59 protein-coding genes (1 of these 59 only partly in view) are annotated in these 55,662 nt (G+C 68.8%); 35 read left to right on the top strand and 24 right to left on the bottom strand.

What is annotated here, in order from left to right; genetic code table 11:
- The 6 genes from Pph01_RS14415 to Pph01_RS14390 all read left to right on the top strand — a co-directional run.
- Positions 1 to 239, top strand: the final stretch of a protein-coding gene (locus Pph01_RS14415) for an MFS transporter (protein ID WP_204073589.1). 1,243 nt of this gene lie to the left of the window's left edge; the window shows 239 of its 1,482 coding nt (coding positions 1,244-1,482); the start codon falls outside the window, past its left edge; the stop codon is at positions 237 to 239.
- Positions 240 to 413: 174 nt separating this feature from the next.
- On the top strand, positions 414 to 725 hold the full coding sequence (locus tag Pph01_RS14410; RefSeq protein WP_204073588.1) for a hypothetical protein: 312 nt from the start codon (positions 414 to 416) through the stop codon (positions 723 to 725).
- Complete coding sequence (locus tag Pph01_RS14405; RefSeq protein WP_204073587.1) at positions 701 to 1,117, top strand: PIN domain-containing protein; 417 nt, start codon at positions 701 to 703, stop codon at positions 1,115 to 1,117. The genes Pph01_RS14410 and Pph01_RS14405 overlap by 25 nt, the downstream gene beginning before the upstream one ends.
- A 392-nt stretch (positions 1,118 to 1,509) precedes the next feature.
- Complete coding sequence (locus tag Pph01_RS14400) at positions 1,510 to 1,893, top strand: ArsR/SmtB family transcription factor (RefSeq protein WP_204073586.1); 384 nt, start codon at positions 1,510 to 1,512, stop codon at positions 1,891 to 1,893.
- Positions 1,886 to 2,365 (top strand): SRPBCC family protein, encoded by a 480-nt coding sequence (locus Pph01_RS14395; protein ID WP_204073585.1) that lies wholly within the window; start codon positions 1,886 to 1,888, stop codon positions 2,363 to 2,365. The genes Pph01_RS14400 and Pph01_RS14395 overlap by 8 nt, the downstream gene beginning before the upstream one ends.
- A 101-nt stretch (positions 2,366 to 2,466) precedes the next feature.
- Entirely contained in the window at positions 2,467 to 3,216 is a 750-nt protein-coding gene (locus Pph01_RS14390; protein WP_204073584.1) for an SDR family NAD(P)-dependent oxidoreductase, read from the top strand.
- A 29-nt stretch (positions 3,217 to 3,245) separates the two neighbouring features.
- Here the strand turns inward: Pph01_RS14390 and Pph01_RS14385 are convergent, their stop codons facing one another.
- Entirely contained in the window at positions 3,246 to 3,842 is a 597-nt protein-coding gene (locus Pph01_RS14385) for a PadR family transcriptional regulator (protein WP_239116692.1), read from the bottom strand.
- Between the two features lie 27 nt (positions 3,843 to 3,869).
- Between Pph01_RS14385 and Pph01_RS14380 the strand changes: the two genes are divergently transcribed.
- Entirely contained in the window at positions 3,870 to 5,051 is a 1,182-nt protein-coding gene (locus tag Pph01_RS14380) for an FAD-dependent oxidoreductase (protein WP_204073583.1), read from the top strand.
- Positions 5,052 to 5,072: 21 nt separating this feature from the next.
- Here Pph01_RS14380 and Pph01_RS14375 read toward each other — a convergent pair whose 3' ends face one another.
- The 3 genes from Pph01_RS14375 to Pph01_RS14365 form a co-directional block, all read right to left on the bottom strand.
- Positions 5,073 to 5,447, bottom strand: a complete 375-nt coding sequence (locus Pph01_RS14375; RefSeq protein ID WP_204073582.1) for a hypothetical protein — start codon at positions 5,445 to 5,447, stop codon at positions 5,073 to 5,075.
- A gap of 89 nt (positions 5,448 to 5,536) precedes the next feature.
- Positions 5,537 to 6,298, bottom strand: coding sequence for a class I SAM-dependent methyltransferase (locus Pph01_RS14370; RefSeq protein ID WP_204073581.1), 762 nt, complete (start codon positions 6,296 to 6,298; stop codon positions 5,537 to 5,539).
- A gap of 22 nt (positions 6,299 to 6,320) precedes the next feature.
- Positions 6,321 to 7,316: a zinc-binding dehydrogenase gene (locus tag Pph01_RS14365; protein WP_204073580.1), complete on the bottom strand. Its 996-nt coding sequence runs from the start codon at positions 7,314 to 7,316 to the stop codon at positions 6,321 to 6,323.
- Between the two features lie 218 nt (positions 7,317 to 7,534).
- Here Pph01_RS14365 and Pph01_RS14360 point away from each other — a divergent pair, with 218 nt between their 5' ends.
- Entirely contained in the window at positions 7,535 to 7,909 is a 375-nt protein-coding gene (locus tag Pph01_RS14360; RefSeq protein WP_239116691.1) for a hypothetical protein, read from the top strand.
- A gap of 75 nt (positions 7,910 to 7,984) precedes the next feature.
- Positions 7,985 to 8,389, top strand: coding sequence for a hypothetical protein (locus tag Pph01_RS14355; protein WP_204073579.1), 405 nt, complete (start codon positions 7,985 to 7,987; stop codon positions 8,387 to 8,389).
- Positions 8,390 to 8,397: 8 nt separating this feature from the next.
- Here the strand turns inward: Pph01_RS14355 and Pph01_RS14350 are convergent, their stop codons facing one another.
- Positions 8,398 to 8,751, bottom strand: a complete 354-nt coding sequence (locus tag Pph01_RS14350) for a DUF742 domain-containing protein (protein ID WP_204073578.1) — start codon at positions 8,749 to 8,751, stop codon at positions 8,398 to 8,400.
- On the bottom strand, positions 8,748 to 10,871 hold the full coding sequence (locus Pph01_RS14345; RefSeq protein ID WP_204073577.1) for a sensor histidine kinase: 2,124 nt from the start codon (positions 10,869 to 10,871) through the stop codon (positions 8,748 to 8,750). The genes Pph01_RS14350 and Pph01_RS14345 overlap by 4 nt, the downstream gene beginning before the upstream one ends.
- A 315-nt stretch (positions 10,872 to 11,186) precedes the next feature.
- Here Pph01_RS14345 and Pph01_RS14340 point away from each other — a divergent pair, with 315 nt between their 5' ends.
- From Pph01_RS14340 to Pph01_RS14330, 3 genes are read left to right on the top strand one after another with little or no spacing between them, the layout of a single operon-like run.
- Complete coding sequence (locus tag Pph01_RS14340; RefSeq protein WP_204073576.1) at positions 11,187 to 12,155, top strand: DMT family transporter; 969 nt, start codon at positions 11,187 to 11,189, stop codon at positions 12,153 to 12,155.
- Complete coding sequence (locus Pph01_RS14335) at positions 12,152 to 12,766, top strand: GntR family transcriptional regulator (protein ID WP_204073575.1); 615 nt, start codon at positions 12,152 to 12,154, stop codon at positions 12,764 to 12,766. The genes Pph01_RS14340 and Pph01_RS14335 overlap by 4 nt, the downstream gene beginning before the upstream one ends.
- A 43-nt stretch (positions 12,767 to 12,809) precedes the next feature.
- Positions 12,810 to 13,172, top strand: coding sequence for a hypothetical protein (locus tag Pph01_RS14330; protein WP_204073574.1), 363 nt, complete (start codon positions 12,810 to 12,812; stop codon positions 13,170 to 13,172).
- 13 nt (positions 13,173 to 13,185) lie between these two features.
- Here the strand turns inward: Pph01_RS14330 and Pph01_RS14325 are convergent, their stop codons facing one another.
- Positions 13,186 to 13,950: a crotonase/enoyl-CoA hydratase family protein gene (locus tag Pph01_RS14325; RefSeq protein WP_204073573.1), complete on the bottom strand. Its 765-nt coding sequence runs from the start codon at positions 13,948 to 13,950 to the stop codon at positions 13,186 to 13,188.
- Positions 13,951 to 13,987: 37 nt separating this feature from the next.
- Positions 13,988 to 15,007, bottom strand: coding sequence for an LCP family protein (locus Pph01_RS14320; RefSeq protein WP_204073572.1), 1,020 nt, complete (start codon positions 15,005 to 15,007; stop codon positions 13,988 to 13,990).
- Between the two features lie 398 nt (positions 15,008 to 15,405).
- Here Pph01_RS14320 and Pph01_RS14315 point away from each other — a divergent pair, with 398 nt between their 5' ends.
- Together Pph01_RS14315 and Pph01_RS14310 are read left to right on the top strand one after the other, a co-directional pair.
- A complete protein-coding gene (locus tag Pph01_RS14315; RefSeq protein WP_239116690.1) occupies positions 15,406 to 16,803 on the top strand; it encodes a sugar transferase in 1,398 nt (465 codons plus the stop codon).
- Between the two features lies 1 nt (position 16,804).
- The gene (locus Pph01_RS14310; protein ID WP_204073570.1) at positions 16,805 to 17,869 is read left to right on the top strand and encodes a glucose-1-phosphate thymidylyltransferase; all 1,065 of its coding nucleotides are present in this window, start codon (positions 16,805 to 16,807) and stop codon (positions 17,867 to 17,869) included.
- 151 nt (positions 17,870 to 18,020) lie between these two features.
- On the opposite strand, the gene Pph01_RS14305 is transcribed toward Pph01_RS14310, so the two are convergent.
- Positions 18,021 to 19,616, bottom strand: a complete 1,596-nt coding sequence (locus Pph01_RS14305; RefSeq protein ID WP_204073569.1) for a DUF4082 domain-containing protein — start codon at positions 19,614 to 19,616, stop codon at positions 18,021 to 18,023.
- Between the two features lie 228 nt (positions 19,617 to 19,844).
- Between Pph01_RS14305 and rfbB the strand changes: the two genes are divergently transcribed.
- Both rfbB and rfbD read left to right on the top strand, forming a co-directional pair.
- Positions 19,845 to 20,822, top strand: a complete 978-nt coding sequence (gene rfbB, locus Pph01_RS14300) for a dTDP-glucose 4,6-dehydratase (protein WP_204073568.1) — start codon at positions 19,845 to 19,847, stop codon at positions 20,820 to 20,822.
- Positions 20,823 to 20,834: 12 nt separating this feature from the next.
- A complete protein-coding gene (gene rfbD, locus Pph01_RS14295; RefSeq protein ID WP_204073567.1) occupies positions 20,835 to 21,665 on the top strand; it encodes a dTDP-4-dehydrorhamnose reductase in 831 nt (276 codons plus the stop codon).
- Here the strand turns inward: rfbD and rfbC are convergent.
- The gene (gene rfbC, locus Pph01_RS14290; RefSeq protein ID WP_204073566.1) at positions 21,647 to 22,237 is read right to left on the bottom strand and encodes a dTDP-4-dehydrorhamnose 3,5-epimerase; all 591 of its coding nucleotides are present in this window, start codon (positions 22,235 to 22,237) and stop codon (positions 21,647 to 21,649) included. The two genes, rfbD and rfbC, sit on opposite strands and share 19 nt — an antisense overlap.
- Before the next feature lie 122 nt (positions 22,238 to 22,359).
- Between rfbC and Pph01_RS14285 the strand changes: the two genes are divergently transcribed.
- From Pph01_RS14285 to Pph01_RS14250, 8 genes are read left to right on the top strand one after another with little or no spacing between them, the layout of a single operon-like run.
- Complete coding sequence (locus tag Pph01_RS14285) at positions 22,360 to 23,583, top strand: class I SAM-dependent methyltransferase (protein WP_204073565.1); 1,224 nt, start codon at positions 22,360 to 22,362, stop codon at positions 23,581 to 23,583.
- Complete coding sequence (locus Pph01_RS14280; protein ID WP_204073564.1) at positions 23,580 to 24,359, top strand: sugar phosphate nucleotidyltransferase; 780 nt, start codon at positions 23,580 to 23,582, stop codon at positions 24,357 to 24,359. The genes Pph01_RS14285 and Pph01_RS14280 overlap by 4 nt, the downstream gene beginning before the upstream one ends.
- A complete protein-coding gene (locus Pph01_RS14275; RefSeq protein WP_204073563.1) occupies positions 24,356 to 25,006 on the top strand; it encodes a PIG-L deacetylase family protein in 651 nt (216 codons plus the stop codon). The genes Pph01_RS14280 and Pph01_RS14275 overlap by 4 nt, the downstream gene beginning before the upstream one ends.
- A 5-nt stretch (positions 25,007 to 25,011) precedes the next feature.
- Entirely contained in the window at positions 25,012 to 26,043 is a 1,032-nt protein-coding gene (locus Pph01_RS14270; RefSeq protein WP_204073562.1) for an NAD-dependent epimerase/dehydratase family protein, read from the top strand.
- Entirely contained in the window at positions 26,040 to 27,314 is a 1,275-nt protein-coding gene (locus Pph01_RS14265; protein WP_239116689.1) for a DUF4910 domain-containing protein, read from the top strand. Before Pph01_RS14270 ends, Pph01_RS14265 begins: the two co-directional genes overlap by 4 nt.
- Before the next feature lie 4 nt (positions 27,315 to 27,318).
- A complete protein-coding gene (locus Pph01_RS14260; RefSeq protein WP_204073561.1) occupies positions 27,319 to 28,359 on the top strand; it encodes a hypothetical protein in 1,041 nt (346 codons plus the stop codon).
- The gene (locus Pph01_RS14255) at positions 28,356 to 29,840 is read left to right on the top strand and encodes an oligosaccharide flippase family protein (RefSeq protein ID WP_204073560.1); all 1,485 of its coding nucleotides are present in this window, start codon (positions 28,356 to 28,358) and stop codon (positions 29,838 to 29,840) included. Before Pph01_RS14260 ends, Pph01_RS14255 begins: the two co-directional genes overlap by 4 nt.
- An 11-nt stretch (positions 29,841 to 29,851) precedes the next feature.
- Complete coding sequence (locus tag Pph01_RS14250) at positions 29,852 to 30,745, top strand: glycosyltransferase family 2 protein (RefSeq protein WP_204073559.1); 894 nt, start codon at positions 29,852 to 29,854, stop codon at positions 30,743 to 30,745.
- A 34-nt stretch (positions 30,746 to 30,779) separates the two neighbouring features.
- Here Pph01_RS14250 and Pph01_RS14245 read toward each other — a convergent pair whose 3' ends face one another.
- The gene (locus Pph01_RS14245) at positions 30,780 to 31,937 is read right to left on the bottom strand and encodes an acyltransferase family protein (protein WP_239116688.1); all 1,158 of its coding nucleotides are present in this window, start codon (positions 31,935 to 31,937) and stop codon (positions 30,780 to 30,782) included.
- Between the two features lie 244 nt (positions 31,938 to 32,181).
- Here Pph01_RS14245 and Pph01_RS14240 point away from each other — a divergent pair, with 244 nt between their 5' ends.
- From Pph01_RS14240 to Pph01_RS14230, 3 genes are all read left to right on the top strand, one after another.
- Positions 32,182 to 33,066 (top strand): hypothetical protein, encoded by an 885-nt coding sequence (locus Pph01_RS14240; RefSeq protein ID WP_204073557.1) that lies wholly within the window; start codon positions 32,182 to 32,184, stop codon positions 33,064 to 33,066.
- Positions 33,067 to 33,186: 120 nt separating this feature from the next.
- Positions 33,187 to 33,912 carry a GumC domain-containing protein gene (locus Pph01_RS14235; protein ID WP_204073556.1) on the top strand — a complete coding sequence of 242 codons (726 nt, stop codon included), beginning with the start codon at positions 33,187 to 33,189 and terminating at the stop codon, positions 33,910 to 33,912.
- A gap of 1 nt (position 33,913) precedes the next feature.
- Positions 33,914 to 35,326: an O-antigen ligase family protein gene (locus Pph01_RS14230; RefSeq protein ID WP_204073555.1), complete on the top strand. Its 1,413-nt coding sequence runs from the start codon at positions 33,914 to 33,916 to the stop codon at positions 35,324 to 35,326.
- On the opposite strand, the gene Pph01_RS14225 is transcribed toward Pph01_RS14230, so the two are convergent.
- The 3 genes from Pph01_RS14225 to Pph01_RS14215 all read right to left on the bottom strand — a co-directional run bounded on the left by Pph01_RS14225 (position 35,236) and on the right by Pph01_RS14215 (position 37,781).
- The gene (locus Pph01_RS14225) at positions 35,236 to 36,285 is read right to left on the bottom strand and encodes a phosphatase PAP2 family protein (protein ID WP_204073554.1); all 1,050 of its coding nucleotides are present in this window, start codon (positions 36,283 to 36,285) and stop codon (positions 35,236 to 35,238) included. The genes Pph01_RS14230 and Pph01_RS14225 overlap by 91 nt on opposite strands.
- 3 nt (positions 36,286 to 36,288) lie before the next feature.
- Positions 36,289 to 37,017 (bottom strand): right-handed parallel beta-helix repeat-containing protein, encoded by a 729-nt coding sequence (locus Pph01_RS14220; RefSeq protein WP_204073553.1) that lies wholly within the window; start codon positions 37,015 to 37,017, stop codon positions 36,289 to 36,291.
- A 218-nt stretch (positions 37,018 to 37,235) separates the two neighbouring features.
- A complete protein-coding gene (locus Pph01_RS14215; RefSeq protein WP_204073552.1) occupies positions 37,236 to 37,781 on the bottom strand; it encodes a dTDP-4-dehydrorhamnose 3,5-epimerase family protein in 546 nt (181 codons plus the stop codon).
- Positions 37,782 to 37,784: 3 nt separating this feature from the next.
- Between Pph01_RS14215 and Pph01_RS14210 the strand changes: the two genes are divergently transcribed.
- Positions 37,785 to 38,639, top strand: coding sequence for a glycosyltransferase family 2 protein (locus Pph01_RS14210; RefSeq protein WP_204073551.1), 855 nt, complete (start codon positions 37,785 to 37,787; stop codon positions 38,637 to 38,639).
- A gap of 35 nt (positions 38,640 to 38,674) precedes the next feature.
- On the opposite strand, the gene Pph01_RS14205 is transcribed toward Pph01_RS14210, so the two are convergent.
- From Pph01_RS14205 to Pph01_RS43695, 10 genes are all read right to left on the bottom strand, one after another.
- Positions 38,675 to 39,853 carry a glycosyltransferase family 4 protein gene (locus Pph01_RS14205; protein WP_204073550.1) on the bottom strand — a complete coding sequence of 393 codons (1,179 nt, stop codon included), beginning with the start codon at positions 39,851 to 39,853 and terminating at the stop codon, positions 38,675 to 38,677.
- Positions 39,843 to 41,159 carry a nucleotide sugar dehydrogenase gene (locus Pph01_RS14200; RefSeq protein ID WP_204073549.1) on the bottom strand — a complete coding sequence of 439 codons (1,317 nt, stop codon included), beginning with the start codon at positions 41,157 to 41,159 and terminating at the stop codon, positions 39,843 to 39,845. The genes Pph01_RS14205 and Pph01_RS14200 overlap by 11 nt, the downstream gene beginning before the upstream one ends.
- Before the next feature lie 50 nt (positions 41,160 to 41,209).
- Positions 41,210 to 42,103, bottom strand: coding sequence for a phytanoyl-CoA dioxygenase family protein (locus Pph01_RS14195; protein ID WP_204073548.1), 894 nt, complete (start codon positions 42,101 to 42,103; stop codon positions 41,210 to 41,212).
- A gap of 232 nt (positions 42,104 to 42,335) precedes the next feature.
- Positions 42,336 to 43,388 carry a GNAT family N-acetyltransferase gene (locus Pph01_RS14190; protein ID WP_239116687.1) on the bottom strand — a complete coding sequence of 351 codons (1,053 nt, stop codon included), beginning with the start codon at positions 43,386 to 43,388 and terminating at the stop codon, positions 42,336 to 42,338.
- Positions 43,389 to 43,390: 2 nt separating this feature from the next.
- Complete coding sequence (locus Pph01_RS14185; RefSeq protein ID WP_204073547.1) at positions 43,391 to 44,350, bottom strand: glycosyltransferase family 2 protein; 960 nt, start codon at positions 44,348 to 44,350, stop codon at positions 43,391 to 43,393.
- A 42-nt stretch (positions 44,351 to 44,392) separates the two neighbouring features.
- Entirely contained in the window at positions 44,393 to 45,058 is a 666-nt protein-coding gene (locus Pph01_RS14180) for a polysaccharide deacetylase family protein (RefSeq protein ID WP_204073546.1), read from the bottom strand.
- Positions 45,059 to 45,103: 45 nt separating this feature from the next.
- Positions 45,104 to 46,057: an NAD-dependent epimerase/dehydratase family protein gene (locus Pph01_RS14175; protein WP_204073545.1), complete on the bottom strand. Its 954-nt coding sequence runs from the start codon at positions 46,055 to 46,057 to the stop codon at positions 45,104 to 45,106.
- A 147-nt stretch (positions 46,058 to 46,204) separates the two neighbouring features.
- On the bottom strand, positions 46,205 to 47,269 hold the full coding sequence (locus tag Pph01_RS14170; protein ID WP_239116686.1) for a 2-oxoacid:ferredoxin oxidoreductase subunit beta: 1,065 nt from the start codon (positions 47,267 to 47,269) through the stop codon (positions 46,205 to 46,207).
- Complete coding sequence (locus Pph01_RS14165; RefSeq protein ID WP_204073544.1) at positions 47,262 to 49,106, bottom strand: 2-oxoacid:acceptor oxidoreductase subunit alpha; 1,845 nt, start codon at positions 49,104 to 49,106, stop codon at positions 47,262 to 47,264. The genes Pph01_RS14170 and Pph01_RS14165 overlap by 8 nt, the downstream gene beginning before the upstream one ends.
- Before the next feature lie 196 nt (positions 49,107 to 49,302).
- Complete coding sequence (locus Pph01_RS43695) at positions 49,303 to 49,392, bottom strand: putative leader peptide (RefSeq protein WP_373315657.1); 90 nt, start codon at positions 49,390 to 49,392, stop codon at positions 49,303 to 49,305.
- A gap of 426 nt (positions 49,393 to 49,818) precedes the next feature.
- On the opposite strand from Pph01_RS43695, the gene Pph01_RS14160 reads away from it, so the two are divergent.
- The 7 genes from Pph01_RS14160 to Pph01_RS14130 form a co-directional block, all read left to right on the top strand.
- Positions 49,819 to 51,168, top strand: coding sequence for a glutamate-1-semialdehyde 2,1-aminomutase (locus Pph01_RS14160; protein WP_204073543.1), 1,350 nt, complete (start codon positions 49,819 to 49,821; stop codon positions 51,166 to 51,168).
- 44 nt (positions 51,169 to 51,212) lie between these two features.
- Positions 51,213 to 51,584 carry an NADH-quinone oxidoreductase subunit A gene (locus Pph01_RS14155; protein ID WP_204073542.1) on the top strand — a complete coding sequence of 124 codons (372 nt, stop codon included), beginning with the start codon at positions 51,213 to 51,215 and terminating at the stop codon, positions 51,582 to 51,584.
- Between the two features lie 25 nt (positions 51,585 to 51,609).
- On the top strand, positions 51,610 to 52,128 hold the full coding sequence (locus Pph01_RS14150) for an NADH-quinone oxidoreductase subunit B (RefSeq protein ID WP_203881923.1): 519 nt from the start codon (positions 51,610 to 51,612) through the stop codon (positions 52,126 to 52,128).
- Positions 52,125 to 52,703 carry an NADH-quinone oxidoreductase subunit C gene (locus tag Pph01_RS14145; protein WP_204073541.1) on the top strand — a complete coding sequence of 193 codons (579 nt, stop codon included), beginning with the start codon at positions 52,125 to 52,127 and terminating at the stop codon, positions 52,701 to 52,703. The genes Pph01_RS14150 and Pph01_RS14145 overlap by 4 nt, the downstream gene beginning before the upstream one ends.
- Entirely contained in the window at positions 52,696 to 53,649 is a 954-nt protein-coding gene (gene nuoH, locus Pph01_RS14140; RefSeq protein WP_204073540.1) for an NADH-quinone oxidoreductase subunit NuoH, read from the top strand. Before Pph01_RS14145 ends, nuoH begins: the two co-directional genes overlap by 8 nt.
- Entirely contained in the window at positions 53,646 to 54,644 is a 999-nt protein-coding gene (locus Pph01_RS14135) for a hypothetical protein (RefSeq protein ID WP_204073539.1), read from the top strand. Before nuoH ends, Pph01_RS14135 begins: the two co-directional genes overlap by 4 nt.
- Positions 54,645 to 54,795: 151 nt before the next feature.
- Positions 54,796 to 55,662, top strand: an 867-nt coding sequence (locus Pph01_RS14130) for a NuoI/complex I 23 kDa subunit family protein (protein WP_204073538.1), incomplete at its 3' end; no start/stop codon positions are given.

Here is a 55,662-nt window from a genome sequence, read left to right as displayed (position 1 = left end):
GCGCCGCGCTCGGTGTGGCCGCCCTGTCCACCCTGGCAGCGTCCCGCACGCGGGACCTGGCGGCCGAAGGCGTACGCGCGGCGTCTGCGCTGACCGGCGGCTACCACCTGGCGTTCGTCGTCGGAGGTGTACTGCTGGCCGCCGCGGTCGTGCTCACCGCTGTGGTGCTCAGGAAGCCGGCGGCCGAGACGCCCGAGGCCGCGGGGCGGGACACGGCGGCACCGGCGACGATCGCCTGATCGACGGGGATGACGGCCGGGCGGTCCAGGAGGCCGCCCGGACCCGGAGGGGTCGGCCGCGGCTTTCGCGCCGTGACTCCGCGGATGAGGATCTCGAATGTGGTCAGGCGCTGCGTGTCGCGACTCGGCGAAGCGCGATGGCCCTATTGCTACTTCAAGTAGTAAACTCGCCGCATGGGTGAGCCTGAAGAAGAGTTCGCTCCGGGGGAAGGCCCGGCGGCCAAGGTCAGCGTCTCTCTGCGGGCCGGCAACATTCGTGCCATCAAGGAGCGCGTCGGAGCTCGCGGATTCTCCGCCTACGTGGACGCCGCTGTGGAGCGTCAGATCGAGCGGGATCTGCTGGAGGAGGCGCTTCAGGCCAACGAGGCGGACAACGGTCCGGTCCCGCAGGTCTTCCGTGATGAGGCGGCGGAGTTGTTCCGCCAGGTGAAGTCCGCACCCGAGTTGCAGGGAGACGGCGGATGGCACGCGCACGAAGCAAGCTGAGTGCGGGCACCATCGTCCTCGACTCCGAAGGCCTTTCCCGGTGGTGTGCGGCCGACCAACGAGTAACGGCGATCATGCGTGAGGCTCAAAGCAATGATTTCCGGGTCGTAGTCAGCGCTGTGACACCCATCGAGGCATTCGACGCTCGAGTGAAGAGTGATCGCCTGCGATGGCACCTGCCCAGGCTTCGGGTCGAGCCGGTGACCGAAGAGGTCTCTCTCCGTGCGCTCGAGCTGCTCCGCGCCAGTGGTCTTCACGGCCACAAGTACGCCATCGACGCGATCGTGGCGGCCACGGCTCTCCACTCCGTCCGGCCGGTGATCGTGCTGACGTCCGATGAGGACGACATGAGGAAACTCTGCGGGAAAGCGGTCCGCCTCGTCGGGGTCTGACGGCCGGCGTGTTCTCATCTCCATCCGGTCCCGGACGTGGTGGTGCGAGGCGTCGCACAGCGGCCGACCGCGAACGTGGCATCTTCGTCGAATTCGGGCGGCTTGGCGCCCTGACGGTCGTCGCTGATCCGGTCTGACAGCCGACGGGACCTCCTATCAGCGCGTGATCGGCGCGGTGTCAGCGGCCGCGGGCATCGTCGTGTCCATCGAGAACGGCGAGGCGCTGACGAGCAGAAACGATCGTCTGCGGCCCACCAACGCAGCCCGGCGGGGGCGTTCCCCCGTGAGTCCTGCCAGGCGACCGCGCCAGGTCATTTCCCTGGCAGGCCTTGACAGGGGAGAGGCGCCGACCGCATATTTAACGTACTCGTTTTAAAACAAGGTGGTTATGAATGGCGACCGACCCGCTCAGTCTGGTGTTCCAGGCGCTCGCGGACCCCATCCGCCGCGCGATCCTGACGCGACTGACGACCGGCGACGCGACCGTCGCCGAGCTCGCCGAGCCGTTCGACGTCACACAGCCCGCGATCTCACGGCATCTCAAGGTGCTGGAGACCGCGGGACTCATCTCACGGACCCGCCGCGCGACCGCTCGGCTCAGCCATCTCGAGGCCGAGCCGCTCCGCGAGGTGACCACCTGGCTGGCTCGTTACCAGCGGTTCTGGGACGAGAGCCACGAGCGGCTCGACGAGCTGCTGGCGGCGTTGCAAAGCAAGCGGCAGGACGACCCCGACCGCACTGAGGCGGTCACCGAGAAGGGAAACGGACATGGTTGAGACGAAGATCACCGCTGAGCCCGGCACCGCGCAGATCATCATCGAGCGGGAGTTCGACGCCCCCCGCGACCTGGTCTTCCGTGCGTACACCGAGCCGGAGCTGCTCGTCCAGTGGCTCGGCCCGCGCGACCTGGCCATGAAGATCGAGGAGTTCGATGTGCGCGACGGCGGGAAGTGGCGCTACATCAGCACGGACGCCGACGGCAACGAGTACGGCTTCCACGGGGTCTTCCACGGGACCCCGACGCCGGACGCCACTGTGCAGACCTTCGAGTTCGAGGGTGTCCCCGGCCACGTCGCCCTGGAGAGGCTCACCCTCGAGGAGCAGGACGGGAGGACGCTGGTGCGCACGCTGTCCAGCTTCCAGTCGGTCGAGGACCGGGACGGCATGGTCGCCTCCGGCATGGAGAGAGGCGTCCGCGACAGCGACGAGCGGCTGGCGGAGCTGCTGAAGAGGCTGCAGAACGACTGAGGCGACGATGAGATGTTCCGTACAGGGGAGGCGGCCCGCCTTCCCTGTACGGAGATCCACCCCCGCCGCGCGGGACGGCCGCGCAGACAAGGAGACCCGACGTGTTGCTCGAGGGGAAGAACGCGGTCATCTACGGAGCGGGCGGCGCGATCGGTGCGAGCGTGGCTCGCACCTTCGCCCGTGAAGGGGCGCGGGTGCATCTCGCCGGGCGCACGCCGGAGAGCCTTGAGGCGGTGGCGAAGGACATCCGCGCCGCGGGCGGGCTGGCGGAGACCGCGTGCGTCGACGCACTGGACGAGAGCGCGGTCGACGAGCACGCCGACGCGGTCGCCGCGGAGGCCGGCGGTCTCGACATCTCCTTCAACCTGATCTCGCACGGCGACGTTCAGGGCGTTCCGCTCGCCGAGATGTCGCTCGCGGACTTCGAGCGGCCGGTCGTCACCGCGGTCAGGACGATGTTCCTGACGTCGAGGGCGGCGGCCCGCCACATGATGAGGCAGCGGTCGGGTGTCATCCTCATGTTCGGGGGTTACGGCCCTCCGGTGCCCCGTGTCGGCGGGCTGCAGGTCGCTTTCGGCGCGCTGGAGTCACTGCGGCGGAGCCTGGCATGCGAGCTCGGGCCGTACGGCGTCCGCGTGGTCACCCTGCAGACGGGCGGGATACCCGAGACGCTTCCCGACGGCTTCCCCGGCGCCCAGGCGATCACCGACGGCATCGTCGGGCAGACGATGCTCGGGCGTGCGGCCTCCCTCGAGGACGTCGGGAACGTGGCCGCCTTCGCCGCCTCCGACCACGCGAAGGCCGTCACGGCGTCCGCCATCAACATCACGTGCGGCTCCGTCGCGGGTTAGCGACCCCCGCGCGCCGGTGAGACGACGGGCTACATGCGGTAGTCCCAGGTGATCTCGTCCGTACGGAGATTCTCCACGAGTCCCCGGACGTACTCGAGTTCGGCCTTGAGCACGGCCAGCTGGTATTCGGACTCGACGAGGAAGATGCGGGGCAGGAACCTCGCCCCGTCGGTCAGCTCGGTCCGCAGCGCGGCCACCCGAGCCTCGATCGCGACCACTCGCGTCTCCAGCGCCGCCCGGGCGTCCTCCGGCTCGAGCACGGGGAGGAACGCCAGGGCGGCGGGGAACTCGGGGAACTCGCGGGACGGCGTGGAGAGCATCGTCCGCATCCACTGCCGCAACGTCTCCCGGCCCTCGTCCGTGAGCTCGTAGACGGTCTTTTCCGGCCGGTTCTCCTCGCGTGAGGTCTCCAGCACCGCGATGAGCCCGTCGCGCAGCAGCCGTTCGATGGTCTGGTACACGCTGTTGCGCTGCGCGACGTTGACCACGTCGTCCTTGTGCCGCTCCTTGATCAGTTGCTGCATCCGGTACGCGTGCATCGGCGCCTCGCCGACCAGGGAGAGCAGGGCCATGGCCAGGGGAGATCGCCGGGTCGACATGCCCTCCAGCATAGGGGCTTGCCGCATCTTAGTCATAATATGTATAGTGAGTTTATGACTAAAAAAGCACTTGTCATCGGCGGAGGAATCGCCGGACCGGTCACCGCCATGGCCCTGCAGCGCGCCGGAATCGACAGCGAGGTCTTCGAGGCCTACGAACGCGGTTCGGAGGGCGTGGGCGCCTTCCTCACGCTCGCGGTCAACGGCCTCGAGGCCCTCCGCGTCCTCGACCTGCACGATCTCGTGTGCGACCTGGGCATGGACTCGTCGCTGATGCGCATGAGCAACGGGCGGGGCAAGCCGCTGGGGACGCTCACCCAGCCGAGCCGGACGCTGAAGCGCGCCGACCTCTACCAGGTGCTGCGCGACGAGGCCGTACGGCGAGGCGCGCGCGTCCACTACGGCAGGCGCCTCGTCGACGCCTCGATCGCGGACGGACGGGTGCGGGCGGACTTCGCCGACGGCACGTCCGCGGAAGGGGATCTGCTGATCGGAGCCGACGGGCTGCGCTCCCGCACCCGCACGATCATCGACCCGGGCGCGCCGCGCGCCCAACACGTCGGCCTGCTCAACACGGGCGGGTTCGCGCGCGGGGTCACCGTTCCCGGCGAGACCGGTACGAGCTACTTCATCTTCGGGAAGAGGTGCTTCTTCGGCTACCTGATCCACCCGGACGGCGAGGTCTGGTGGTTCGCCAACCCGCCGAGCCCCAAGGAGCCGACCCAGGAGGAGCTCGCGGCGATCACACCCGCGCGGTGGCGGGCCGAGTTGCTCGAGCTCTTCAAGGACGACGCGGGGCCGATGGCCGACATCATCCGGGCGACCGACCACATCATCCCGGGATGGAACACCTATGACTTCCCGACGGTTCCGCGATGGTTCAACGAGCGGATGGTGATCGTGGGCGACGCCGCGCACGCGACCTCGCCCTCGGCCGGTCAGGGCGCGTCCATGGCGATCGAGGACGCGGTCGTGCTCGCCACGTGCCTGCGCGACGTCCCCGGCGTCCACGACGCCTTCGCCGCCTACGAACGGCTGCGGCGAGGGAGGGTGGAACGCGTCGTGAAACAGGGCAGGCGCAACGGAAGCGGCAAGGCCCCAGGCGCCCTCGGCGCCTTCGTCCGGGACCTGGGCATGCCGATGGTCATGCGGCAGATCGCGAAGAGGGACCTGATGGCGTGGATCCACGACTACCGGATCTCCTGGGACGCCCCGGTGGCCGCGCCCGTCCGCTGAGCCGACCCTCAGGGGGAACGGTCAGCTTGGGCGCCTGTCCTCCACATGGACTACGGCGGGCTCACGCCCGTCGCGATCGCGCTTGTCCCGGCCGAACAGGCCGACGTGCAGGTCCCCGTGCTCCTCCAGTTCGTCGGGTGCGACATAGGTGAGGACGTCGGGATGATGGCCGGTCACCGCCCAGCCGGGGACGTCGTCAAGTGTGATGACGTTGAAGTCGCCGGCCGGACTGCCCACGTGGACGGGGCCGTACTCGCGCAGGATGGTGGTCGCCTGCTGGGCCAGGTCGTCGGCGGGCTCCATGAGGATCACGCACGTTCCATGTGTGAACAGCACCCACGACTTGGCGGGATCCAGCAGTCGGCGCCAGGTCTCGATCATGGTCTCGTTGTTCATGCCGGGCAGGCTACCGACCGGCTACGACAAGAGCCATGGGACCGTTGGGCGGCCGGGCTCTTCGCGGCCGCCCACGACTCCGGATCGGGTCAGGCGGGTTTGCGGGCCTCGATGAGGAACCGCGTCGCATGGGCGACGAACGGCCCCTCAGCTTGGATGCGGTCGTGCAGAGCCTTCAGCTCCGCGCGGTATCGGTCGACGGTGAAGCCGGGGACGATCCAGATGACCTTTCGCAGGAAGTAGATCACCGCCCCCACGTCGTGGAACTCGGTGCGCAGGCGCTCCATTCGGAGATCGACGATCTCCAGGCCGGCCGCCTCGGCATCCTGCCTGGCCGATTCGGGATCGCGATGGGAGTTCGGCGGCTGGGGCCCGAGGAAGAACTCCGTGAGCTCCACGACACTGCGGGGGCCCACCTGCTGCGACAGGTAGGCCCCGCCGGGCCGGAGCACACGGGCGATCTCGTTCCACCAGGTGACCACCGGATGTCGGCTGATCACCAGGTCGAAGACGCCATCGGCGAACGGAAGGCGGGGCTCGTCGTCGTCGGCGATGACGGCGACGCCGCGCGGGCGCAGCCGCTGGCTGGCACGCACGATGTTCGGCGGCCACGATTCGGTCGCCACCGTCAGGGCGGGGAGCCACGGCACGCCCGCGAGCACCTCACCGCCCCCTGTCTGGATGTCAAGCGCGGCCGAGGCATGGGGCATCCGCTCCGCGATGAGCCGCGAGTAACGCCATGACGGGCGCTCCTCCGTCGCACGGCCGTTCAGCCAGGAGAAGTCCCAGCCCTCGACCGGGACGGACTCGGCGTCGGCCACGAGTTCGTCAAATGTCCATGTATTCGTCACGTTCCCAGGCTGACAGTGGGCCTCATGCGCCGTCCAAGGGATTTCCGGCGGACGGGGACCGGCCCGTCACCAGCAGGGTCTTGCCCACGGTCGCCCGGGACTGGATGGCGGCATGGGCGTCGGCCGCCCGCTCCAGCGGGAAGCGCTGCCCGATCGTCGGCCGCAGCCGTCCCGCCGCGGTCTCCGCCAGCGCGTCCGCGGTGAACGCCCGCGACGCCTCGGGCGTCAGTTGGGCGCCTCGGAGGAGGACGACGTCGCGATCAGTCGCCTCCTCCTCCGAGACGCCGGTCCACTGGCCGCTCGCCATGCCGAAACTCAGCATGCGGCCGCGGCGTTCGAGCAGGTCGAACGCAGACCGCCCGATCGCGCCCCCGACCCCGTCGAAGACGACGTCGACGCCGCCCCCGGTTTCGCGGACCCGGTCCGTCCAGTCCGCCTGCCGGTAGTCCACCGCCACGTCGGCGCCCAGATCGCGGGCCACCCCGACCTTGTGGGCGCCGCCGGCGGCCGCGATGACGGTCGCCCCGGCCGCACGGGCGAGTTGCACCAGCAGTCCGCCCACGCCTCCGGCCGCCGCCTCGACCAGGACGCGCTCTCCCGGGCGGAGCGCCGCCGTACGGAGGAGCCACATCGCCGTGCGGCCGTCGGCCAGCAGGGCCACCGCGGTGTCGAGCGCCACGTCGTCCGGCACCTCGATCAGCCCGGCGGCGTCCACCGCGGCGAGCTCGGCGTAGCCTCCCGAGCCGCCGGTGCCGCAGACCACTCTCGTGCCGACCAGGCGGTCGTCGGCTCCCTCGCCCACGGCGACGACCACGCCGCCGACGCCGTTGCCGGGGATCATCGGGAGCTCCGCCTTGAACGGCCCGAAGCCGCCCGCGCGGAACTGGGTCTCGACGAAGGTGATGTTGGCGAACGCCACCTCGACGAGTGCCTGTCCCGGGCCCGCCACGGGGTCGGGCGTGTCGGAGGCGACGAGCACCTCGGGTCCCCCGAACTCCTTCAACCACACCGCACGCACGTGATCCCCCTCCGGCCGGTCGGATGCCGTGATCGCAGTCTGCAACTTCAACTTAAGTTGAAGTCAAGCCGTGATCGCGGGACCGGGACGCCGGTCTACGAGGCCGCGCCGCTCGCGAACCCTTGCCCATTCGGATGGACTAAAGCCGGATATATCCGGAAAGTGACAAAGGGTCGGGATTTCTCAGTGGAGGGTACGTCTCCTCGTGGGGGGGCGCCATGAAGAAGATCGTCGCTGTCGCCGTGCTCGCTGCGATGACCATGCTCGGCGTGGTGGCAACCGCGTACGCGGACGGCCGGCATCAAGCGGGCGGCCGGCAACAGGAAGAGGTCAGCAGGGGGCAGTACACCATCCTGCTCGGACAGTGCCGCTTCGAGGACACGGCCGGCGACCGGACCCAGTGCCGGAAGGACGTCAGGCTGAACTACCGCGTCGGCGCATGGAACCCCAATCTCGACTGCCGCACCTACTCCAGCGTGTCGGTCTGCGGCGTACTGACGCTCAGCCCGCGAGAGCAGGCCTGCGTGAACGAGTCCGTCGGCGCGGGCCTGACCTTCCGCCGGGCCGAGGTGGAGTGCTTCGCCTTCAGGTGACGCATGACGGGAGGAGACCGCCGCGACGTTCATGATTCGTCCGACCGCCGCCTCGATGTGATCTAACCTGCCGGAGTGGACGCCAACAGTCAGGGCGCCGCCGGACTTCTGCGAGCTCTGCTGCGTACGGCGGCGCTATTCACGGAGACGGGCCGATCCGTCTCCCAGGACCACTTCCCCCACGTCCGCTGGATGCCCGTCTCGGATCTGGGCGGCCATGCCGTACGGCTCGGCCTGGAACTGGAGCTGCTCGGTCACGAGCTCGTCTTCGAGATCCGCGCCGGGCTGGAGGAGGATCGGTTCACGATCGAGGGAGACCTGGTGCTGGACGGCGAGCTGGTCCAGCTGGCCCTACCCCCTGCGGCGACCGCCGACGTGGGGCGTTTCGTGAGCGTGCTGGACCGGTACGCCGAGGAGCTGACGGAACCGGCCCGGGCACACGTCGGCGCGCTGGTCGAGTCCTTCGCCCGGGAGGCGTGACCGCGCGCCTAGAGCGCCCGGAGACCCTGGATGACCTCGCGGAGGATGCGCTCCTCGGGGAGCTGGGCGACCGTGGCCTGCGGCCGTGCCGTGATGAGGCCCTGGTCGCGCAGGTCGCCGAGGAGGATGCGCATGACGTTGAGCGACACTCCCATCTCCGACGCGATGTCGGCGACCGAGGCGGGAGCGAGGCACAACTGGAGGATCCGCAGGTGCTCCGGAGGCAGCCCCGCCGCCCGCGTGTGCGCGGACGGCACCGTCCTGATCATGGTCATCAGGTCGAGGTCCGGCCCGCTGGGCCTGGTCCGGCCCCGCGTGAGCGTGTAGGGGCGGAGGAGCGGGCCGAACTCCTGCTCGGTCATGACTCCTCCTGGGCGCGCTGCCACCCGGCCTGGAAGGAGCCGAAGACGTCACGAGGTTCCTCCCGCAGCTGCGGCGCCAGATTCTCCTGACGCACGCGCCGGGGGAGTGAGTCCCCGGCGGGGTCCGCGGACGTGTCGACGGCGGCGTCGGCGGCGGGTGGGGTGAGCGCGAGAACGGGCGGAGCCGGCGGCCTCGGCGGGATCAGCCGCTCGACGGAGTGCTCGTCGCCGGCGTTCTCCACCACGATCTCCTTGGGCAGGAGCACGACCGCGCTGGTCCCGCCGTACGGCGAGGACCGGAGGGACACTCGGACGCCGTGGCGCCGGGCGAGCAGCCCCACCACGAACAGGCCCAGCCGGTCGCTGTCGGCCAGGTCGAACTCGGGCGGGTCGGCCAGCCGCTCGTTGAGCTGGGCCAGTTCCTCGGGGCTGATGCCGAGACCGCGGTCCTCGATCTCCACAGCGAAACCGCGGGCCACCACTTCGCCGCGCACGATGACCTGGGTGTGCGGCGGCGAGAAGATCGTGGCGTTCTCCACCAGTTCCGCGAGGAGGTGGACCAGGTCGGTGACGCTCCCGCCGATGACCGCCGGGCCCTGCGGCACGACCACGCTCACCCGGAGGTAGTCCTCGACCTCCTCGACGGCCGCGCGGGCCACGTCGAAGAGGCTGACGGGGTTGCGCCAGCCGCGGCCGGGATGCGCGCCGGACAAGATGATCAGGCCCTCGGCATGGCGGCGCATGCGCGTGGTCAGGTGGTCGACCGCGAAGAGCTTCTCCATCGTGTCGGGGTCGGGGACCTGCTGTTCCAGCTCGTCGAGCAGGGCGAGCTGGCGCTGCAGGAGCGACTGGCTGCGACGGGCGAGGTTGAGGAACACGTTGCCGACGCCCTTGCGGAGCTCCGCCTGCCCGACCGCGGCCTCCACAGCGGTGTGCTGCACCGAGGTGAAGGCGTTGCCGACCTCGACGACCTCGGCCGTGTCCCCCCGGGTGACGATCGGCGGCGTCTCGGCGACGACGTCGACGTCCTCGCCCCGGCGCAGGCGCTGGACGATCGCGGGCAGCCGCCGGTCGGCGAGTTCGTGCGCGGCCCGCCGGAGTCCGACGAGCTCGGTGGTGAGCCCCCGGGCGAACCTGACCGAGATGAACAGGGTGGCGATCACCGCGATCAGGCCGAGGGCGCCGGCGATGCCGATGCGGTACAGCGCGCCCTTGGCGAGGGGGAGGGCGCGGTCGGCGATCGCCTTGCTGCCGTCGCCGCTGATCTGCGAGAAGGTGGCGACCAGTCCTTCGGTGGTGGTGTGCCAGACGTCCGCGTCGCGGGGCAGCCGCGTGTTGGGCTGCACGCCGACCATGATCTCGTTCTCCATGGACATGAACGAGGCGTAGGCGGGTGAGGCGTTCACCGCCGCGAACCCCTTGATCAGCTCGGCGTCGAGCTGGCTGGTGCCGAGCTGGTAGAGCAGGCGGCGCTGGCCGACCATCTTGGCGAAGGCGTCGCGCTCGTCGGGTGAGATCCTGCCGATCGCGAGCACGCCCGTGATCAGCGCGGACTCCTGGCTCATGACCTCGCGGCTGCGGCCGATCAGGATGATGGCCTTGGTCTGCTCGATGAGGTCCATGTCAGGGGAGATCATCAGGCGGTCGTACGCCTGGAAGCCGACCTCCGCGACGGCGCTGTAGTCCTCGATCGCCTCCAGGCGCGACAGGCCGTGGTCGTCGACGCGACCGCGCAGGGCGTCGAACTTGCGGACCTGGCCGATGAGCTCCTCGATGCGTTGCCACATGGCCGGCGGCGTCTCGTCCTGGGCGTTCTGCGAGACGCGGGCCAGTTCCTCGACCGAGGCGTCCGTGCGCTTGCGCTGGGCGTCGAGTTCGTCGCGGACGGAGGACTTCCTGCCGAGATAGGCGGCGGACAGGAGTCGTTCCTGCTGGATGTCACCCAGCAGCGTGCGCGTGGGCACCACGACATTGTCGTACACCGTCTGGATCTTGAGCAGTTCGAGTCCGCTCTGGACGGTGAGGGTGGCGGCGAATCCCCAGATCACCGCGAGGGCGGTCAGCGGAACCAGCAGGATCGCGAAAATCTTGAAACGAATGGAACGTTTCCGTCCAGCCATGAGCCCCACCCGTTCGGAAGACACATGTGTCAATAGTGGCGAAACACTAGCAATGGGTGAGGAGGGATACCAAGGATTTGTCCAGGCAAGTTCTGACATTTCACGATGGCGTGTCGGCCTTTGTGATCATGGTCGGGAAGTGTCGGGGCAAGGACGGTGTGACTGTCCCGTGTGTATGGTCCGGTGAAATCCGTTTAGCGGTTTTTATGGCGATACTCGCCGCCCCTTCCCGGCGCGTTTCCCCTATTTCCCGACGGAATTATGGACCGGTCCCCGGCCTTGCCAGAGCTTGTCTGGTTGTCAGACAATCTGTGCATGGCTCTGCGATCCGGTCCACTCGTCGTCATGGCCGCGGCGGCCCTGTGGGGGACGGCCGGCACGGCAGGCGTCGTGGCCGGCGCCGACCCCGTGCCGCTCGCCGCGGCGCGTCTGGTGCTCGGAGGAGCGGTGCTCGCCGCGGTGGCCGTCCTGGCGCGGCCGCGGGAGGCGAAGTCGCGGGTCGCCCTCGTCCGGTCGCGGAATGCCGCGCCCCAGGTGGCCGCGCGCGGGCTGGGATGGGGGCTCGTGCTGGCGGCCGGCGCCGTCGCGGGCTACCAACTGTGCTTCTTCGCCGCCGTCCAGCGCACCGGTGTGGCCATCGGCACGGTGGTGGCCATCGGCAGCGGACCGGTGTTCACCGGGCTCCTGTCCTGGCTCATCGGCCGCGAGCCTCCGAGCCGCCGCTGGGCCTTCGCCACCGCCGCGGCCGTGGCCGGCTGCGCCGTACTGGTCGGGGGAGGCGCCGCCGGCGGCGTGACGGGCGGGGCGGATCCGTGGGGGATCGCCCTCGCGCTGCTCGGAGGCCTGCTCTACGCCTTCTACGCGGTCGTCGCCGCCCGCGCGATCGGACGCGGCATCGAGTCGTCCGTCGTCATGGGCGTCATGTTCGGCGGGGCGGCCGTCATCATGCTGCCCGTCCTGCTCGTGACCGGCGCGGGCTGGCTGGCGCACCCGCGCGGCCTGCTCGCCACGCTGTATCTCGGCTGCGCGACGACGGCGCTGGCCTACCTGCTCTACGGAAGGGGCCTGCGGACGACGCCCGTGGCGACCGCGGCGACGCTGGCGCTCGCCGAGCCCGCGGTCGCGGCGCTGCTCGGCCTGGTCGTGCTGGGAGAGCACCTGTCCCCGCTCTCGTGGGGAGGCCTCGCGCTGCTCGGCCTGAGCCTCGCCGCCGTCGCCGTTCCCGGCAGAACCGTCGCCGGCCCGGTGGACAGGGCGCCCGCGCATCTAGGCTCGGTGCCGTGACCACGCTCAGGCCCGTCTCCACCGTCGAGGCGCTCGCCGCGGCACTGCGCGAGCGCGTGTTGTCCGGAGACATCGGGCCGGGGGAGGCGGTGACCGAGCAGGAGTCGTCCGCCCGGTACGGCGTCGCCCGGCCGACCGTGCGAGAGGCGCTCGCCGTCCTCGTCCACGAAGGGCTGCTGCGCCGCGAACGCAACCGCAGCGCGTACGTCCCCGAGGTCACGGCGGACGACCTCGCGGACCTGATGTACGTCCGGCAGCCTCTCGAGGAGTTGATGGCGGAGGCGCTCGCGGGCAGTCGCGTGCCCGACGCGGAGGCGGCCCTGGACCGGATGGGCGGCCTGCCCGCCGAAGCGCCGTGGGCCGCGGTCGTGGCCGAGCACATGGCCCTGCACGAGGCGCTGATCGCCGCCGTCGGCAGCCCGCGCCTCGACCGTCTCTACGGCTCCCTCGCGGCCGAGACGCGACTCGGCCTCGTGCGCCTGCGCGCCGTCTACGGAGACCGTCTCGAGTTGGTGGCCGAGCACCGGGAGTTGCTTCAGGCGATCGCCCGGGGTCCCGAGGACGAGGCCCGCCGGGCGGTCAAGGACCATCTGCGATGGCGCGAATCGTGACCTCTCTTGCACGGAGCGCCCCCAAGTCGTCACAATCGCGCCCATGCACGGCAACGCAGTGCCGGATTCCTATGTCTACGTCACCGAAGAGGGCGTCGCCCGTCACTACTCCGACGGCAGCGTCGAGGCCCTCGCATGGGAGGACGTCGCGGAGGTCCGGGTCGGCGGGCTGGCACCGGCCGAGGGGCACCCCGACGTGCTCATCGTCCTTCTCGACCGCGACGGGGAGGGCTGCGTCGTCCCCAGGTCGGCGACCGACGCCGGCTTCCTCGCCCGGCTGAGATACCTGCCCGACTTCGACCTCGAACGGCTGCGCACGGCACTGGAGACCGCCGGTGACGGCTACGTGGTCGTATGGCGCAGTCCCGATCCGCCTTCACCGTTACCCGATCTCGAATACGACTGAGCCCACCCGCGCCTCAGGCGCCGTGCCGTCCCCCGCCGGCGCGGAACCTCTCCACTCCCGCCAGGCCCTCGGCCCGCATGGCGTCCAGCGACACGAGACCGTGTCGGAACTCGGCGGCCATGGCCTCGTCCTCCGGCAACCCCTCCTGCTCCAGCACCGCGAGGCGGTCCTGACGCAGACACGCCTGGGGAAGCCCGGCGAGTCGCGCCGCCAGTTCCTCCGCGGCCTCGCGGGCGGTGCCGGCCGGGACCAGCCGGTTGACCAGCCCGATGTCCAGCGCCTCCCGCGCGGGTACGGCCCGGCCCGTGAGTATCAGGTCGAGCGCCCGCCCCGTGCCGATGAGACGCGGCAGCCGTACGGTGCCGCCGTCGATGAGCGGGACGCCCCATCTGCGGCAGAACACGCCGAACGTCGCGTCCTCGGCGGCGACGCGGAGGTCGCACCACAGAGCCAGTTCCAGACCTCCCGCGACGGCGTGACCCTCGACCGCGGCGATGACCGGTTTGGACAGGCGCATCCGGGTGGGGCCCATGGGCCCGTCGCCGTCCGGCTCGACCCGGTTGCCGCGTTCGGTGCCCACCGCGTGGAGGTCGGCGCCCGAGCAGAACGTGCCCCCGTCGCCCCACAACACGGCGACGGACGCGCTCTCGTCGTCCTCGAACGCGCGGAACGCGTCGGCGAGCGCAGTCGCGGTGGCCAGGTCGACCGCGTTGCGGACGTCGGGCCTGTTCAGGATCACAGTGGTCACCGGGCCACGCCGGTCGATGCGGATGGACATGTCTGGAATGTAGTTCGGTGGCGCCGTCCGGTGCCGGTCAACGGATGAAGGAGCCGTCGTTGACGACGCCTCCATTGGCGAAATAGTCGTCCAGCGTGTCGTTCCTGACGGCCTCGGTCATGCTCGCGACCCCGGTGTCGTCCAGCCGGACGATGCTCGCTCCACCGACCATCCCGGTGCCGGCGACGGGGATGGTGGTCGACACCAGGTCGGTGCCCCGGATATCGCGCAGTTCGAGCGCCAGATCACGCAGGGTGCCGATGGAGACGCCCGAGTCCACCGTTATGGACTTGGTCAGCGCCTGCAGGAACTCGTCGAGCTTGAACGGGTTCGTGAGCGTGCCCTTGCTGATCGCCTTCTGGGCCATCGCCTGGAGGAACGCCTGTTGGCGCTTGATCCGGTCGAAGTCGCCGTCCGGCAGACCGTAGCGTTGCCGGACGAACAGCAGCGCCTTCTCGCCTTCGAGGCGAACCGTCCCCTGCTTCCAGGTGACCTTGTTGGCGGTGTCGACGCTGTCGCGTGCGATGTACAGCTCGACGCCTCCCAGCGCCTTGCTCATCGCGATGAAGCCATTGAAGTCCAGGGCGGCGAAGTGGTCGATCCGTACCTTGGTGAGGTTCTCCACGGTCTTGATCAGCAGCCGTGGGCCTCCGTAGGCGTATGCCGCGTTGATCTTGTCTCTGCCGTGGCCGGGGATCGGGACGTGGGAGTCCCGCGGAATGGAGATCAGGAAGATCCGCCTCCTGTCCGCGGGCACGTGGACGATCATGAGGCTGTCCGACCGCTGGAAACCGGAGTCGCCGGGTCGCCGGTCGGCCCCGATGACCAGCCAGTTCTGGGCGGATCCGACCACCTTCGCCGGCCGCTCCCGTTCTTCGGGGAAGACCTGCTGCACCCGCTCGATGTTGTTGTCGTAGACGTGCTGGCGCTGCATGAGAAGAGCGAAGATCCCCACGATCGGCACGAGCACGATCAGCGAGACGATGATCACCACCCTGCGTCGCCGGGAGGGCGGTCGTACGGCGTCGGCGTCGAGGAGGTCTTCTATGGAGGTCATCGCAGGCCACCTGGGGGAAGAGGCGCGTATGGAGATCCGCCGGAACGTTAGTCCATTCCGACATCCGTCTCGGTCGCTGTCATTTCCGGGCAGGTGAACTTCTGTTGTATTTAACGGGAATGCGGCACCTTTGGACCGTTCCGTCAAGCGATAACGGTCGCTTCACCACGGCCGATTGTGGACAGTGATGCACGTTCCATCCCCTCCGGTCGCTCTTTAGTATCGATCTGGGCGCCTGGCCCTGGAACGCCTGAGTTCCCTGTGAACCGTTGGGATGCTTCATGCGTCAATCTCCTGCACAGTCCAGCGACTAAGGGCGTGGTGAGATGGAAGCTCGTGCGGGGCTGCCCGAATCTCCGGTGGTTCCCCTGGACGTCGTTGTGCGCTCTTCGCCCAGTATGTGGACCGCTTCCTACCGGAAGGTCCTGGTAGCGGGCGACCTGCTCTCCGCGGTCATCGCCTTCTCCGTGGTCGAGCTGACCCGGCTCAAGCTCGGCGCCTTCATCCCCCTTTACGATCTCTACTTCGGGCTGGCCCTGACGGCGGTCTGGCCGTTGGTCATGGCGATAGCCGGCGGATACCGCAAGCGGGCTCATGGTGAGGGGACGGCGGAGTTCCGCGCCGTCACAGAAGGCGGTGTCGGACTGATCGCCGCCGTCGCCATCGGCGCCTACGCGACCCAGACGATGATCGCCCGAAGCTATGTCATGGCGATGTTGCCGCTCGCCATCTTCTTCACGCTTCTGTTCCGGCAGAAGATGCGCAAGAGGTTGCACCGTGCCCGTAGCAAAGGTGAGTACATGCGCCGCGTCGTCGCCGTCGGGCATCGGGCGTCGGTCATCGATCTCGTGATGCAGTTCAGGCGGCAGCCGTACCACGGCATGCGGGTGGTGGCCGCGTGCCTGCCGTACGGAGCGGACGGAGAGCAGATGCTCGACGTCGACGGTGTGCCGGTGCTCGGGGACTTCAGCGAGGTGCCGGAGATCGTCGACAAGCTCGAGGCCGACGCCGTCGCGGTTCTCGCGTGCCCGGAACTCGACGGCATCGCCCTGCGCCGCCTCGCCTGGGGAATCGAGTCCAAGGGAGCCGACCTGTTCGTCGCGCCCGCCCTCATGGACGTCGCGGGCCCGCGGATCAGCGTCCGGCCTGTCGCGGGCATGCCCCTGCTGCACGTCGAGCACCCGGACATCGACGGGATCCGCCAGCTCGTGAAGAGCGCGTTCGACCGGATCGTGGCCGCGTTCGCGCTGGCGCTGCTGGCCGTGCCGATGTTGTCCATCGCATTCGTCATCCGAGCGAGCAGTCCGGGCAAGGCGCTCTTCCGCCAGACGCGGGTCGGTCGGCACGGGCGCGAGTTCCAGGTTCTCAAGTTCCGGACGATGGTCGCCGACGCGGAACGCCTCAAGGGCGTTCTTCTTGAAGAGAACGAGTCGGACGGCGTGCTCTTCAAAATGAGGAACGATCCACGGATCACCAAGGTGGGCGGTCTCCTGAGGCGCTACTCCCTCGACGAGCTGCCTCAGCTCCTCAACGTGTTGCGCGGGGAGATGTCGCTCGTCGGCCCGCGGCCGCCGCTCCCCGTCGAGGTCGCCCAGTACGGCACCGACGTCCGCCGCCGTCTGGTGGTCAAGCCCGGGATGACGGGGTTGTGGCAGGTGAGCGGCAGGTCCGACCTGTCTTGGGAAGAATCGGTCCGGCTCGACCTGCGTTATGTGGAGAATTGGTCCCTTATGTTGGATCTCCAGGTCTTATGGAAGACCTGGTCGGCGGTCACCCGTGGAGAAGGGGCTTACTGATTTGAAGGCGCTCGTCCTGGCCGGTGGATCAGGCACCCGGCTCAGGCCCATCACCCACACCCAGGCGAAGCAGTTGGTGCCGGTCGCCAACAAGCCGGTCCTGTTCTACGGCCTCGAGGCCATCGCCTCGGCCGGCATCAAGGACGTCGGCATCGTGGTGGGGGACACGCAGGCCGAGATCGAGGCCGCGGTCGGAGACGGCTCGGCGTTCGGCCTGGAAGTGACCTACCTCCGGCAGACGGCGCCGCTCGGGCTGGCGCACGCCGTTCTCATCGCCCGTGACTACCTGGCCGACGACGACTTCGTGATGTACCTCGGGGACAACTTCATCGTCGGGGGGATCGACGGCCTGGTGAAGCGCTTCCGCGCCGAGCGCCCGAGCGCCCAGATCATGCTGACCAAGGTCCCGGACCCGCGGCAGTTCGGAGTCGCCGAACTCGACGCCACCGGCAGGGTCGTCGGCCTCGAGGAGAAGCCGCGTGAGCCCAAGAGCGACCTTGCCCTGGTGGGCGTCTACCTGTTCACCCCCGCGGTCCACGAGGCCGTCGCCACGCTGAAGCCGTCCCGGCGGGGAGAACTGGAGATCACCGACGCCATCCAGTCGCTGATCGACGCGGGGCACGACGTGCAGCCGGCGCTGATCTCCGGCTACTGGAAGGACACCGGCAACGTCGCCGACATGCTGGAGGTCAACCGGCTCGTGCTGGAGTCGCTGGAGCCGCGCCTGGACGGAGAGGTCAAGGACTCCGAGCTCATCGGCCGCGTGGTCGTCGAGGCGGGCGCCTCCGTGCACGGCTCCCGGATCGTCGGCCCCGCCGTCATCGGCGCGGGAACCGTCATCACGGACTCCTACGTCGGGCCGTTCACGTCGGTGGCCAGGGACTGCCGCATCAGCCACAGCGAGATCGAGTACTCGATCCTGCTCGCCCGCTCCTCGGTCGACGGGGTTCACAGGATCGAGGCCTCGCTGATCGGCCATGACGTGGAGGTCACCCCGGCGCCCAGAACGCCCAAGGCGCACCGGCTGGTGCTGGGGGACCACAGCAAGGTGCAGATCAGCTCCTAGCCGCGACCCGGCCAGGGAGGCCGGCACGGACGTGGAAGGGCCCGCTCAGCGCAGCTGAGCGGGCCCTTCCACGTCTGTTCTGCGTCAGTCCGGCCCAGCGGCCGCCCTGCCCGGGGTGCGTTACGGCCCGCACCCCGGGATCACGCCGCCGTCAGCTGCGGCAGGGCAGCGGGCCCACGGTGGAGGTGACGCGGTAGTTGTCGTCGATGGTGACGAGGGTGTTCCCCGACCAGTTGATGGAGGAGCAGTCCGCCTCGACGGGTCCGTAGACCCACGACTTGTTGACGAGCTTGTTGCCGCGGACGACGACGGTGCCGCTGGCGTTCTTGACCTGAAGGGCGTACGTGCCGCCCATGATGAGGTTGTCGATGACGGACACATTGACGGCGCCGGGGTCGGTGATGAAGATCGGCGCCGTGATGTCCTTGGCGTCGCGCTGGTCGACGGTGTTGTGCTGGAAGACCAGCCCCTTGCCCGTCATGTAGGTCTGGATGCCGTCGGAGTGGTCGCCCGGCCGCGAGCACAGGTGGACGTAGGAGTCCCGGATGACGATGTCGTCACCGGAGGCCCGGAAGCCGTCACCGTGCCCGCGCACCAGCACCCGCGTGGCCGTGAAGTCGGACTCGCCGACACCCGGGGCGGTGAGACACCCGGTGGCGGGCCCGACCGTCGAGTCGCTGATCTTGAATGAGTAGTGCGTCGTGCCCCACTCGTTGATCACGGTGCCGTCGATCCGGCTGTTCTTGACTGTCACGTTGTTCGCCGTGATCAGCAGGTCGCCGGGGATGTGGACGCCGTCGAGGACGGTGCCGGCCGTCTTCACCCGGTAGGCGCCTCCGTCGTTCAGGCGCTTGGTCACCAGGTCGGTCCCGGGCGGGACGCCGGTGCAGTCCGGGGTCGGGTACCCGGGGCACGAGCCGCTTGGCTCGTAGGACGGCTCAGTGGACGGCTTGGACGTGCTCGGCGAGGGCTTCGGGCTCGGCTTCTCCCGCTTGGGGGTGGCGGACGGCGTCGCCGTCGGCGCCGAGGGCGTCGGAGTGCTCGTCGTCGGCAATGTGGGCTGGTCGTCCCACCACTGGTAGATCGGGTCGACGAAGTAGTTGTAGTTCCGCGGGTTCGATTTGTGCGGGAAGCGGCTCTTGCCGTACATGTAGACGCCGGTCCGGCCCTTCGCGGAGCTCAATGGACCGGATCGCAGGGCCGTGGCCGAGGGCCGTCCGGCGTAGGTTCCGTGGTCGCTGTGGTAGGAGACGGTGTAAACCTCGCCCCCCTTGATCGGCACGGTCTTCCCGAAACGGGCCTCCTGCCAGCCGGAGGCGGACTCGGCGGTGAACGCGATGCTCGCCAGTCGCCGGCCCGTCGCGTCCCATAGGCTTCCCGTGTGCGCGCCCTTCTCGCCCGAGGCCTTGAAGAAGCGGATGCCGGCCACCCAACCGTCCTGTGCGGCGGTGAATCGCGTGCCCAGCTCGACCGGGCTCCCGTCCGCATGTCGGGGAGGGGCGGGCTTGAAGGCGGTCGTCGGCGTCCAGAAGCTGACTTCCCTCATCTTCGGCGTGGCCTTCGGCGTCGGGGGTGCCACGGCAGAGACGGGCCGGTCGGGCGAGCCCTTGAGGGCGGAGATCACAGGAATGGCGGCGATGGCGAGGCCACAGGCCACCATGACCACCAGCCGCACTCTCGGAACTCGCCGGCGAGAGGGGACGTCCTCGCCCTCGACCCGGTGGCGTGGGGAATGCGTATTGGCCATGTCTCCGACCTCCGCGCGGTGGCGCTGGGTTCGTCGTATCGTCCTTACCGGTCCACTGCCGTGGGCTATTGTGACGCCTGAGGTCACAGTCGCACATCAATTTGTCGATTTTCGTCTCGATGCTACCGATCTTGCTCTTTTCCTTGACTGTTCCAGGCCGATGGAGTGGGCGAAAGAAGGCCTGCTCAGCGGCGTTTGCATTCGCAGTTCAACGTGGAGATCCCTGACGTGAGGATTCTGATCACAGGCGGTGCCGGATTCATCGGCTCGCAGTACGTCCGGACCGTGCTCACCGGTGGGTACCCGGCCTTCGCCGGAGCCCAGGTGACCGTCCTCGACCGGCTGACCTACGCGGGAAACCTCGCCAACCTCGCGCCGGTCGAGGGCCGTTACGACTTCGTTCACGGGGACATCTGCGACGGCCGTCTGCTGCGTGAGGTCGTCCCCGGCCATGACATCGTCATCAATTTCGCGGCGGAGTCGCACGTCGACCGTTCGATTGACGGCGCCTCAGAATTCGTCCGGACGAACGTTCTGGGAACGCAGACCCTCCTGGACGCCTGCCTCGCCGCGGGAGTGGGCAAGTTCGTGCAGGTGTCGACGGACGAGGTCTACGGCTCCATCGACGCCGGCTCCTGGGATGAGAACGCACCTCTGGCCCCCCGTTCGCCGTACTCGGCGGCGAAGGCGGGAGGCGACCTGATCGCCAGGGCCTATGCCGTCACCCACGGCCTGCCCGTCTCGATCACGCGTTGCGGCAACAACTACGGCCCGTACCAGTTCCCCGAGAAGGTCGTCCCGCTGTTCGTGACCAACCTGATCGAGGGCCGCCGCGTCCCGCTCTACGGTGACGGCGGGAACATCAGGGACTGGATTCACGTGGCCGACCACTGCCGCGGCATCCAGCGCGTCGCCGAGGTCGGCGAGCCCGGCGAGGTCTACCACATCGCGGGCACGGCTGAGCTGTCCAACCTCGACCTGACCGGCCGGTTGCTGGCCGCGCTCGACGCCGGCTGGGACATGGTGGAGCGCGTGCCCGACCGCAAGGGACACGACCGTCGTTACTCCCTGGACGACGCCAAGCTGCGCGCCCTCGGATACGCGCCCGAGGTGACCTTCGAGGAGGGCCTGGCGGCCACCGTCCGGTGGTACGTGGACAACCCGCAGTGGTGGAAGCCGCTGCTCACGTCGGGCTCGGCGGTCTGAGCGGTGCGATGGATGGTCACCGGCGCCCGGGGCATGCTGGGCGCCGACCTGCTGGAGACGCTCGCCGGCGATGAGGTCACCGGGTTCGGCCGGGAACTCGACGTGCGAGACGACGCGGCCGTGGCCGATGCCGTCCGGGAGCTGAAGCCGGACGTCGTGGTCAACTGCGCGGCCTGGACCGCCGTCGACGACGCGGAGACGCACGAGGAGGAGGCGATGGCCGTCAACGGCCACGCCGTCCGAGGCCTCGCCCGCGCCTGCGCCGACGGCGGCGCACGGCTGATCCAGGTCTCCACCGACTATGTCTTCGACGGCACACGGCGTGAGCCGTACGGAGAGAACGATCCCGTCAGCCCGGTGAACGCCTATGGGCGGACGAAGCTGGCCGGCGAGGTCGCCGCTCTCGAGCACGGTCACGTCGTCGTACGCACGGCGTGGCTGTACGGCGCCCACGGCCCCAACTTCGTGAAGACCATGATGCGGCTCGCCGCTGAGCGGGAGACGGTGTCGGTGGTGACCGACCAGGAGGGGCAGCCCACCTCGACCCGGGATCTGGCGGCCCAGCTCGTCGCGCTCGGACGCTCCCCGATTCCCGGCGGGGTCTACCACGGCACCTGCTCAGGACGGACGAGCTGGCACGGCTTCGCCCGCGAGATCTTCACGCTCCTGGGCGCAGATCCCGAGCGGGTGCTCCCGACGACGGCCGACGCGTACGCGCGCCCCGCCCCCCGGCCGGCCTACAGCGTGCTCGCGCACGGCCGCTGGAGCGAAGCGGGGCTCGCCCCCATGCGGGACTGGAAGGAGGCGCTGCGGGACGCCTGGCCCTATTTGAGCTTCTCGTAGAAGGCCACGCAGGTCTCGTAGTCGGGCAGGAGCCCGGAATCCAGCGCCTCCTTCAGCGAGGGCGCCTGCGCGTCCTTGTCGGACAGGATCGGCTCGATGTCGGCGGGCCACTCGATTCCGAGGCCGGTGTCGAGCGGGTTCACCCCGTGCTCCCGTCCGGGGGCGTACGGCTCCGAGCACAGGTAGACGACCGTGGCCTGCTCGCTCAAGGTCAGGAAGGCGTGGCCCAGCCCTTCGGCTATGTAGAGCGCCCGCCGCGACTCGTCGTCGAGGGTGACGGCCTCCCATGCGCCGAACGTCGGTGAGCCGACCCGCACGTCCACGACCACGTCGAGGATGCTCCCGGAGACGCATGTCACGTATTTGGCCTGGCCGGGGGGCACGTCCGCGAAGTGCACACCCCTCAGCACGCCCTTCGCGGAGACCGAGCAGTTGACCTGTGCGAGGTTGAGCCGGTGTCCCACGGCCTCCTCTACCTCGGCGGCCTTGAAAGATTCAAGGAACGCGCCACGATGATCGGTGTGTATACGGGGCGTGTGGCACCATGCGCCATCTATGCTCAGGCGATCCATGGGCGAAGCATGACACAGTGAGATATTTCTGACCTGGTGATGGAAGCCATTTCGTTTCATGACAACCGATGGTCGCTCCCGCACGTCTTTCGACGGCAAGTGAGTGGCGAGGGAGCGTATTGATGACAACGTGCCGGTTGTGCGGCTCGGCGAGCCTGGCGAGCATCGTCGACCTGGGGGCGACGCCTCCGTGTGAGCGGTTCCTGACGGCCGAACAGCTCGACGAGCCTGAGGCCACCTATCCGCTGCACCTGCGGGTGTGCACGGAGTGCTGGCTGGCCCAGATTCCGCCGCTGATCACGCCAGAGGACACGTTCACCGAGTACGCCTACTTCTCCTCCTACTCCAACTCGTGGGTGGAGCACGCGCGGACGTTCGTGACGGGCGCGGTCGAACGGCTGGGCCTGTCGGAGGAGTCGTTCGTCGTGGAGGTGGCCAGCAACGACGGCTACCTGCTGCAGCACGTGGTGGCACAGGGCATCCGGTGCCTCGGGGTGGAGCCGTCGGCGAACGTCGGAGAGGCCGCGAGGGGGAAGGGGGTGCCCACGCTCACGGCCTTCCTCGGCCCGGAGACGGGCGCCGCCGTACGCGAGGAGCACGGTCCCGCGGACCTCGTCGTGGCGAACAACGTGTACGCACACATCCCCGACGTCATCGGGTTCACCCAAGGGCTGCGCGCGCTCGTCGCCGACGACGGATGGGTCTCCATCGAGGTGCAGCACCTGCTCACCCTGGTGGAGCTCAACCAGTACGACACCATCTACCACGAGCACTTCCAGTACTACACGGTCGCCTCCGCCCAGCGGGCGCTCGCGAGCGGGGGCCTGTCGCTCGTGGACGTCGAACTGGTGCCGACGCACGGAGGCTCGATCCGCCTGTGGGCGCGGCCCGCGGAGGCGGCCGGAGAACCAAGCTCGCGAGTGTCCGACGTACTGGCCAGGGAGAAGGCCGCCGGGCTGCATGAGCTGTCCGGGTACGCCGAGTTCGCCGCGCGGGTGGCCAAGGTGCGGCGCGACCTACTGGCCTTCCTGATCGAGGCGGCCGAGCAGGGCAAGACGGTCGTCGGCTACGGCGCACCGGGCAAGGGCAACACGCTGCTGAACCACTGCGGCGTCCGGGCCGACCTGCTGACCTACACGGTGGACCGCAATCCCTACAAGCACGGCAGGTTCACACCGGGCACCAGGATTCCGATCCTGGCCCCTGAGCGGATCGCGGAAGACCGTCCGGACTACGTCCTGGTCCTCCCGTGGAACCTCCGCGAGGAGATTTCCCAGCAACTCTCGTATGTGCACGACTGGGGAGGCCGGCTGGTCTTCCCCATCCCCAGGTTGGAGATCTCGTGAAGGTCGTCCTCTTCTGCGGCGGGTACGGAACGCGGATGCGCAGCGGCACGCCCGGCGACGTGCCGAAGCCGATGCAACTCGTTGGTCCGCGACCGCTCATCTGGCATGTGATGCGCTACTACGCGCACTTCGGGCACACGGAGTTCATTCTCTGCCTGGGATACGGCGCGCACCACATCAAGGACTTCTTCCTCAACTACCAGGAGACGACGTCCAACGACTTCGTCCTGCGCGGCGGCCAGGTCGAGTTGTTGTCGACGGACATCTCCGACTGGTCGATCTCGTTCGTGCAGACGGGCATCGACTCACCGATCGGTGAGCGGCTGCGCCGTGTGCGTGAGCATCTCGACGGCGAGGAGATGTTCCTGGCCAACTACGCCGACGTGCTCACGGACGCGCCGCTTCCCGAGATCATCGACAGGTTCGCAGCTTCGGACGCCGGGGCGTCCATGATGGTCGTCCCTCCGGCGGAGACCTTCCACTGCATCGAGGTCGAGGACGGCTGGTCGGTCACCGACGTCACGCCGGTCAGCAAGATGCCCCTGTGGGTCAACGGTGGCTATTTCGTCCTCCGTCAGGACGTCTTCGACCACATCCCGGAGAATGGTGACCTGGTAGGGGACGGCTGCGTCGGGCTGGCCAAGCAGGGGCGCATGCTCGCCTATCCCTACCGTGGATATTGGCGGCCTACCGATACGGTCAAGGAGCGGGTGGCACTGGACGAGGCCTATTCGCGCGGTGAACACCCGTGGGCGCTGTGGGAGCGGGACGCATGATCGGTCTGCGTTCCTCGAGACTGGAGCGGGTGGCGGCGCTCGCCGCTCACTGCGACGATCTCCCCATCGGCGCCGGCGGGACCCTGCTGACCATCTGCTCCGCGCGGCCCGGGATCCGGGTTGACGCGCTGGTGCTCTCCGGCGGAGGCACCGAGCGCGAGGACGAGGAGCGTGCCGCCCTGGCCGCCTTCTGCCCCGGCGCGGACCTGCGGGTCACGGTGCTCAAGATGCCCGACGGCCGGTTGCCCGCGCACTGGGACGAGGCCAAGGCCGCGGTCGAGGAACTGCGTGCGGAGACCGACCCCGACCTGGTGATCGGGCCCTGGACCGGGGACGCGCACCAGGATCACCGTGGGCTCGCCAAGCTCATCCCCACGGCGTTCCGCGACCATCTGGCGCTCGGCTACGAGATCGCCAAGTGGGACGGCGACCTCGGGCGGCCCTCGGTGTACCAGCCGCTGGAGCCCGAGGTCGCAGAGAAGAAGGTGGCGCTGCTCCACGAGCATTACGCGTCGCAACGACACCGTCCCTGGTACGACCGTGAGGCGTTCCTTGGGCTTGCCCGCATCCGCGGGATCGAATGCCACGCGCGCTACGCCGAGGCGTTCTACGTGAACAAGCTGACTCTCGATCTGGCAGGAGGTTGACCCGGATGCGCGTGCTGTTGACCGGACACCAGGGCTACCTGGGCAGTGTGATGGCCCCGGTGCTCGCTGAGGCGGGCCACGAAGTGGTCGGCCTGGATTCCGGACTGTTCGCCGACTGCGTTCTGGGTCCCGTGCCCGACGACCCAGCCGGCCACGCGGTCGACCTGCGCGACGTGACCCCGGAGACCCTGGCCGGGGTGGACGCCGTCGTGCATCTCGCCGCGCTGTCCAACGACCCGCTGGGATCGCTGGCGCCCGAGCTCACCTACGACATCAACCACCACGCGTCGGTACGGCTGGCACGGCTGGCCCGCGACGCGGGCGTCCGCCGCTTCCTCTACGCGTCCACCTGCTCGGTCTACGGCGCCTCCGGCGGCGACGAGCTGGTCGACGAGGACGCCCCGCTGCGGCCGGTCACACCGTACGCCGAGTCGAAGGTGCGGGTGGAGGACGAGGTCGGTGAACTCGCGGACGACGACTTCACCCCGGTCTACCTGCGCAACGCCACCGCGTTCGGGTTCTCGCCGCGGCTCCGCGCGGACATCGTGCTGAACAACCTCATCGGGCACGCCGTCCTCACGGGTCAGGTGCGCGTGTTGTCGGACGGCACTCCGTGGCGGCCGCTCGTGCACGCCAGGGACATCGCGGACGCGTTCGCGCAGGCGCTGGTCGCACCGCGTGAGGCCGTGCACAACAAGGCGTTCAATGTCGGCACCGAGCAGAACAACGTCACGGTGGCGGAGATCGCCTCCGAGGTCGTCGAGGCGGTGCCGGGTTCCGAACTCGTCATCACCGGCGAGGCCGGCGCGGACCCCCGCTCCTACCGGGTGGACTTCGCCCGCGTGCGGGCGGCGCTGCCCGGCTTCCAGGCGCGCTGGACGGTCAAGGCGGGTGCGGTCGAACTGGTCGACGCCTACCGACGCTTCGGCCTCGAGAAGGAGCACTTCGACCGCCGGTTCACCCGGCTCGCCCGGCTGTCGGACCGTCAGGAGGCGGGCACGATCGGCGAGGACCTGCGGCCCGCGGACGCGCGGTGACCACCGTCGGCGACGAGATGCACGCGCTGGTGGAGCGGCTGTATCCACTGTGCCGCAGCATCACCGGCGACGGCGTCCGGCGAACCCTGGAGATCGTGGGGGAGACCATCCCCCTCCAGGTTCACGAGGTGCCGACGGGGACGGAGGTCCTCGACTGGACCGTGCCCAAGGAGTGGAACATCCGCGACGCTTACGTCAAGGACCCCTCCGGCGCGAAGGTGATCGACTTCGCCGAGTCCAACCTGCACGTGGTGGGGTACAGCGTCCCGGTGTCGGCCACGATGAGCCTCGACGAGCTCCGCGGCCATCTCCACACGCTGCCCGCCCAGCCCGACCTGGTCCCCTACCGGACCAGCTACTACCGGGAGACCTGGGGCTTCTGCCTGCGTGAGAACACGCTGGCCGCGCTGCCCGGCGGGCAGTACGAGGTGCTCATCGACTCCACGCTCGCCGACGGGCACCTGACCTACGGCGAGCACGTCGTCGAGGGCGAGGTCGCCGACGAGGTGCTGATCTCGTGCCATGTGTGTCATCCGTCGCTGGCCAACGACAACCTCGCCGGCATCGCGGTCGCCACCCGGCTCGCCGCGCGGCTGGCCGAGAACCGGCCGCACTTCACCTACCGTTTCCTGTTCATGCCGGGCACGATCGGTGCGATCACCTGGCTGGCGCTCAACCGCCACCGCGTCGACCGTGTCCGGGCGGGGCTCGTGCTCGCCTGCGCCGGCGACAGCGGCGCCCTCACCTACAAGCGCAGCAGGCGGGGCGACGCCGAGATCGACCGGGCCGTGGAACAGGTCCTGCGCACCTCCGGCAGGGAGCACACGGTCATCGACTTCTCCCCGTACGGCTACGACGAGCGGCAGTTCTGCTCCCCGGGCTTCAACCTGGGCGTGGGATCGCTGACGCGGACGCCGTACGCGGGCTATCCCGAATACCACACCTCGGGGGACAATCCAGATTTCGTCTCACCCGAGGCGATGACGGACACCCTTGAGACCTGCTGGGAGGTGCTCCGGGTGCTCGAGGCCAACCGCCGGTACACCAACCTCAGTCCCTACGGTGAACCGCAACTGGGCAGGCGTGGGTTGTACGGCTCACTGGGCGGCCGCAGCGACACGCAGCAGGCCCAGATGGCGATGTTGTGGGTCCTCAACCTCTCCGACGGGGACCACGATCTGCTGGACGTGGCGGAACGTTCCGGCCTTCCGTTCCCCCTGGTGGCGGAGGCGGCTGCGGCCCTTCACGATGCCGGATTGCTCAAGGAGTAAGGGAATGACCCAATTAGAGACCGCCGCTCCCCAGGGAGCGGCGCTCAACCTCCGCGTCGGCGAGATGGTGGAGGTCCTCGGCGAGGCCGAGATCCTGGCCACGCTGGACGAGAAGGGCGAGTACGAGAACCTGCCCTTCATGCCGGAGATGCTGCGCTACTGCGGGCAGCGCCTCACGGTCCACAAGGTCGCGCACAAGTTGTGCGACACGATCACGCGCGGCGGCATGCGGCGCATGCACAACGCGGTGCACCTCACGGGGGCCCGCTGCGACGGATCCGCCCACGGCGGATGCCAGACGGCCTGCTCCATGTTCTGGAAGGAAGCCTGGCTGAAGCGGGTCGACCCGACCGAGCCGACCGGGCCGACCGGGCCGACCGAGCCCAAGGACACCTCCGCGGTTCGTGCGCTGCTGCCCATCGTCGAGATCAACTCCAGGAAGGAACCCGACCCCGACGGCGAGGAGCGCTACTCCTGCCAGGCGACGGAGCTGCTGCGTGCGGCGCCCGGGCGGCTGCCGCTGAAGGACATGCGGCAGTACGTCATGGACGTCAGATCGGGCAACGCGGGCGCCGTGTCGGTGGCACGCGCGTTCCTCGTGGGCGCGTTCAACCGATACCAGACGCTCAGCAAGAAGAAGCTCCCCCCAGCCCTGTGGATCAGGGGCGGGCTGCGGTGGGGCTGGCTCAAGGGGCAGGCGGGCGACAAGACGCCCTTCGCCGAGCTCGGGCTCCAGCCCGGCGACGTCGTACGGATCAAGTCCAAGGAGGAGATCCTCAAGACGTTGAACGACGACCTCCTCAACCGCGGCATGGGCTTCGAAGAGGAGATGTCCCGCTACTGCGGCCGCACCGCGACCGTGCGCTCCCGGGTGGAACGCTGCATCGACGAGCGGACCGGAAGGATGTTGCGGATGAAGACTCCCTGCATCATCCTCGACGATATTGTTTGCGCGGGTGTCTACAACATGAGCTGTCCGCGCGAGTTCATCCCGTTTTGGCGGGAGATATGGCTCGAGCGAGTCGAGGAGATACAGCCGGTATGAGCCAGGAGTCGGACGAAGCCGAAAGCCCCGTAGGTTCCCTCGGTCGCCAGGCCGGCCGGGGGCTCAAGTGGAGTGTCGTCGGGCAGATGGTGACCAAGGTCGCCTCCTTCGCGATGGGGCTCATCCTGGCCCGGCTGCTGGCTCCGTCCGACTTCGGCATCTACGCGGTCGCCCTCGCCGCGACGCAGTTCGTGATGACCGTGAAGGACATCGGCATCATGGCCGCGACCGTGCAGTGGCGGGGCAAGCTCGAGGACATGGCCCCGACCGCGTCGCTCATGGCGCTGATCTCGGCCGTCCTGCTCTATGGCGTCTTCTGGCTGGGGGCTCCCGCGTTCGCCGAACTGGCGGGCAACGCGGACGCCGCACCGGTGGTCCAGTTGCTCACCGCGGTGATCCTCGTCGAGGCCGTCACCGCGGTGCGCACCGCCGCGTTGATGCGCCGGTTCCAGCAGGACCGGCTCACCATGTCGCTCCTGGCGGGCTTCGTGGTGAACGCCGCGGTCGCCATCACCCTCGCCGCATCGGGGGCGGGGCCGTACAGCTTCGCCTGGGGTCAGGTGGCGGGAGCCGTGGTCACCGGCGTGTTCGTGCTGTTCGCGGCCAAGATGCCCTTCCGGTTGGGCCTGGACAGGGCGATCGCGGTGAAGCTCCTGAAGTTCGGGATCCCGTCGGCCGCCGGCACCGGCCTGGAGGCGGTGCTGCTGAACGTGGGCTACATCATCGTCGGCGACAGGCTCGGCACCGTTCTGCTGGGTTTCTACCTGCTGGCGTTCAACGTGTCCAGCTGGGTGCCCGGCCTGGTCGGCACCGCTGTGCGCTTCGTCTCCATTCCCGGTTTCTCGCGGCTCGCGGAACGCGGTGACGAGTCGCTGTCGAACGGGGTGCGGCGAGCGGTCCCCATGCTCTTCACCGTCGTGCTGCCGATCGCGGTTCTGATGGCGACCCTGGCGCACCCGCTTGTGTCGTTCCTCTATGGCGAGAGGTGGGACGCCTCCGGCGCCGTGCTGCGCTATCTGGCGGTCGTCATGCTGGTGCGGATGCTCACCGCGCTCGCCTTCGACATCCTGACCTCGCAAGGCGCGACCAGGGCCACCGTGTGGATGAACCTCGGGCACGGCGTCGCGCTGATACCCGCGATCATCATCGGCACGGACCTGGACGGCATCCGCGGCGCGGCGATCGGCCAGATGGCGGCCGCCGTGCTGGTCGGGCTACCGCTGGCGATCTACTTCCTCCAGCGGGAAAAAGTCGACCTGCGTCCGGTTCTCCCCCACCTCGTACGGCCGGCGGTCGCGGGCCTCGTCTCCGGCGCCGTGGCCCTTCTCGTCAGGCCGCTCGCAGGCGACGTCGCCTTCTTCGAGCTCGTCCTCGCAGGCGGCGCCGGCTTGATCGCGTACATCCTCATCGTCGTGCCGTGGGCTCAGCTCAGAGAGTTCACCGGCAGGGCCGTGCATTTCATTCCGGCCCGCTCCCGCTGAAAGGAACTGTCGTGACCGGTGCCGACACGCTGGTGTCCGTCGGGTTGCCCACGCGCAACGGAGCCGAACGGCTCGAGCGCGTGATCGGGTCGGTGCTAGCGCAGGACCACGAGCGCATCCAGCTGGTCATCTGCGACAACGCCTCGACCGACGGCACCGAGGAGTTGTGCCGCGCGCTGGCGAAGGATGACGACCGCATCCTCTACCACCGCCAGCCGGAGAACGTCGGGATCCTCGGCAACTTCATGACCGCCGGTCGGATCGCCCAGGGCGAGTTCTTCCGCTGGGTCAGCGACGACGACTGGCTGGAGCCCGCCTGCGTCTCCCGCTCGCTCCAGGCGTTCGCCGACGATGAAAGGCTCCTCCTCGTCACCACGCAGATCGCCTACACGGGCCCGGACGGCGTCACCTCGACCGCCGAGTACGAGGGCGTCGGCCTGCTGTCGGACGACCCGGTCGAGCGCTTCACCGAGATGCTCCGCATGCTCAACGAGAGCCATCTCCTGATCGACCCCCTCTACGGCCTGTTCCGCAGAGAGCCGTTGGTCGCCATCCGCAGGAGGAACATGCTGCGGGAGGACGAGGTGTTCGCGACGAAGCTGGCCCTGACGGGTCCGTGGGGGCACGTGCCCGAGGTGCTCGGTCGTCGCAACTGGAAGCACGAGACGCCGTCCATCCTCGCCCGGCGGCTCGACGTTCCCGCCTGGCAGGCGCGGTTCGCCACCACACTGCAGTGCCGCGAGATGTTGCGCTGGCTGCAGGAGGCGGAGCTCACCGACGAGCAGCGCCGCAGGGCACGGGCCGCGGTCTACCGGATGTTCCTCGTCCGTCAACAGCGGGTCGCGGCACGCCGCAGCCGCAAGCTCGCCCGGATGGCTACACGGCCCCTGTCCCGAGGCCGGTGAACCCCGCCGGTACCGGGTGACTCGCACCCGGGCCTCAGCCGGCCGTCGCCGTCCGCGACAGTCGCGCGCTCATCGCGGCCCGTAGGCCGTTCCAGCTCCTGTGCCGCTGGAACGGGATCTCGAAGACGGCCGCGAACAGCCGTCCCACGACCAGGCTGAGCGGCACGGCCAAGGCCGCGGTCACCAGGAACTTGCCCAGCCCCGGGCTCATGTGAGGACTCACCACCATCGTGCTGAGCACCACCACGATGGGGGCGTGCGTCAGGTAGAGGCTGTAGGAGAACGAGCCGAGGCTGCGGATCGGCCGGGTGTCCAGCACGCGGACCAGCACCGAGGGCCGGCCGGTCGCCACCGCCGCGAGCAGGAACCCGACTGCGGGACCGATCGCGAGGTCGATCCAGAAGAAGTGGTCGACCGTCCACGCGGAGCCGCGCACGGCGATGAGCGCCACCACGGGGAGGGCGAACAGCAGCGCCAGCCACGGCAACGGGGCCGGGCGGCGCCGTTCAGGCCGGTTGACGACACCCGCGGCGACGATCCCGATGGCGAACAGCACCGCGAACTGCGGAGTGAGCCGCATCAGCGCGTCGACGACGGCGACCCCGGACGCGAGGAGCCCGATGGCCACGACCACCGCGGTCACCAGGCCCAGCATCACGATGGCGCCGGCCCGGCGCAGCACCAGGAGCATGAGCGGGAAGACGATGTAGAGCTGGGCCTCAACGGCGATCGACCAGAAGGCCCCGTTGGGACTCGGCGAACCGGCGATGTCCTGCAGGAGCAGGCCGTACAACACCACGGTCTTCCCCGTCGGCACACCCTCGCCCGGTTGCGGGACGAGCGTCCAGGCGATCGCCAGGCTGAACACCAGGGCCGCCCAGTAGGGCGGGAGGATGCGCCACGCGCGGCGGCGGGCGAAGCGGCGAAGCCCTCCAACCTGCCAATCGTTCCTCGCGGGTGAGACAGCCAGGGAGAAACCTGACAATACGATGAACACCACGACCGCGAAGTGTCCGTACACCAGCGGGCTCAGCCACCACGGACCTGTATCGGAGGGAAAGCCGGAAAACGACATCAACCAGCAGTGATGCAACACGACGAAGAGAGCTGCGAGTCCGCGGATCCCGTCGAGCCCCGCGAGCCGACCGCGCGCCGGCGGTGTCGATGGGGGAAGGACTTTCGCGTTTAGCACGCCTTCCGCGGAGGATTCCATGTGAGTCCCTCTCGTTCATCCCCGAACGGTCACGGCATGTAACAGTTGTTAGGCGTAAGGTTTATTGGACCGTTTCAATCTATGAGCTCGCATCCATGGTTGGTAAAGTACAGTCTCTGGCGTTCACAGCGCACAAGCACGCTCAGAGGGCGGGGACCTCATGGACTTCTGGAAGACCATCCTCGATCTCGCGCGGTCTAGGTTCGTGGGGCCACCTATTGCTGTGCTGGCAATCGCGGCGGCATGCGTCGCCTACTTCCTGGTCCCCACCACCTACGTGTCCACCGCGTCGATGGTGCTGACCACGCCCGCCAGCGGCGGGACGTTGTCACCGAATCCAAGGGAAGCGGGAGGCCTGACCAACCCGCTGCTCCAGTTCAATGACGGACTCCGAACCACCGCCGGCATCCTGATCCTGGCCATGAACACCCCGGAGACGCTGACGCGGCTGGGAATCGTCAAGAACGGTGACACCCAGCTCACCATCAACGACGGCCGGACCAACCCGGAGCTCCTCGGCATCAGCACGAACGGTCCGTTCGTCTACATCGAGGTCGAGAGCAAGGTTCCCGCCAAGGCGAGTGCCACCGTGACGAGTGCGGGCAAGCTCATCCGCGAGGCGCTGTCCGAGCGGCAGCGGGAGCTCAAGGCCCCGCCGAGCACCTACATCACCATCACCGATGTGGCACCTCCGGGCACTCCCCAGGCGAAGCGCACGACGAAGTGGGGAGCGGCGGCCGGCGGGTTCTTCGCCGTCGTCATCGTGGGTCTCGGCCTCGCCTTCATGGTGAGCCGGATCCGGGCCCGCCGCCGCCGCGCCGGCATGATGCGCGCGCAGTGGTCGGCCGAGTCGAAGAAGCGGGCGCTCGCACCGTCCGACGTCCCCGTGACCCGCGACGTGAGGGATGGCGCCCAGCCGGATCGCAGGGGTTCGGGCGCGTCCGGATGGGAGGACGAGACAGCGGTCATCGTCGTCATCCCGGACGACGCCGACGGCGACCGCCACACCAGCCTGCGATTCGCGTCCGCGAAGGACGGACAGGGCTCCTCGGGTGGCCCGAAGGATCGCATCGACGACGTCTCGAGCACCAGGCCGCGGGCCGGGTGACCTCCGGTGGCGCGATCCGCGTGAGTGACGGGTCGTGGCGCCCTGGATTCGGCGATTTTCATACCTAGGCACACCGATGTCCCGGCCCGGTGAGTGGCGGCTGATCGGGGGAGGAAGCACATGGACTTCTGGGGGACGGTTCTCGTCCTGTTCCGCCGCTGGTATATCACTCTGCCTGCCTTCGTGCTGGCCCTCGGGGCCACGCTGGCCGTCTACTCGTCGGTGCCGACGAACTACGTGTCCAACGCGGTCCTCGTGCTGACCGCACCCACGACCGGTGGCACGCTACCGACCGACCCGAAGAACGCCAACGGACTGACCAATCCGCTGCTGAACTTCGACAAGGGCCTGAGCATGACCGCCTCGATCGTCATCGAAGGTCTGGGCACCCCGGAGATGATGGAGACCTTGGGCATCACCCCCGACGGCGACACCAAGGTGCAGATCGACAACGGCAGCAGCAACTTCGAGTCGCTGACGGAGTCGCCCTTCGTGTTCATCACCGGCGAGAGCGCGTCACCTGCCGAGGCGCAGGCCGTCGTCAACAGGGTCGCGACGAACGCGAAGAAGGTCCTTGCCGATCGGCAGAAGGCGCTCGACGCCCCGCCTTCGACCTACATCACGATGAACTTCGCCGTCCCGGCCACCACTCCGATGCCCGAGCAGGGCCAGCGCCTCAGGGCCGCCGCGGTGGCCCTGGCACTGGGGGCGGTGGCGAGTCTCACCGCCGCGTTCGCCGCGGAGAGCTTCGCGCAGCGCCTTCGGGTGCGACGGGCCCTGCGGCCCACGAGGAGGCCGACGAAGAGCTTCGCCTTCGACAACGAGCATTCGGTGGCGGGGCGCTGAGATGGTCGCCGATCTGAGCGGCCGGACCGCATCGCGGACCGACGGCGCGACGCTCGCCGTCCTGTTCACGTTCTCCCTCATGATCATTCCAGCCCGGCTCGTCCTCAAGGGGCTGCCGCTGTCGCTCACGCCGGCGAACGTGCTCAGCCTGATCGCCGGCCTGGCCTGGATGTGCGCGACCTTCACCACGACGCTCGGCCTGGCGAAGGGCCGGACGCCGGTCCGCACCGCGTTGTTCGTCTACGTGGTCGCGCTGCTCGCGACGTACGGCCTGGCCAACTACGGATACCTGCCGTCGGACGAGCGCAACCTGGCCGACCACGCGCTGGTGCTGGTCCTCGCCAACGTGGGGCTGGCCCTCGCGATCTGCGACGGCGTGCGTTCCAGGGAGCGGGTCGACTTCCTCCTCAAGGGCGTGGTGGTCGCCGGCGCCATCATCGCGATCATCGCCGCCTTCCAGTTCCTCGTCGACCTCGATCTCACCAAGTATCTCGAGCTTCCGGTCCTGCGTTTCGCGTCCGAGGGCGGAGACGTGGACGCGCGTGACTCGCTGCGGAGGGTCGCGTCGACGACCGCGCATCCCATCGAGTTCGGGGTGTTGTCGGCGATGGTGCTGCCACTGGCCGTGCACTACGGATTCAAGGCCAAGAGCCTGGGCCAGCCCGCGCTGCGCTGGTGGTTGTGCGCTCTCCTGATCGGCATGGGCCTGATGTTCTCGATCTCCCGGTCCGCCGTCCTGAGTGTGGGCATCGTCGGGTTCATCGTGTTCCTCGGCTGGCCCGGGCGCCGCAAGCTCCAGGCGCTCCTCGTCGTCCTGGCCTTCCTGGCGCTGATGAGAGTGATGGTCCCGGGGCTGCTCAACACGCTCTACGGCCTGTTCGCCAACTTCGGCACCGACAGCAGCGTCCAGTACCGGACGCACGACTACAGCGTCGCCGCGACCGAGATGTCGAAACACCTGTGGCTGGGCCGCGGCATCGGCACGTGGTACGCCCCCAAGTACCAGGTCTTCGACAACCAGTACATCCTGTCCGGGGTGGAGAGCGGCGTCATCGGCATCGCGGTCCTCGTCGGCATCTTCCTGAGCGGAATCTTCTCCGCGTTGCGTGCTCGCTACCTGAGCACCGATCCGTGGGCGCGTGACCTGGCCCTCACCATTGCGGCGTGCCTGGTGGCGCCGGTCGTGGGCGCGGCGACCTTCGACCTGCTGTCGTTCGCGACCGTGACGGGGATCTCATTCCTGCTCATCGGCGTGGCGGGAGCGCTGCTGCGCCTGGCGACGGCCGAGGCGGCCCAGCAGGCGATCATGGGCACCGAGGCGACTCAGCGGTGGTCGTGGCGGACCGGACGCGACGGCACCACGAGCTGGCCGGTCTTCCGCAGACCTGCCCCCGGCGCCTCCGCGCGCCGCTGACCGTTCCCCGGCCCCTCGCTCAGCCGGTCGGGGTGGCCGGCTGACCCCGGGCCCTGATGACCTCCGGCGCCGAGGCCGCGCCCGGGCGCCGTGAGATCGATGCGGCGGAGCAGCCCGAGGATCGTCAGCGCGACGAGGGCGCCTCCCGCGAGTGCGAAGGCGCGCCCGGCCAGGTAGGCCGCCTGGTTGGTGCCGTCCCCCGGCTCCAGTGAGTGGGCGAGGTCACGCAGGGCGCTCCCTCCGACCACCACCCCGATGCAGACGGCCGCGACGGCCTCGACGGCGTGCAATCCCACCAGCGTCCCGCGAGCGGCCCTGGCGGCCCTGCTCCGGGGCTCCGCCTCACGCACCGACCCCTTACACGCCAGGAGCGCGATCGCGGTGCAGGCGTAGATCAGGACGATCAGATCGCTGCCGATCGTGTCGCTGGGCCGGTGCCAGCTCGCGGTGACGGTCGACGCCCCCACTGTCGTCGCCCACAACGACGTCAGGAACACGGCGACACCGCGAAAGCGGTACGGCACGACCATGACGAGGCCGCACATCACCGACGTGGCGATCGTGGTGTGCCCGCTGGGAAAGCTCTGGTCGGCCCGCCGTTCACCCGAGGGCAGCAGAACGGGGCGCAGGAGGACGAGGCGCTGCAGGACCTCCGTGGTCACGACGGACACCACGATCATCCCCGCTCCGGACATCGCGAGAAAGACCTGCCGTCGCGCCAGGCCGATGGCGAAGACGACCACGATCGCGACGGCGAGCGAGTATTCCGTGATCTTGTCGAGGGTCGCGGTCGCCGCCGCTTGCTGCTCGCCTCCGGCGGCGAGCAGGGCTCCCCGCAACACCGCGTCCTCGAAGGCCTGTCCGGGCACCGTCCAGACGGCGAGCAGGTAGACGGCGACGAGCAGCGCCGCGCAGACGCCGCCCGTCACCGCCGCCCGTCGAACGACCTTGCGGCGCACCGCTCACCCGTCGCAGACCAGCGGGCCCACGGTGGAGGTCACCCGGTAGTCGTCGTCGATGGTGACGAGCGTGTTGTCCGACCAGTCGACGGTGGAGCAGTCCGCCTCGACGGGTCCGTAGACCCACGACTTGTCGACGAGCTTGTTGCCGCGGACGACGACGGTGCCGCGGGCGTTCTTGACCTGTATCGAGTAGGTGCCGCCCATGACGAGGTTGTCGATGACGGACACGTCGACGGCGCCGGGGTCGGTGATGAAGATCGGCGCCGTGATGTCTTTGGCGTCGCGCTGGTCGACGGTGTTGTGCTGGAAGACCAGCCCCTTGCCCGTCATGTAGGTCTGGATGCCGTCGGAGTGGTCGCCCGGCCGCGAGCACAGGTGGACGTAGGAGTCCCGGATGACGATATTGTTCCCCGACGCGCGGAAGCCGTCACCGTGCCCGCGCACCAGCACCCGCGTGGCGGTGTAGTCGGTGTCGCCGACGCCCGGGGCGGTCACGCAGTCGTCCGCCTTCCCCACCGTGGAGTCGGTGATGGTGAACGAGTAGGTCTTGTCCGCGTAGCTGTCCAGGACGCTGCCGTCGATCTGGCTGTTCTTGATGGTCACGTTCTCGGCGGTGATGAGCAGGTCACTGGCGATGTGCACGCTGTCGAGCACGGTCCCTGCGGCGGTGACGCGGTAGATGCCGTCTTCGTTGAGCGGCAGCGGGGTCAGCTTGGTGCCTGGAGGCACACCTGTGCATGCGGGGGTCGGATAGGCGGAGCAGGAGGGCCGCGGGGACGAGGAGGGGGAGACCGGGGGAGTAGAGGAGGGAGAGACCGGGGGGGTAGAGGAAGACGTGGGGGATGGGGACGGCTTCGCCTCCGATGGCGTGCACGCCGCCAGAGCGACAACGGCCGTGGCTAGCGCCACCGCCGGTAGGGCCTTTCGCATCGCATCACACTCGCCTCTCAGGGTCGGGCCGACGCGATCAATTCTGCCCAGGAACCGGCGGACAGGTCGCGCGCACTTATGGCCGATACGGGAAGCGGCCACTGAATTCCCAGATCGGGGTCGTCGTAGCGCACGGAGACGTCCTCTGCGGGCTCGTGCTCGCGATCGATGCGGTAGCAGACATCCGCGTCCGTGAGCGCCTGGAATCCGTGCAGCAGACCTGGCGGCACGTAGAGCGTGACGAACGTCTCGTCGTCGAGCAGCACCGACGTCTGGACCCCGAATGTCGCAGAGTCCGGCCGGGCGTCCACCAGGACGTCGTGCACCGCCCCTCGAGCGCAGCGGACCAACTTGGCCTCTCCGCGCCCCGATCGGCCGTGCATGCCGCGTATCGTGCCCTGCCGCGACCGCGACTGACTGTCCTGCAGGAAGGCGGCGTGGTCGAGGCCGGCCTTGGCGGCGAGCTCCGCGTCGAAGGTCCTGGTGAACAGTCCACGATCGTCACGGTGCGGTGTCGGTATGAAGAGCAGTACTCCGTCTATCGCGGTTCGCTCTACTCTCATGTCGTGATCCCTCCGATTGTCAGCATTGTCGTGCCCGCGCACAACGAGGAGGCCGTGCTCGCGAACGGGTTGAGCCGCCTGCTCGACGGTACGGCGCCGGGCGAGTTCGATGTGGTGGTGGTCGCCAACGCGTGCTCCGACCGGACCGCCGAGGTGGCCGCGAAGGCCGGCGTGCGAGTTGTGGAGACGGTCGCGCCCGGCAAGGCTAACGCGCTCAGGCTCGGCGACGAGGAATGTCGCACGTTCCCCCGCGCCTACGTGGACGCCGACGTGGAACTGACCGCGCAGTCGGTGCGCGCGCTTGTCGCGGCGGCGGCCGAGCCAGGAGTGCTCGCCTGCGCTCCCGTCCCCCGGTGGGACCTGAGTGGAGCCGGCCGGATCGCCGTGCGCGTCCACAAGGTCCACGAACAACTGATCGCCCCGTACCGCGCGCTTTCCGGGGTGGGCGTCTACGTACTGACCGAGGAGGGGCACGCCCGGGTCTTCCCGATGCCGGACGTGATCTCCGATGACGGTCTGGTGCACCGGAGCTTCACCCCCGAGGAGCGGCGGGTCGTCCGGGACGCCTGGTCGCTGGTCCGGCCGGCCAGGACGGTCTCGGGGCACCTGAAGCGCCGCGTCCGCGTACGGCAGGGCAACCGCCAGCTCGACGCACTGGGAGCGCCCCTGCCCGAGGGGCGCCTCGAACTGGGCGCCCTGCGCGCCTTGGTGGCCACCCGGCGGGTGAGCCCGCTCGACGCCGCCTGCTATCTGGCGGTGCTCGTCCTGGACAGGGTGCTCACCCGCGTCCGCACCCTTCGGGGACGTCAGGGTCATTGGGGCACGGACGCGAGCAGCCGTACGGCGATGGGTGGGTAGGGCCGACCGCCACCCCGTCCTGTCGCTTCCTTCGTTCAGGAGCCTGCCGCATCGTAAGCGGCGAGCAGCGCCTTGGCGGAGTTCTCCCAGGACAACGGGCCCGCGACCCGGGCCTGCCCCAGCTCGCCCATCGTGCGCCGCGCGTCGGGGTCGTCGAGCAGCTGTGCGATCAGCTCGGCGAACTCGGCCTCGTCGTTCGGCTGCGCGTACAGTGCGGCCTCTCCGGCCGACACACGGGCCTCGCGGAGGTCGAACGACACGATCGGCCGCTTCATCGCCATGTACTCCATGATCTTGTTCATGGTCGACACGTCGTTGAGCGGGTTGAACGGGTCGGGGGCGAGGCAGACGTCCGCCGTCGACAGGTAACGGAGCAGGTCCTCGTCGGGGATGCGGCCGGTGAACTCGACCATGTCCGACAGGCCGAGCTCGTGGGAGAGCGCCACCATCGCCTCGAAGGTGTCGCCGCCGCCGACGAAGACCGCGTGCCAGTCGGTGCGCCCGACCTTGTCACGGAGCAGCGCCAAAGAGCGCAGAGCGTAGTCCACACCGTCCTGCGGCCCCATCACGCCCAGATAGCACAGCAGGTACGGCTTGCCGCGCTTGATGGACTCTTCGGCGGGGACCGCGTGGAAGCGCTCGACCACGGGGGCGCTGCGCACGACGAAGACCTCGTCGGGCTTCTTGCCTCCCCGGGTGAGGGCGGCGTCGCGGTAGCTCTCGTTGGTCGCGATGACCACGTCGGCCGCCTGGTAGGTCTTGCGCTCCAACCGGCAGACGAGGCGGTAGAGGAAGTCCTCGCCGCGGGTGAACCGCGACAGGTACAGCTCGGGTACCAGGTCGTGCTGGTCGAAGACGAACCGTGCGCCGTGCCGCTTCATCCTCTTCGCCACGATGTACAGCAGGTCCGGCGGGTTGCAGGCGTGCACGATGTCCACCGGCCCGACGCGGCGCGCCAGTCGTAAGGTGTGCCACAACGACAGCCCGTACTCGCGGACGTAGCCAAGCGGACCACCGGTCGCCGGCCGCAGCGGATACCGGTGGATCTTCACCCCGTCGATCTCGGCCTCTGCCTCGGTGTCCCTGTTGGCGCCCTGAGGGCAGATCACGTGGACGTCCCAGCCGGCGTCGCGGAGGGTGGTGCATTCCTGCCAGACCCGCCGGTCGAAGGGGACGGACAGATTCTGAACGAGGATGAGTGCTCTACCAGCCAAGGCCAACGTATCCCGGGTGTGCCCGACGCGCCTCTGCGTCGGGAAGGCGAACGAGGTCGATGATCGTGCGTTCTCCCGCGTTCTCGAGCGCGCTCAGGACGGCGGGATCCTTGCTGCCGACGACACAGACCTCAGCGTGCGCGAGGACTTCGTCGGCGGAGTTGGTCAGCAGGTCTCCGAGGTGGGGGAGCCTGCCGTCGATGTAGTCGCGGTTGGCGCCGAGCAACCGGGACAGAGACACGTTCGCGTCGTAGATGCGCAGGTCGTAGCCCTTGCCGAGGAGACGCTCGGCCAGTTCGACCAGCGGGCTCTCCCGCAGGTCGTCCGTGCCGGGCTTGAACGACAGGCCGAACAGCCCGATCCGCCTGCTGCGCGTGGCCGTCACCAGGTCGAAGGCCCGGCGCAGGTGCTCCTCGTTGGACGGCAGGACGTGGGAGAGCAGCGGTACGGACACGTCCGCCCGCCGGGCGGCGTACACCAGGCCCCGCAGGTCCTTCGGCAGGCATGACCCGCCGAACGCGAAGCCCGGCCGCAGGTACGCCGGGCTGATGTTGAGCTTGCGGTCCGCCAGGAAGACGTCCATGACCCGGTGCGAGTCGAGGCCGAGCGCCTGGCAGATCGCGCCCAGTTCGTTGGCGAAGCTGATCTTCAACCCGTGGAAGGCGTTGTCGGCGTACTTGGCCATCTCGGCCACGGCCACGGGCACGCGGAAGACGTCGCCGGGCAGCCCCTCGTAGAGGGCGGCGACGATGTCGCCGCTGGTGGAGTCCAGTTCGCCGATGACGGTCTTCGGCGGCTCGAAGAAGTCACGGACGCTCGTGCCCTCGCGGAGGAATTCCGGGTTGACCGCCACACCGAAGTCGACGCCGGCGATCCGGCCCGAGGCCTTCTCCAGGATGGGGATGAGCAGGTCGGTGCAGGTTCCGGGCAGCATGGTGCTGCGGAACACGACCGTGTGCCAGCCCTCCTTACCCGATAGGGCGTCGCCGATCTCCTCGGCCACGCGCTCCAGGTATTCGGTGGAGAGGCTTCCGTTGGGCGCGGACGGCGTGCCGACGCAGATGAGGGAGACGTCGGTCGAGCCGATCGCCTCCCCGACATCGGTGGTGGCGCGGAGCTTCCCGCTCCGCACCGCCTCGGCGGTCAAATCGCCGATCCGTTCCTCGACCACCGGCGCTTGCCCGGAGCTGATGAGATCGATCTTCACTGGGTTCACGTCGACACCGACGACGTCGTGTCCCTGAGCGGCGAAGCATGCCGCAGAGACACAGCCGACGTAGCCGAGCCCGAAGACGCTGATCTTCACAGTGTGCTGTTTCCTCCGTCGCGTCAGGTGGCACACCTGGACATTCCAGGTCAGGCGGGTGCTGTGGCCTTGTTCTCGTACGCCAGTGCGATGTCTTCGGGCATCCGCTCCAGGTCGGAGCAGCGCAGGAAGTCGCGCAGTGTCGTACCAGTGCACGCAACATCGACGTTCGGAGCCTCGCGCCGGTTTACCACGTCGTCCAAATGGACGCTGCGGAAGTCGATGCTGTAGCGGGTCCGCCCGGAGGTGTTGGGCACCGAGGAGTGCAACTGGTTGCCGGAGAAGATCATGACCCCACCCGGTTCCGGCACCAGGGTCACGCGAGGCTCGAGCTCGATCGGCTCCTCGGGCTTGGGCTGGTCGCGCGTGTCCTTGCCGATGTGCTCGGCCGCGTTGAACCGGCTGGTGCGGTTCCACTCGTAGTAGTCGTAGCGGTGTGAGCCGTTGCGGACGGGGTTGTCCCAGTAGCGCGGGTGGAACGTCATGACGTTCTCGGGCACCACGGCGAAGACGGGGATCCACCAGTTGACCTGGCTCAGCGGAGCCGAGTACCAGGTGTCCCTGTGCGGATGGAAGGCGTAGGCGATACCGGTGGTCAGGTAGTCGTTCGACGTGGACGAGCGCAGGCGGGGCACGTCGAAGTACGTCCGATCCGTGTCGCATCCGTAGGACGCGAGCAGGGCCTGGATCAGTTCCTTCGACTGCGGGTGATGGATGAATCTCGGCTTGAGTTCGGCCAGGATCGCGGCGAACCGCTCGACGGGCAGATGATGTTGGGCGGTCTCCGGGTCGAGCCCGTCGAACGCCTCGACGATCAGCTGCTCGGCGAATTGGACCAGCGCGCGGGACTCGGGCCGAGTTTCGTAGATGAATACCTGGCCCTGGAAGAGGCGAGAACGCCGCTCGTCGTCACTGAATCCCGGATTTGAATAGATCGCAGTCACAATGAGGGAATCGCCTGCCCTTGTCGTCGCGTTACCTGTGGATCAGGATACTTCATGATCATTCGGGCGTTGGCCGCAAATGGTGTGGGCGGGTGGATGGCTCGGGGGAATGGAAGTACATCCTCGAGGATCATCCTCTGAATACGAGATAATACGCAGCGCTATATCGTCAGATCTGCCCGAATGGGTCATTCGAGTGTCCTGTGCGACGCCTCCCGGTGAACGGTCAGGATTACAGCGTGCGGAACCTCCGGACGACCTGGCGCAGGCCCGGAGCCAGCGGCGACGACTTCGCCGCCTGAATGACGGACGACTGTGCGCGCCGAAGCGCCTGTCGAGCCGAACTCCTGGTGACCAGGCCCTGGCTCACCATCGTCTCCCCGGTCTTCGCGCGCCTCTTGTACTCGTCGTCGCCCCTGCCCAGGTCGATGCGGGTGATGCCGAGGCGCGGCGCGGCGGACACCAGCTCCCTCAGCAGCATCCAGCCGGGTGCCAGGTTGGAGAAGGCCGGGTCGTAGACGGGGAACCACCAGTGCAGCACGCCGCCTGAGCGCATCCCGAAATGCGCGGCGACGAGGTGGGGTCCCGCGTGCAACGTCGACAACACTCCGGCGAAGGACGGGTCGCGCGTGTTCATCAGCCGGGTCATCAGGTCGCGGCGTGGCTGGGCGGCGAAGTAGTCGGCGACTCCGGTCGCGGCGTACTGGGCCCGCTTGAGCTCGATCACCCGCTCCAGCGCCTCCGCGTCGACCGTGTCGGCTTCGAACCTGATCGTGCCGTGCTCACGCTCGGCCTTGGCCGTCCGGCGACGGGCCTGGCCCATGTTGTCCTTGCCGCTCTTGGAGGCCCGGCCGAGGTAGCCCTCCAGACCTCCGGTGGTGTCCACATAGGGGGACGGGCGGGCGGACTCCACCCACGGCTCGAAGTCCGGGTTGCCCTCCAGGAGGTGGTCGAACGCGAAGCCGCGGATCCCCCCGCCGAGCAGCTCCAGCGGTGAGAAGGAGGAGCCCGGGGCGAGCACCGGCCCCTGGAAGTCCGCCGCGGGCCACCCCGCCGGCCGCAGCAGAGAGCGCTCGCGGTGGCAGGGCAGCACGGCGCTGATCACGCCCGCCCCGTCACGCACCACGACCACCTCCACCGGCTGCCCTGAGGCGTGTACGGCCTCCGCGAAACCGGGATGGAAGTAGGGGCTGTCCAGCCGCGGGTTGGAGTCCCTCAGCGCATGCCAGGCGTCGAGGTCCTCAGCGGTGAGCATGTCGAACCCGGCCAGCCGCACGGTCGTCATCGTTACTCCGTTCCAGGCCGACCAGGCTCGAGCGACGTGATCCGGCGGGACGGCCGGACCAGCGCGGCGACGGACGCCTTCGACGTCTGCCGTCCGGCGAGCGCTCGGGCGCTCTCGCCGAGTACAACGGCGGCGTAGTAGGCCGCCGCGGCGGGCCGGCTCCGGCGTTGCCGGAACAGCCGCACCTTGTTGACGATGAGCAGCGAGGCGAGGGTGGGGTTGGTGCCCGAGTCGCCGCCGATGTGCTCGACCACGGCCGTCGGCTCGTACCACAGTGTCCAGCCGTGGTCGGCGGCCCGCAGCGCGTACTCCGTCTCCTCGCTGTACAGCAGGAAGGACTCGTCCCAGTTGCCGATCTCTCGTATCGCGGAGACCGAGATGAGCATGGCCGCGCCCGTCGCCCATGTGGCGACGCCCGCCATCTCGTACTGTTCGGGATCGGTGACCAGCTCGCCGAGGGTGCCGATCCGGCCGGCGAGGCTCCCGCCGATCACCGCCTCGGCGACCGCCCGCCATACCGTCGGCATCCTGCGCAGTGAGGGCTGGAGGCTGCCGTCCGGGTTGACCAGCCGCGGAACCGCGATGCCGCGACCGGGCTGCCGGAGCGAGGCGGCGAGCACGTCGAGCGTGCCCGGCCGCAGCCGGCAGTCGGGGTTGATGACGAACACCGCGTCGAGCCCCGCGAGGTCGAGGCTCGCGACGCCCGCGTTGACCGCCGCGGCGTACCCCGCGTTCCTTCCCACCTGGACGGTGGACACGGGCAGACCGACGGTGGTCTCGGCGATCTTTATCGACTCGTCCTTCGACGCGTTGTCGGCGACGACGACGTTCGTGAGTTCCACGCCGCGCGCGCCGTCCACGATGGACCCGAGACAACCCTCCAGAACGTCCGCGCTGTTGTAGGTGACGATCACGATGGCGATCCGGGAGGCACCGGGGGGCGCATCGGCATCGTGGGACATCGGCATGTCCTTGTGCCCTCTTTCCAATGGGATCGGCTCTTGTCAGCCGCGCACGCGTTTGATCGTACGGGCAGTCAGCCGGCGTGCTGTGACATGAACGGGCGGAGTGCCGTCCAGGACGCGCTTGGGCCAGCCCTCGTCGAGGTCGTGACGGAGGCTGTTGCGCGCCTGGAGCCATGCGCCGGGTTTGGCGCGCCCGCCGTCGCTGGTGTAGACGCGGGACAGGCCGGCATCGCGCAGCCTGCGCAGGACGTGCCTGTCATAGGAGCCGAAGGGGATCGCCACCCGGGAGACCGGCTCTCCGGTGAGGCCACTGATCACGGCGCCGGCCTCGGCGATCTCCTCTTCCGCCTGGCCCGCGTCGATCCGCCGCCAGTCGCGGTGCGCCCAGCCGTGCGAGCCGACGTGCATGCCCGCCTTCACGAGCTCGCGCACGCCGTCGGCGTCGAGCCTGCCGGGGCTGCCCAGCAGGCCCGCCAGCACGAAGAACTCCCCCTTGAGGTCCCGCTCCAGCAGCCGTGGCAGGCCGATCTCCAGGTCCGATGCGTTGCCGTCGTCGAAGGTGATGCGGACATCGGTACGGCCTACGACCGCGTCAAGCACGTGCTCGAACTGCTCGACCGTGACCCACGTCGTGTCCTCGCCGGGATCGAGCGTGCGCTGGGTCGGGCCGATGCCGTGCACGGTGAGGTTCACGACAGAACTCACCCTTGGACTCCCCACTCGTTGAATATCGGGCTTTGGTGTCAGGTGTTACAGACGATCGGCGTACCACGCCACTGTTTGCCGCAATCCGTCCTGAAGTTTCGTCGCCGGCCGCCATCTGAGCACCTCCGCCGCGGCGGTGAGGTCGGCGATCCGGGTGGATTCCAGTGGCCGGTCGGCCAGCACACCGTACCGGGGCTGAAGGGGGGAGCCCACGATGCGGCCGAGCAGATCCACGACGTCCCTGATGGAGGTGCCCTCCCCCGAGCCGATGTCGAAGACCCCGCCCGCCGCCTCGGTCGCCGAGGCCGCCAGGAAGGCGTCGACCACGTCGTCCACGTAGACCCAGTCCACGAGCCTGTTCCCGCTCGCGAGGCCCGGTTCCTGGCCGCGCAGGAACGCCAGCGTCACGTATGGCACCAGCTTGGAGACGTCCGGCTGGCCCGGTCCGTAGACCATCGCCACCCGAAGGACGCTGACCGGTACGTTCCACAACTCGTGGAACAGGCGTGCGTATCCCGTGGCGGCCCATTTCGCTACAGAGTAGGGCGATGAAGGAGTTATCTCCCCCTTCTCCGGCCGGGGCTCCTCGATAGAGCCGGCGAGCACCACTCGCGTGCCAGAGGTCGCGCTGACAGCCGTCAGCAGGTTGGCCGCACTTGCGAGGTTCGCCGCGAGGGTCGGCAGGACGATGTCGACGTCTCTTGCGCCGGTGACCGCGCTGGCAAGGTGGAACACGATGTCGGGGCGGGTCCGCCGGATGAGGTCCGCGGTCGCCTGGGTGTCGGTGAGGTCCGCCATGTGCCAGGTCTCGGTGTGATCGGACTGTTCCCTGGGCTTCCTGCTCACCGCGTGAACCTCGGCGCCGAGCGAGCACAGGCGCCGGGCGAGGTGGGCTCCGATGAAGCCGGTGGCACCCGTGACGAGCACCCGGGTTCCGGTCCACGACCGGGTTCCCTCGAGCGGTGGCGCGATGCGTGCGGGCGCGGGGGACAAGGGCATGCACTCTCCTGGCGTCAGGGTACGTCGGGATGGGTGTCGTCAGGTTAGAGGACAGTTAAGTCCCAAGGTAGGTTGGCATTGCGATCGCCCAGAAAAACAGGAGGGGACCCGCGTGTTCGCGGGTCCCCTCCTCCGGTTACGGATTGTTCAGCTGATCCGCCAGGTGTCCCCGGCGAGGAGCAGATCGCTGAGTTGCCCCTTGCCCTTCTCCGCTGCGGCGGCGGCCACTTGCTCGTTCATCAGGTGGTCATAGGACGGGCGGTCGACCGAGCGGAAGATTCCGATCGGCACGTGCTCGAAGGCCGGGTCGTCCAGCCGCGACAACGCGAACGCGAGCGACGGGTCGGAGTTGTGCATGTCGTGCACAAGGATCTCGCTGTCGGCGACCTCCGAGCGCCGCACGACCTCGACCCCGCCGTACGGCGAGAGCCGCACGGCCTTCTCGTTCTCGCCGGTGCCGAAGACGATCGGCTGCCCGTGCTCGAGCTTGATCGTGATGTCGTCGCGGACGGCCGGGTCCTTCAGCGCCTCGAAGGCGCCGTCGTTGAAGATGTTGCAGTTCTGGTAGATCTCGACGAGTGAGGTCCCTCGGTGCGCGGTGGCCTCACGCAGGACGCTCTGGAGGTGCTTGCGGTCGGAGTCGATCGTGCGAGCGACGAACCCGGCCTCCGCCCCGAGCGCGAGCGAGATCGGGTTGAACGGCTTGTCGAGCGAGCCCATCGGCGTCGACTTGGTGATCTTCCCGATCTCCGAAGTGGGGGAGTACTGCCCCTTGGTCAGGCCGTAGATCCTGTTGTTGAACAGCAGGATGTTGAGGTTGACGTTGCGGCGCAGCGCGTGGATCAGGTGGTTGCCGCCGATCGACAGGGCGTCGCCGTCACCGGTGATCACGAAGACCGACAGGTCGGGCCTCGAGGCGGCCAGCCCGGTCGCGATGGCCGGGGCGCGGCCGTGGATCGAGTGGAAGCCGTAGGTGTTGAGGTAGTAGGGGAACCGCGACGAGCAGCCGATGCCCGAGACGAACACGATGTTCTCCCGGCGCAGCCCCAGTTCGGGCAGGAAGCTCTGGACCGCGGCCAGGATGGCGTAGTCGCCGCAGCCCGGGCACCAGCGGACCTCCTGGTCGGACTTGAAGTCCTTCATGGTCTGCGCCGTGTCGGTCCTGGGGATCAGGGCGAGACCCTTGCCGTTGAGCGATTCCGTACTACTCACTGTCGATCACGTCCTGGATGACGGCGGCCAGTTCCTCGGCCTTGAACGGAAGCCCGCGCACCCGGTTGTAGCCGATCACGTCGATCAGGTAACGGGCACGGAGCAGCAGCGCCAGCTGACCGAGGTTGATCTCGGGCAGCAGCACCTTGTCGTAGGAGCGCAGCACGTCGCCGGTGTTGGCGGGAAGCGGGTTGAGATGGCGCAGGTGTGTCTGCGCGACCTTGGCCCCGCCCTTGCGGACCCGTCGGACGGCCGCCGCGATGGGGCCATAGGTGGAGCCCCAGCCAAGGACCAGGATCCGGGCGTCCCCGTCCGGGTCGTCCACCTCAAGGTCGGGGACGTCGATCCCGTCGATCTTGGCCTGGCGCAACCGGACCATCTTGTCGTGATTGTCGGGGTCGTAGGAGATGTTGCCCGTGCCGTCGGCCTTCTCGATGCCGCCGATACGGTGCTCCAGCCCGGCCGTCCCGGGCACGGCCCACGGACGGGCCAGTGTCTCGGGATCCCTCTTGAACGGCAGGTAGGTGCCGTCATCGCCGTTCGGCTCCGTGGTGAAGTCCACAGAGATGTCCGGCAGGTCGTCCATCTCGGGCACCCGCCATGGCTCGGAGCCGTTGGCCAGGTAGCCGTCCGACAACAACATGACCGGCGTGCGGTACTTCAGGGCGATCCGCGCGGCCTCGATGGCGGCGTGGAAACAGTCCGACGGGGTGGCCGGCGCCACGACCGGGACCGGGGACTCGCCGTTGCGGCCGTAGAGGGCCATCAGCAGGTCCGTCTGCTCTGTCTTGGTCGGCATGCCGGTCGAGGGTCCGGCGCGCTGGACGTCGACGATGATCAGCGGCAGCTCGGTCGTGACCCCCAGGCCGACGGTCTCGGCCTTGAGCGCCACACCGGGCCCCGACGTGGTGGTCACGCCGAGGGAGCCGCCGAAGGACGCGCCCAGGGCGGCGCCGACGCCGGCGATCTCGTCCTCGGCCTGGAAGGTCCGTACGCCGAACCGCTTGTGCTTGGACAGTTCGTGCAGGATGTCCGAGGCCGGGGTGATCGGGTACGACCCGAGGAAGAGCGGCAGTCCCGACTGGACGGAGGCCGCGATCAGGCCGTAGGCGAGGGCCTGGTTGCCCGAGATGTTGCGGTAGACGCCGGGAGCGAGTCGTGCCGGCTTGATCTCGTAGGAGACGGAGAACGACTCGGTCGTCTCGCCGTAGTTCCAGCCCGCCTGGAAGGCCGCGACGTTCGCCTCGGCGATGGTGGGCTTCTTGGCGAACTTCGCCTTGAGGAACTTGACGGTCGCCTCGGTGGGCCGGTTGTACAACCAGGACAGCAGGCCGAGCGCGAACATGTTCTTGGCCCGCTCGGCGTCCTTCTTGGAGATCTCGAATCCCTCGAGCGCCCCCACCGTCAGCGACGTCAGCGGCACCGCGTGCACGCGCCACTCGCTCAGCGACTCGTCCTCGAGCGGGTTCCCCGCGTAACCCACCTTCTGCAGGTTGCGCTTGGTGAACTCGTCGGTGTTGGCGATGATGTCGGCGCCGCGCGGAAGATCGCCGAGGTTGGCCTTGAGAGCGGCGGGATTCATCGCGACGAGCACGTTGGGCGCGTCGCCCGGCGTGAGGATGTCGTGATCGGCGAAGTGCAGCTGGAAGCTGGATACTCCGGGGAGCGTTCCGGCGGGGGCACGAATCTCCGCCGGGAAGTTGGGAAGGGTCGACAGGTCGTTGCCGAACTGCGCCGTCTCCGCCGTGAATCGGTCACCGGTGAGCTGCATGCCGTCGCCGGAATCGCCGGCGAAACGGATGATCACACGGTCGAGTTGCTGCACCTGCTTGGTCACAGCTGCTCAGTCCTCCTCGACGCACCCAGGCTTGTCTGTCCGAGGCACGTTCTTATATCCATGCTAGATCCATCGAGACCGCGTTGGGTTCGCGGTGCGAATTGTTGACGTGCGGACTACTGACCCTCGTCGCATGCGCCACGGAAGGGGCGGATCCCATCGAGGGATCGATGACTGCGAGAGACGACCGGGGTAGTCACTGGGACGAACGGGCGGACCGACACAGCCCCCCCGCGAGCCGACACAGGTCCACGTGCAGGCGGGCGAAGAGGAAGGTTAGGCTCACAAGACCCAACTATACGTGCACCACCGTCAGGGCGAGGGCGCCCGGGCCGTGAGCGCGCCCGTCTGTGGAACGCGTGCCGGCGCCCCCCGGCCTGACGCCGGATCTCCGTGGACGGCCGGGCGGAGGACCGAAGACGGCGCGGGCGGTGGCGTCCGTCACATGGCCGCATCCGACTTGACGTCCGGTATGGCGGGCCGACAGGGTGTGCGGGGTCAGGTCCTCCGCATGCCGGTCCGGCTCCGCGGCGCAGTCGACCGACGCGGCCCCTCTCCCAGCCATGCGGGCGAATGCCGTTCCGCCGTTGCGTATTTTATGATGAATGTCGCAATAATGGCGATTTTCTTTTCTCGGGCGGTAATGCACCGCAGTGCTTTTGTGACATATCTTGTGTGGCGATTCGCGGGCTCAATATCTATTCTCGGTTAGGTGGTTGATCGGACTAGATGGCCCGGTTTCGCGCGATCCGAACTGCTGCAGCGTCGGCTGCACGATCTGGTGCCCGGTGGGGCGCACACGTACGCCCGCGGCTCTGATCAGTATCCAGAGGACATGGCCCCTGTGCTGGTGCGCGGCGAGGGAGCCCGGGTCTGGGACGCCGACGGCAACTGTTTCGTCGAATACAACATGGGGCTGCGCTCCGTCACCCTCGGCCACGCCTATCGGCCGGTCCTTGACGCAGTGCGCGGCGTTCTGGCCGACGGGCTCAGCTTCACCCGCCCGACCGAGCTGGAGCTCCTGGCGGCGGAGGAGTTCCTGGCGCAGGTGCCGGGTGCGGACATGGTGAAGTTCGGCAAGGGCGGATCGGACGCCACCTCGGCCGCCGTCCGGCTGTCGAGGGCGGTGACCGGCCGTGATCTCGTCGCCATGTGCGAGCAGCCCTTCTTCTCCGTTCATGACTGGTTCGTCGGCGGCCTGGAGATGAACGCCGGAATCCCCGCGGCGGTGCGAGAGCTCAGTGTCCGTTTCCGTTACAACGACCTCGACTCGCTGAGGGAGTTGTTCGAGCGGAACGAAGGCAGGATCGCCTGTGTGATCATGGAGGCGGCCACCGCGGCGGTCGAACCGGATCCGGGCTTTCTTGAGGGCGTCCGTGAGTTGTGCGACCGGCAGGGAGCGGTGCTCATCTTCGACGAGATGATCACCGGGCTGCGCTGGGCCGCCGGCGGGGCCCAGGCGGTGTACGGGATCCGGCCGGACCTGTCGTGCTGGGGCAAGGCGATCGGCAACGGCTTCCCGATCTCCGCCCTGGCCGGGCGCAGGGAGATCATGGAACTCGGCGGCCTGCGCACCGATGAGCCGAGGGTCTTCCTGATGTCCACCACACACGGTCCGGAGAGCGTGTCGCTGGCGGCGCTCCGCGCGGTGCTGCGGGCCTACGCCGAGGGTGACCCGATCGCGACGATGGAGCAGCGCGGCCGCGAACTCGCCGACGGGGTCAACGGCGCGGCGAAGGACCTGGGCGTCCACCCCCACGTGGCCGCCATCGGGAGGCCGTCCTGTCTGCTGTTCACCACGAAGGACGGGTCGGGCGCGCCGTCCCAGCCCTTCCGCACGCTCTTCATGCAGGAGTTGCTGCGGCGAGGCGTGCTCGCTCAGAACTTCGTCGTATCGGCGGCGCACACCCGCGAGGACGTCGAGCAGACCGTTTCCGCGGCGCGGGAGGCGATGCTGATCTATCGCAAGGCGCTGGAGGCCGGCAGCGTGGAGGGGTTCCTCCACGGGCGCCCGGTCGCACCCGCTCTCCGGCGGTACGCGGAGCCGCGACGACTTCATTGACGCGACGCCTTCACTAATCGGAGCGCGGGACTACCATGGCGTTCATGGACGGATATTTCGGCTCATATGTCGTCGTCCTCGTCCTTTTGCTCATAGGTGTGGGGATTTTCGCGGGCGGCCTGTTCGTCAACCGGATGTTGCGGCCCGACCGCCCCACGCCCGACAAGCTCACGACCTATGAGTGCGGCGTCGACCCCGTAGGCGAGGGCTGGGCGCAGTCGCAGGTCCGCTATTACGTCTTCACGTATCTCTATGTGGTCTTCGCCGTGGACGCGGTCTTCCTCTTCCCGTGGGCGACCGTCTTCTCGGCGCCCGGCTTCGGGATGACCACGCTCGTCGAGATGTTCGTCTTCCTCGCCTTCATCGCCCTCGGCATCCTGTATGCCTGGCGCAAGCGGGTGCTCGCCTGGACGTGACCGGCAGGGAGAGGAGAATGGCCCCATGGCGGTGAGCGATCTTCCGATGCCCACGGTTGGGCCGGCGTCCCGGCTGGCACCCAAGCCGATGAAGTTCGTCCTGAACTGGGGCAGGCGCTACTCGCTCTGGGTCTTCAACTTCGGCCTGGCGTGCTGCGCGATCGAGTTCATCGCGACCTCGATGAGCAGGCATGACTTCATCCGGTTCGGGGTGATCCCGTTCGCGAACGGGCCGCGGCAGGCCGACCTGATGATCGTCAGCGGCACGGTGACCGACAAGATGGCGCCCGCGGTGAAGCGGCTGTACGAGCAGATGCCCGACCCGAAGTACGTCATCTCGTTCGGGGCCTGCTCCAACTCCGGCGGGCCTTACTGGGACTCCTACTGCGTGACCAAGGGGGTCGACCAGATCATCCCGGTCGACGTCTACGTCCCCGGCTGCCCGCCGCGTCCCGAGGCGCTGCTCCACGGCATCATGAAACTCCAGGAGAAGATCGCCGGCGAGACGCTCAGCGACCGTTACCTGCCGGGTGGCGGCGCATGAGCATCGGGGCCGCGATCGAGGCGCGGTACGGCTCACGCGCCCGGATCTCCGACTCGTTCGGCGAGGTCGTGGCCGACGTGGAGCCGGGCGACTGGCTCGACCTGCTGGCCTACGCCCGGTCGGAGGGCTTCGAGTTCTTCGACTGGCTTACCGGGGTCGACGAGCCGCCGGACACGTTCGCGATCGTCGCCCACGTCGTCGACACCGTCGCCGTCGCGCACCTGCTGGTCAGGACCCGGGTGCCGCGGGCCGACCCCCGGCTGCTCAGCGCGACGGGCGTGTTCCGCGGAGCCGACTGGCACGAGCGCGAGACCTTCGAGATGTTCGGCGTGATCTTCGAAGGACACCCGGGACTGCGGCCGTTGCTGCTGCCCGAGGGGTTCGAGGGCCACCCCCTGCGCAAGGACTTCGTGCTCGCCGCCCGGGTGGCCAAGGCGTGGCCCGGCGCCAAGGAGCCGGGCGAATCCGACCACGGGTCGCCGAGCCGGCGCAAGGTCCTTCCTCCCGGCGTCCCCGCCGACTGGGCCAGGTCCCCGGGCGGGCCGGCCGTACCGGAGGAGGAGGGCGATGGCTGAGGTGCTCGACGTCGCGGTCCGGTTGATCGTGATCGTGGCGGCCTTCCTCGTGCTGCCCCTGATCGTCGGGCAGATGGAGCACAAGGCCATGGCGCACATGCAGTCGCGTCTGGGGCCGATGTACGCGGGCGGGTTCCACGGGTGGGCGCAGCTCATCGCCGACGGCGTCAAGTTCGCCCAGAAGGAGGACGTGATCCCGGCGGCCGCCGACCGTCGCGTCTTCGCGATCGCCCCGGCCGTCGCGCTCGTGCCGTACCTCGTGGTGATGGTCGTGATCCCCGTGGGGCCCGGTCTCGTCGGCGCGGACGTCGACGCGGGGCTGTTCTTCGTGCTCGCCGTGATGGGCGTCGGGGTGCTCGGCGCGATCATGGCCGGGTGGGCGTCGGCCAACAAGTACAGCGTGCTCGGCGGCATGCGGGCGGCGGCCCAGCTCATGTCCTACGAGCTGCCGCTGGTCCTGGCCGCGTCGAGCGTGGCGATGGCCGCGGGGACCCTGTCGCTGGAGGGCATCGCCGAGCAGTGGCGGTGGTGGTGGCTGCCGTGGCAGGCGATCGGGGCCGTGGTCTTCTTCGTCGCGGGGCTCGCGGAGTTGCGCAGGCCGCCGTTCGACATGCCGATCGCCGACTCCGAGATCATCATGGGCCCGATGACGGAGTACACCGGGATCCGGTTCGCCCTGTTCATGCTGGCGGAGTACGCCGGCATCGTGGTGCTCTCCGCGCTGACGGCCGTGTTGTTCCTGGGCGGCTGGCAGGGCCCGCTTCTCCCCGGTCCCGTGTGGACGCTCATCAAGATCTTCGTCCTGGCGTTCGTGGTGATCTGGGTCCGCGTGAGCTTCCCCCGGCTTCGTGAGGACCAGCTCCAGAAGCTCGCCTGGATCGGCCTCGTGCCGCTCGCCCTGCTGCAACTCGCGCTCACGGGGGTCGTCAAGGTCCTCATGGCATGACAGGCGATCTGCGGCCCCAGGGCCCGGCGAGCGCGGGGGACCGGCGCCTGCCGGCGACCGTCCTGTCGTGGGACGGGGACCGGCTGGTCGCGTCCGACGAGGCCTCCGGCAGGTCGGTACGGCTGCCGCCCGGCGCGCCCCGGACGCTGTCCTGCTACTCGTTCACCCGGGAACGGGGGGAGAACGAGAAGAAGAAGAAGGACCTGATGGTCTTCGGGCTCGCCGTTCTCGACGCCGACAGGCTGGTCCTGCTCGATCTGCCCGGCCGGTGGGGGACGGACGCCGTGTCAGCCTTCGCGGCCGCGCACGGCCTGACGTTTCAGGCATTGGGTCTCACCCCGGCCCGGGCGCGGACGTTGCTGTCGTGCCGCGCGCCCGGCTGGGGAGTCCTGCGGGGGCTCCCCGAACCGGCGCCTGCCTCACGCGGGCGGCGCTTCGCCTGGTGGAGCGTGGCGCTGTCCGGGCTCGTGGCCATGGTTTGCACGCTCTACTTCCTGCCGCCGCACATGTGGCGCTTCTTCCGCCTCGCGGTGACGAACTTCGCCGACGTGCTGGAACTCAAGTGGCTGGCCCTGGCGGCCAGTCCGCTCGGCGTGCTGATCGCACCGCTCTTCCAGCGGCTCGACCGTGTTCTGCTCCGCCGGAGGGTCTCCCGTGGTCGCGGTCTCGCCGCGGCGGACCGGCCCTCGGCGGCGCGGCTGGGAGTGCGGGGGAGGAAGCTCGCGATCAGCGGCATGGGACCCGGCCCGAGGTCCAAGGGGGTCAAGAAGCACCCGCTGGGTGGGCTTCGGATGCTGATCTATCGCTGTGAGGGGCTGAACGGCCTGTTCGTGCTCGATGCGACGGACTGCCCGGTCTACCACTTCCCCGGCAGGTGGCATCCGGAGGACGTGAACCGCTTCGCCGCCAGGCACGGCATCACCTGCGAGATCCGAGAACTGCCCCGCCGTGAGTACGCCGTCCTCGCCACCGCCGCCCGCGACGCCTACCCCTGAGTCCCTGGACCGCTCCATCCGGCGGGCAGGCTCGATCCTTCTGCACATTCTGTGGATAAGTAGGCCCGATGCCTGTGGAAATTGTGGATAACCGATCAGGGACCGCCTCACCGGATTCACCTGTCGGCGCTTGTGCGTCATGATGTTGAATATGGCGCCCATACCAGGAGAAGGGCTGGCCAAGGGGCTGGCGGTGACTCTCAGGCACATGCTGCGCAAATCCGAGACGCAGCAGTATCCCGAGGTCAAGCCCGACCTGCCACCCCGCAGCCGGGGTGTGATCGCCCTGGTCGAGGAGAACTGCACGGTCTGCATGTTGTGCGCCCGTGAGTGCCCCGACTGGTGCATCTACATCGACTCGCACAAGGAGACGCTCCCCGCTCCCGAGGGGGGCAGGCCCCGGGCGCGGAACATGCTCGACCGGTTCGCGATCGACTTCTCCCTGTGCATGTACTGCGGCATCTGCATCGAGGTCTGCCCGTTCGACGCGTTGTTCTGGTCGCCCGAGTTCGAGTACTCGGAGTACGACATCCGCGATCTCCTCCAGGAGAAGGACCGGCTGGGCGAGTGGGTGGCCACAGTTCCTCCTCCACCGCCCCACGAGATCGGCGCCGAGCCGCCCAAGGAGAGTTCCGCCGGATCGCGCCCGGCACGTCCGGCCGACACGGCGCGACGGCCGGCGGGCGACAGGCCCCCGCGGCCCGCGGCCCGGCCGGGGACGGCGGCCGAGTCCGGAGCCGAGGAGCGGCCGGCGGGAACGCCCGCTGAGGAGACCACGCCACCCGGAGGGGACACCGCGAACGGGCCGTCAGGGGAGAGCGCGTCGGCGAAGGACCGGCCGCCGTCGACAGAGGGTGCACCACGCCGGGAGCCGCCGCGGCCCATGCGGGACATCCGCTCCATCCGCCCGCCGGGAGCGCTGCCGAAGAAGCCGACCACCCCGACCACCCCGACCACCCCGACCACCCCGACCACCCCGACCACCCCGACCACCCCGACCACCCCGACCACCCCGGAC

The sequence above is a fragment of the Planotetraspora phitsanulokensis genome (genome assembly GCF_016863295.1).
In the GTDB taxonomy this organism is placed as follows: Bacteria; Actinomycetota; Actinomycetes; order Streptosporangiales; family Streptosporangiaceae; genus Planotetraspora; species Planotetraspora phitsanulokensis.
Note: the sequence above shows the minus strand (reverse complement) of the source record. Positions and strands in the feature narration are given on the sequence as shown.

Excerpts from the sequence above, each read along its gene's own strand:
- Pph01_RS14410 (WP_204073588.1), top strand. The coding sequence starts at position 414 with ATGGGTGAGCCTGAAGAAGAGTTCGCTCCGGGGGAAGGCCCGGCGGCC.
- Pph01_RS14405 (WP_204073587.1), top strand. The coding sequence starts at position 701 with ATGGCACGCGCACGAAGCAAGCTGAGTGCGGGCACCATCGTCCTCGAC.
- Pph01_RS14400 (WP_204073586.1), top strand. The coding sequence starts at position 1,510 with ATGGCGACCGACCCGCTCAGTCTGGTGTTCCAGGCGCTCGCGGACCCC.
- Pph01_RS14395 (WP_204073585.1), top strand. The coding sequence starts at position 1,886 with ATGGTTGAGACGAAGATCACCGCTGAGCCCGGCACCGCGCAGATCATC.
- Pph01_RS14385 (WP_239116692.1), bottom strand. The coding sequence starts at position 3,842 with ATGCGGCAAGCCCCTATGCTGGAGGGCATGTCGACCCGGCGATCTCCC.
- Pph01_RS14380 (WP_204073583.1), top strand. The coding sequence starts at position 3,870 with ATGACTAAAAAAGCACTTGTCATCGGCGGAGGAATCGCCGGACCGGTC.
- Pph01_RS14375 (WP_204073582.1), bottom strand. The coding sequence starts at position 5,447 with ATGAACAACGAGACCATGATCGAGACCTGGCGCCGACTGCTGGATCCC.
- Pph01_RS14360 (WP_239116691.1), top strand. The coding sequence starts at position 7,535 with ATGAAGAAGATCGTCGCTGTCGCCGTGCTCGCTGCGATGACCATGCTC.
- Pph01_RS14350 (WP_204073578.1), bottom strand. The coding sequence starts at position 8,751 with ATGACCGAGCAGGAGTTCGGCCCGCTCCTCCGCCCCTACACGCTCACG.
- Pph01_RS14345 (WP_204073577.1), bottom strand. The coding sequence starts at position 10,871 with ATGGCTGGACGGAAACGTTCCATTCGTTTCAAGATTTTCGCGATCCTG.
- Pph01_RS14340 (WP_204073576.1), top strand. The coding sequence starts at position 11,187 with ATGGCTCTGCGATCCGGTCCACTCGTCGTCATGGCCGCGGCGGCCCTG.
- Pph01_RS14330 (WP_204073574.1), top strand. The coding sequence starts at position 12,810 with ATGCACGGCAACGCAGTGCCGGATTCCTATGTCTACGTCACCGAAGAG.
- Pph01_RS14325 (WP_204073573.1), bottom strand. The coding sequence starts at position 13,950 with ATGTCCATCCGCATCGACCGGCGTGGCCCGGTGACCACTGTGATCCTG.
- Pph01_RS14320 (WP_204073572.1), bottom strand. The coding sequence starts at position 15,007 with ATGACCTCCATAGAAGACCTCCTCGACGCCGACGCCGTACGACCGCCC.
- Pph01_RS14315 (WP_239116690.1), top strand. The coding sequence starts at position 15,406 with ATGTGGACCGCTTCCTACCGGAAGGTCCTGGTAGCGGGCGACCTGCTC.
- Pph01_RS14305 (WP_204073569.1), bottom strand. The coding sequence starts at position 19,616 with ATGGCCAATACGCATTCCCCACGCCACCGGGTCGAGGGCGAGGACGTC.
- rfbD (WP_204073567.1), top strand. The coding sequence starts at position 20,835 with ATGGTCACCGGCGCCCGGGGCATGCTGGGCGCCGACCTGCTGGAGACG.
- rfbC (WP_204073566.1), bottom strand. The coding sequence starts at position 22,237 with ATGGATCGCCTGAGCATAGATGGCGCATGGTGCCACACGCCCCGTATA.
- Pph01_RS14285 (WP_204073565.1), top strand. The coding sequence starts at position 22,360 with ATGACAACGTGCCGGTTGTGCGGCTCGGCGAGCCTGGCGAGCATCGTC.
- Pph01_RS14275 (WP_204073563.1), top strand. The coding sequence starts at position 24,356 with ATGATCGGTCTGCGTTCCTCGAGACTGGAGCGGGTGGCGGCGCTCGCC.
- Pph01_RS14270 (WP_204073562.1), top strand. The coding sequence starts at position 25,012 with ATGCGCGTGCTGTTGACCGGACACCAGGGCTACCTGGGCAGTGTGATG.
- Pph01_RS14260 (WP_204073561.1), top strand. The coding sequence starts at position 27,319 with ATGACCCAATTAGAGACCGCCGCTCCCCAGGGAGCGGCGCTCAACCTC.
- Pph01_RS14255 (WP_204073560.1), top strand. The coding sequence starts at position 28,356 with ATGAGCCAGGAGTCGGACGAAGCCGAAAGCCCCGTAGGTTCCCTCGGT.
- Pph01_RS14235 (WP_204073556.1), top strand. The coding sequence starts at position 33,187 with ATGGACTTCTGGGGGACGGTTCTCGTCCTGTTCCGCCGCTGGTATATC.
- Pph01_RS14230 (WP_204073555.1), top strand. The coding sequence starts at position 33,914 with ATGGTCGCCGATCTGAGCGGCCGGACCGCATCGCGGACCGACGGCGCG.
- Pph01_RS14215 (WP_204073552.1), bottom strand. The coding sequence starts at position 37,781 with ATGAGAGTAGAGCGAACCGCGATAGACGGAGTACTGCTCTTCATACCG.
- Pph01_RS14190 (WP_239116687.1), bottom strand. The coding sequence starts at position 43,388 with ATGACGACCGTGCGGCTGGCCGGGTTCGACATGCTCACCGCTGAGGAC.
- Pph01_RS14185 (WP_204073547.1), bottom strand. The coding sequence starts at position 44,350 with ATGTCCCACGATGCCGATGCGCCCCCCGGTGCCTCCCGGATCGCCATC.
- Pph01_RS14175 (WP_204073545.1), bottom strand. The coding sequence starts at position 46,057 with ATGCCCTTGTCCCCCGCGCCCGCACGCATCGCGCCACCGCTCGAGGGA.
- Pph01_RS14155 (WP_204073542.1), top strand. The coding sequence starts at position 51,213 with ATGGACGGATATTTCGGCTCATATGTCGTCGTCCTCGTCCTTTTGCTC.
- Pph01_RS14150 (WP_203881923.1), top strand. The coding sequence starts at position 51,610 with ATGGCGGTGAGCGATCTTCCGATGCCCACGGTTGGGCCGGCGTCCCGG.
- Pph01_RS14145 (WP_204073541.1), top strand. The coding sequence starts at position 52,125 with ATGAGCATCGGGGCCGCGATCGAGGCGCGGTACGGCTCACGCGCCCGG.
- nuoH (WP_204073540.1), top strand. The coding sequence starts at position 52,696 with ATGGCTGAGGTGCTCGACGTCGCGGTCCGGTTGATCGTGATCGTGGCG.
- Pph01_RS14135 (WP_204073539.1), top strand. The coding sequence starts at position 53,646 with ATGACAGGCGATCTGCGGCCCCAGGGCCCGGCGAGCGCGGGGGACCGG.